The sequence below is a fragment of the Arthrobacter sp. B0427-1-12 genome (assembly GCF_059092905.1).
In genome coordinates this window covers 53816-109448 of sequence record NZ_JBNHIC010000008.1, presented here as the reverse complement: position 1 = coordinate 109448, position 55633 = coordinate 53816, and the positions used below count along the sequence as shown (strand labels likewise).

Annotated in this window: 51 protein-coding genes and 2 pseudogenes (2 of these 53 cut by a window edge); 31 read left to right on the top strand and 22 right to left on the bottom strand. The window is 68.5% G+C overall.

Going from position 1 to position 55633, the window contains the following annotated elements:
- Together AC5RWU_RS07980 and AC5RWU_RS07975 are read right to left on the bottom strand one after the other, a co-directional pair.
- A protein-coding gene (locus tag AC5RWU_RS07980) for a BCCT family transporter (protein WP_494031748.1) crosses the window boundary here: on the bottom strand, nucleotides 1-205 show its 5' end (the start). It extends 1724 nt beyond the left edge of the window; 205 of the gene's 1929 nt are visible here — the first part of the coding sequence; its start codon is at nucleotides 203-205; its stop codon lies off the left edge, out of view.
- A 32-nt stretch (nucleotides 206-237) separates the two neighbouring features.
- Nucleotides 238-588 carry a bifunctional 3-phenylpropionate/cinnamic acid dioxygenase ferredoxin subunit gene (locus AC5RWU_RS07975; RefSeq protein WP_494031747.1) on the bottom strand — a complete coding sequence of 117 codons (351 nt, stop codon included), beginning with the start codon at nucleotides 586-588 and terminating at the stop codon, nucleotides 238-240.
- 202 nt (nucleotides 589-790) lie between these two features.
- Here AC5RWU_RS07975 and AC5RWU_RS07970 point away from each other — a divergent pair, with 202 nt between their 5' ends.
- On the top strand, nucleotides 791-2011 hold the full coding sequence (locus tag AC5RWU_RS07970) for an NAD(P)/FAD-dependent oxidoreductase (protein WP_494031746.1): 1221 nt from the start codon (nucleotides 791-793) through the stop codon (nucleotides 2009-2011).
- 40 nt (nucleotides 2012-2051) lie between these two features.
- Complete coding sequence (locus AC5RWU_RS07965; protein ID WP_494031745.1) at nucleotides 2052-3251, top strand: aromatic ring-hydroxylating oxygenase subunit alpha; 1200 nt, start codon at nucleotides 2052-2054, stop codon at nucleotides 3249-3251.
- 27 nt (nucleotides 3252-3278) lie between these two features.
- Here AC5RWU_RS07965 and AC5RWU_RS07960 read toward each other — a convergent pair whose 3' ends face one another.
- Both AC5RWU_RS07960 and AC5RWU_RS07955 read right to left on the bottom strand, forming a co-directional pair.
- Nucleotides 3279-4088: an IclR family transcriptional regulator gene (locus AC5RWU_RS07960; RefSeq protein WP_494031744.1), complete on the bottom strand. Its 810-nt coding sequence runs from the start codon at nucleotides 4086-4088 to the stop codon at nucleotides 3279-3281.
- Nucleotides 4089-4325: 237 nt separating this feature from the next.
- The gene (locus AC5RWU_RS07955; protein WP_494031743.1) at nucleotides 4326-4532 is read right to left on the bottom strand and encodes a hypothetical protein; all 207 of its coding nucleotides are present in this window, start codon (nucleotides 4530-4532) and stop codon (nucleotides 4326-4328) included.
- 9 nt (nucleotides 4533-4541) lie between these two features.
- Here AC5RWU_RS07955 and AC5RWU_RS07950 point away from each other — a divergent pair, with 9 nt between their 5' ends.
- Nucleotides 4542-4985 (top strand): DUF222 domain-containing protein, encoded by a 444-nt coding sequence (locus AC5RWU_RS07950; RefSeq protein WP_494031742.1) that lies wholly within the window; start codon nucleotides 4542-4544, stop codon nucleotides 4983-4985.
- Nucleotides 4986-5347: 362 nt separating this feature from the next.
- Here the strand turns inward: AC5RWU_RS07950 and AC5RWU_RS07945 are convergent, their stop codons facing one another.
- Nucleotides 5348-6019 (bottom strand): GntR family transcriptional regulator, encoded by a 672-nt coding sequence (locus tag AC5RWU_RS07945; RefSeq protein WP_494031741.1) that lies wholly within the window; start codon nucleotides 6017-6019, stop codon nucleotides 5348-5350.
- Nucleotides 6020-6167: 148 nt separating this feature from the next.
- Between AC5RWU_RS07945 and glyA the strand changes: the two genes are divergently transcribed.
- Genes glyA through AC5RWU_RS07895 form a run of 10 tightly spaced genes read left to right on the top strand, consistent with a single transcriptional unit; the run spans nucleotide 6168 to nucleotide 18277 of the window.
- Entirely contained in the window at nucleotides 6168-7496 is a 1329-nt protein-coding gene (gene glyA, locus AC5RWU_RS07940; protein WP_494031740.1) for a serine hydroxymethyltransferase, read from the top strand.
- Complete coding sequence (locus AC5RWU_RS07935; RefSeq protein WP_494031739.1) at nucleotides 7496-8713, top strand: sarcosine oxidase subunit beta family protein; 1218 nt, start codon at nucleotides 7496-7498, stop codon at nucleotides 8711-8713. The genes glyA and AC5RWU_RS07935 overlap by 1 nt, the downstream gene beginning before the upstream one ends.
- Before the next feature lie 31 nt (nucleotides 8714-8744).
- Entirely contained in the window at nucleotides 8745-9044 is a 300-nt protein-coding gene (locus tag AC5RWU_RS07930; RefSeq protein ID WP_494031755.1) for a sarcosine oxidase subunit delta, read from the top strand.
- Nucleotides 9041-12055: a 2Fe-2S iron-sulfur cluster-binding protein gene (locus AC5RWU_RS07925; protein WP_494031738.1), complete on the top strand. Its 3015-nt coding sequence runs from the start codon at nucleotides 9041-9043 to the stop codon at nucleotides 12053-12055. Before AC5RWU_RS07930 ends, AC5RWU_RS07925 begins: the two co-directional genes overlap by 4 nt.
- Nucleotides 12048-12755: a sarcosine oxidase subunit gamma gene (locus AC5RWU_RS07920; protein WP_494031737.1), complete on the top strand. Its 708-nt coding sequence runs from the start codon at nucleotides 12048-12050 to the stop codon at nucleotides 12753-12755. The genes AC5RWU_RS07925 and AC5RWU_RS07920 overlap by 8 nt, the downstream gene beginning before the upstream one ends.
- Nucleotides 12755-14149 (top strand): L-serine ammonia-lyase, encoded by a 1395-nt coding sequence (locus tag AC5RWU_RS07915; protein WP_494031736.1) that lies wholly within the window; start codon nucleotides 12755-12757, stop codon nucleotides 14147-14149. The genes AC5RWU_RS07920 and AC5RWU_RS07915 overlap by 1 nt, the downstream gene beginning before the upstream one ends.
- Nucleotides 14150-14152: 3 nt before the next feature.
- Nucleotides 14153-15052 (top strand): formyltetrahydrofolate deformylase, encoded by a 900-nt coding sequence (purU, locus tag AC5RWU_RS07910; RefSeq protein WP_494031735.1) that lies wholly within the window; start codon nucleotides 14153-14155, stop codon nucleotides 15050-15052.
- A gap of 39 nt (nucleotides 15053-15091) precedes the next feature.
- Nucleotides 15092-15937: a tryptophan 2,3-dioxygenase gene (locus tag AC5RWU_RS07905; protein WP_494031734.1), complete on the top strand. Its 846-nt coding sequence runs from the start codon at nucleotides 15092-15094 to the stop codon at nucleotides 15935-15937.
- A gap of 13 nt (nucleotides 15938-15950) precedes the next feature.
- On the top strand, nucleotides 15951-17015 hold the full coding sequence (locus AC5RWU_RS07900; RefSeq protein WP_494031733.1) for an amidohydrolase family protein: 1065 nt from the start codon (nucleotides 15951-15953) through the stop codon (nucleotides 17013-17015).
- On the top strand, nucleotides 17012-18277 hold the full coding sequence (locus tag AC5RWU_RS07895) for a kynureninase (RefSeq protein WP_494031732.1): 1266 nt from the start codon (nucleotides 17012-17014) through the stop codon (nucleotides 18275-18277). The genes AC5RWU_RS07900 and AC5RWU_RS07895 overlap by 4 nt, the downstream gene beginning before the upstream one ends.
- Here the strand turns inward: AC5RWU_RS07895 and AC5RWU_RS07890 are convergent.
- From AC5RWU_RS07890 to AC5RWU_RS07880, 3 genes and pseudogenes are all read right to left on the bottom strand, one after another.
- The gene (locus tag AC5RWU_RS07890) at nucleotides 18274-18540 is read right to left on the bottom strand and encodes a hypothetical protein (protein WP_494031756.1); all 267 of its coding nucleotides are present in this window, start codon (nucleotides 18538-18540) and stop codon (nucleotides 18274-18276) included. The genes AC5RWU_RS07895 and AC5RWU_RS07890 overlap by 4 nt on opposite strands.
- 106 nt (nucleotides 18541-18646) lie before the next feature.
- Nucleotides 18647-19432, bottom strand: a pseudogene (locus tag AC5RWU_RS07885) (MFS transporter); the annotation flags it as partial.
- A 178-nt stretch (nucleotides 19433-19610) separates the two neighbouring features.
- Nucleotides 19611-20531 (bottom strand): NADP-dependent oxidoreductase, encoded by a 921-nt coding sequence (locus AC5RWU_RS07880; RefSeq protein WP_494031754.1) that lies wholly within the window; start codon nucleotides 20529-20531, stop codon nucleotides 19611-19613.
- Between the two features lie 73 nt (nucleotides 20532-20604).
- Between AC5RWU_RS07880 and AC5RWU_RS07875 the strand changes: the two genes are divergently transcribed.
- Nucleotides 20605-21741: an LOG family protein gene (locus tag AC5RWU_RS07875; protein ID WP_494031731.1), complete on the top strand. Its 1137-nt coding sequence runs from the start codon at nucleotides 20605-20607 to the stop codon at nucleotides 21739-21741.
- A gap of 22 nt (nucleotides 21742-21763) precedes the next feature.
- Here the strand turns inward: AC5RWU_RS07875 and AC5RWU_RS07870 are convergent, their stop codons facing one another.
- Both AC5RWU_RS07870 and AC5RWU_RS07865 read right to left on the bottom strand, forming a co-directional pair.
- A complete protein-coding gene (locus tag AC5RWU_RS07870; RefSeq protein ID WP_494031730.1) occupies nucleotides 21764-22648 on the bottom strand; it encodes a matrixin family metalloprotease in 885 nt (294 codons plus the stop codon).
- Nucleotides 22649-22791: 143 nt separating this feature from the next.
- The gene (locus tag AC5RWU_RS07865) at nucleotides 22792-23913 is read right to left on the bottom strand and encodes a VIT1/CCC1 transporter family protein (protein ID WP_494031729.1); all 1122 of its coding nucleotides are present in this window, start codon (nucleotides 23911-23913) and stop codon (nucleotides 22792-22794) included.
- Between the two features lie 426 nt (nucleotides 23914-24339).
- Here AC5RWU_RS07865 and AC5RWU_RS07860 point away from each other — a divergent pair, with 426 nt between their 5' ends.
- Nucleotides 24340-24915, top strand: coding sequence for a helix-turn-helix domain-containing protein (locus AC5RWU_RS07860; RefSeq protein WP_494031728.1), 576 nt, complete (start codon nucleotides 24340-24342; stop codon nucleotides 24913-24915).
- A gap of 48 nt (nucleotides 24916-24963) precedes the next feature.
- On the opposite strand, the gene AC5RWU_RS07855 is transcribed toward AC5RWU_RS07860, so the two are convergent.
- The gene (locus AC5RWU_RS07855) at nucleotides 24964-26652 is read right to left on the bottom strand and encodes an FAD-dependent monooxygenase (RefSeq protein WP_494031727.1); all 1689 of its coding nucleotides are present in this window, start codon (nucleotides 26650-26652) and stop codon (nucleotides 24964-24966) included.
- 92 nt (nucleotides 26653-26744) lie between these two features.
- Here AC5RWU_RS07855 and speB point away from each other — a divergent pair, with 92 nt between their 5' ends.
- The 3 genes from speB (at nucleotide 26745) to AC5RWU_RS07840 (ending at nucleotide 30342) form a co-directional block, all read left to right on the top strand.
- Entirely contained in the window at nucleotides 26745-27764 is a 1020-nt protein-coding gene (gene speB, locus AC5RWU_RS07850) for an agmatinase (protein WP_494031726.1), read from the top strand.
- The gene (locus tag AC5RWU_RS07845) at nucleotides 27761-29464 is read left to right on the top strand and encodes a thiamine pyrophosphate-binding protein (protein ID WP_494031725.1); all 1704 of its coding nucleotides are present in this window, start codon (nucleotides 27761-27763) and stop codon (nucleotides 29462-29464) included. Before speB ends, AC5RWU_RS07845 begins: the two co-directional genes overlap by 4 nt.
- Nucleotides 29465-30000: 536 nt before the next feature.
- Entirely contained in the window at nucleotides 30001-30342 is a 342-nt protein-coding gene (locus AC5RWU_RS07840) for a hypothetical protein (RefSeq protein WP_494031724.1), read from the top strand.
- 17 nt (nucleotides 30343-30359) lie between these two features.
- Here AC5RWU_RS07840 and AC5RWU_RS07835 read toward each other — a convergent pair whose 3' ends face one another.
- The 4 genes and pseudogenes from AC5RWU_RS07835 to AC5RWU_RS07820 form a co-directional block, all read right to left on the bottom strand.
- On the bottom strand, nucleotides 30360-31403 hold the full coding sequence (locus tag AC5RWU_RS07835) for a glycosyltransferase family 4 protein (protein WP_494031723.1): 1044 nt from the start codon (nucleotides 31401-31403) through the stop codon (nucleotides 30360-30362).
- 21 nt (nucleotides 31404-31424) lie between these two features.
- Nucleotides 31425-33581 carry an amylo-alpha-1,6-glucosidase gene (locus AC5RWU_RS07830; RefSeq protein WP_494031722.1) on the bottom strand — a complete coding sequence of 719 codons (2157 nt, stop codon included), beginning with the start codon at nucleotides 33579-33581 and terminating at the stop codon, nucleotides 31425-31427.
- 41 nt (nucleotides 33582-33622) lie between these two features.
- On the bottom strand, nucleotides 33623-33820 hold the full coding sequence (locus AC5RWU_RS07825) for an Rv3202a family protein (RefSeq protein WP_494031721.1): 198 nt from the start codon (nucleotides 33818-33820) through the stop codon (nucleotides 33623-33625).
- Nucleotides 33821-33859: 39 nt separating this feature from the next.
- Nucleotides 33860-34327, bottom strand: a pseudogene (locus tag AC5RWU_RS07820) (very short patch repair endonuclease).
- Between the two features lie 97 nt (nucleotides 34328-34424).
- On the opposite strand from AC5RWU_RS07820, the gene AC5RWU_RS07815 reads away from it, so the two are divergent.
- The gene (locus tag AC5RWU_RS07815) at nucleotides 34425-34802 is read left to right on the top strand and encodes a DUF1622 domain-containing protein (protein WP_494031720.1); all 378 of its coding nucleotides are present in this window, start codon (nucleotides 34425-34427) and stop codon (nucleotides 34800-34802) included.
- Nucleotides 34803-34821: 19 nt separating this feature from the next.
- Here AC5RWU_RS07815 and AC5RWU_RS07810 read toward each other — a convergent pair whose 3' ends face one another.
- Entirely contained in the window at nucleotides 34822-36378 is a 1557-nt protein-coding gene (locus tag AC5RWU_RS07810) for a hypothetical protein (RefSeq protein ID WP_494031719.1), read from the bottom strand.
- 146 nt (nucleotides 36379-36524) lie between these two features.
- On the opposite strand from AC5RWU_RS07810, the gene AC5RWU_RS07805 reads away from it, so the two are divergent.
- The 3 genes from AC5RWU_RS07805 (at nucleotide 36525) to AC5RWU_RS07795 (ending at nucleotide 38264) form a co-directional block, all read left to right on the top strand.
- The gene (locus AC5RWU_RS07805; protein WP_494031718.1) at nucleotides 36525-37268 is read left to right on the top strand and encodes an MBL fold metallo-hydrolase; all 744 of its coding nucleotides are present in this window, start codon (nucleotides 36525-36527) and stop codon (nucleotides 37266-37268) included.
- A gap of 7 nt (nucleotides 37269-37275) precedes the next feature.
- Nucleotides 37276-38001, top strand: a complete 726-nt coding sequence (locus AC5RWU_RS07800; RefSeq protein ID WP_494031717.1) for a DUF72 domain-containing protein — start codon at nucleotides 37276-37278, stop codon at nucleotides 37999-38001.
- Nucleotides 38002-38087: 86 nt separating this feature from the next.
- Complete coding sequence (locus AC5RWU_RS07795; protein WP_494031716.1) at nucleotides 38088-38264, top strand: hypothetical protein; 177 nt, start codon at nucleotides 38088-38090, stop codon at nucleotides 38262-38264.
- A gap of 3 nt (nucleotides 38265-38267) precedes the next feature.
- Here AC5RWU_RS07795 and AC5RWU_RS07790 read toward each other — a convergent pair whose 3' ends face one another.
- A complete protein-coding gene (locus AC5RWU_RS07790) occupies nucleotides 38268-38969 on the bottom strand; it encodes an SOS response-associated peptidase (RefSeq protein ID WP_494031715.1) in 702 nt (233 codons plus the stop codon).
- 31 nt (nucleotides 38970-39000) lie between these two features.
- Nucleotides 39001-40716, bottom strand: a complete 1716-nt coding sequence (locus tag AC5RWU_RS07785; RefSeq protein ID WP_494031714.1) for a RecQ family ATP-dependent DNA helicase — start codon at nucleotides 40714-40716, stop codon at nucleotides 39001-39003.
- Nucleotides 40717-40839: 123 nt separating this feature from the next.
- Here AC5RWU_RS07785 and AC5RWU_RS07780 point away from each other — a divergent pair, with 123 nt between their 5' ends.
- From AC5RWU_RS07780 to AC5RWU_RS07745, 8 genes are all read left to right on the top strand, one after another.
- Nucleotides 40840-41109, top strand: a complete 270-nt coding sequence (locus AC5RWU_RS07780; protein ID WP_494031713.1) for a hypothetical protein — start codon at nucleotides 40840-40842, stop codon at nucleotides 41107-41109.
- 226 nt (nucleotides 41110-41335) lie between these two features.
- The gene (locus tag AC5RWU_RS07775; RefSeq protein WP_494031712.1) at nucleotides 41336-42610 is read left to right on the top strand and encodes a glycosyltransferase family protein; all 1275 of its coding nucleotides are present in this window, start codon (nucleotides 41336-41338) and stop codon (nucleotides 42608-42610) included.
- A gap of 30 nt (nucleotides 42611-42640) precedes the next feature.
- Nucleotides 42641-43978: a glycosyltransferase family 4 protein gene (locus tag AC5RWU_RS07770; protein WP_494031711.1), complete on the top strand. Its 1338-nt coding sequence runs from the start codon at nucleotides 42641-42643 to the stop codon at nucleotides 43976-43978.
- Entirely contained in the window at nucleotides 43978-45183 is a 1206-nt protein-coding gene (locus AC5RWU_RS07765) for a glycosyltransferase family 4 protein (protein ID WP_494031710.1), read from the top strand. Before AC5RWU_RS07770 ends, AC5RWU_RS07765 begins: the two co-directional genes overlap by 1 nt.
- Complete coding sequence (locus AC5RWU_RS07760) at nucleotides 45180-47021, top strand: ABC transporter ATP-binding protein (protein WP_494031709.1); 1842 nt, start codon at nucleotides 45180-45182, stop codon at nucleotides 47019-47021. The genes AC5RWU_RS07765 and AC5RWU_RS07760 overlap by 4 nt, the downstream gene beginning before the upstream one ends.
- Complete coding sequence (locus AC5RWU_RS07755) at nucleotides 47018-48328, top strand: phosphotransferase (protein WP_494031708.1); 1311 nt, start codon at nucleotides 47018-47020, stop codon at nucleotides 48326-48328. Before AC5RWU_RS07760 ends, AC5RWU_RS07755 begins: the two co-directional genes overlap by 4 nt.
- Nucleotides 48329-48402: 74 nt before the next feature.
- A complete protein-coding gene (locus tag AC5RWU_RS07750) occupies nucleotides 48403-49455 on the top strand; it encodes a phosphotransferase family protein (protein WP_494031707.1) in 1053 nt (350 codons plus the stop codon).
- 21 nt (nucleotides 49456-49476) lie between these two features.
- Complete coding sequence (locus AC5RWU_RS07745) at nucleotides 49477-50226, top strand: hypothetical protein (protein WP_494031706.1); 750 nt, start codon at nucleotides 49477-49479, stop codon at nucleotides 50224-50226.
- Here the strand turns inward: AC5RWU_RS07745 and AC5RWU_RS07740 are convergent.
- The 3 genes from AC5RWU_RS07740 to AC5RWU_RS07730 form a co-directional block, all read right to left on the bottom strand.
- Nucleotides 50210-50386, bottom strand: coding sequence for a hypothetical protein (locus AC5RWU_RS07740; RefSeq protein ID WP_494031705.1), 177 nt, complete (start codon nucleotides 50384-50386; stop codon nucleotides 50210-50212). The genes AC5RWU_RS07745 and AC5RWU_RS07740 overlap by 17 nt on opposite strands.
- A gap of 23 nt (nucleotides 50387-50409) precedes the next feature.
- The gene (locus AC5RWU_RS07735) at nucleotides 50410-50616 is read right to left on the bottom strand and encodes a helix-turn-helix domain-containing protein (protein ID WP_494031704.1); all 207 of its coding nucleotides are present in this window, start codon (nucleotides 50614-50616) and stop codon (nucleotides 50410-50412) included.
- Nucleotides 50617-50760: 144 nt separating this feature from the next.
- Complete coding sequence (locus AC5RWU_RS07730) at nucleotides 50761-54567, bottom strand: TM0106 family RecB-like putative nuclease (protein WP_494031703.1); 3807 nt, start codon at nucleotides 54565-54567, stop codon at nucleotides 50761-50763.
- Between the two features lie 374 nt (nucleotides 54568-54941).
- Here AC5RWU_RS07730 and AC5RWU_RS07725 point away from each other — a divergent pair, with 374 nt between their 5' ends.
- A complete protein-coding gene (locus tag AC5RWU_RS07725) occupies nucleotides 54942-55430 on the top strand; it encodes a DUF2306 domain-containing protein (protein WP_494031702.1) in 489 nt (162 codons plus the stop codon).
- A 6-nt stretch (nucleotides 55431-55436) separates the two neighbouring features.
- Here the strand turns inward: AC5RWU_RS07725 and idi are convergent, their stop codons facing one another.
- On the bottom strand, nucleotides 55437-55633 hold the final stretch of the coding sequence (idi, locus tag AC5RWU_RS07720) for an isopentenyl-diphosphate Delta-isomerase (protein WP_494031701.1). The gene runs 367 nt beyond the window's last position; the window shows 197 of its 564 coding nt (coding positions 368-564); its start codon lies beyond the right edge, outside the window; it ends in the stop codon at nucleotides 55437-55439.

Below are 55633 nucleotides of genomic sequence, written 5' to 3'. Positions count from 1 at the left end.
CGGCGCCATTGCCGTGGTCCGCCGTCCGCTCGGCGGTTTTTTGCTCGGAGGCGTTCTGTCGCAGTACTTCGAGGATTGCGGTGTCGGGATCGGCCGGATCCTGCCCGGTGAAGGCCTCCAGCTCCTGGTCGACTTCCGATGCATCCATGGCGGCGTCCAGTTCGTCGTTTCCGTCCTGGATCGTTGTGTCGCTGTTGATGGCCATGCGCTGTTCCTTCGCTTGGACGGGTCCGTTGCTTAGACGTGTCCGTCGACCGTTAGGCCGGGTGGCAGGTTGGGAGCCGCGTCGGACTCCTTGATCATGATGTCGCCGTCGATGACGGTGACCTCATGGACACGGACCGGAAGCTTGGCCGGCGGGGCGTCGACTTCTCCGGTCCGCAGGTTGAACTTCGATGCATGAAGGGGGCATTCCACTTCGCAGCCTTCGACCCAGCCGTCCGCCAGGGATGCGTCCTGGTGGGTGCAGGTGTCATCGATGGCGAAGAGTTCGCCGTCCTCCGTATGGAACACGGCGATCGGCGGTGATGTGTCGAGCCGCAGCGCGTCTCCGGCAGCGAGTTCACTCAGTGGGCATGCCTTGTGCATCGGAAAACCTCGTTTCGCCTTGCTGTTCCGTAATGATCAACCTTGATCACACTATGCAACAGAGTGATCCAGTTCACTTGCACTTGTCAAGGAATTTCAGGGGGCCAGCTTTGTCCTTGACAAGAAGTGTGAGGGGGGTCACCCTGTTGCATATAACGCTACTTGTTGCGTCTGTCGCAATTCACGAGAAGAGGAGGTGGCGATGCAGACACTAGCCATCGTGGGAGCGTCCCTCGCCGGCATTTCCGCTGCGCGCGCAGCCCGCGCGCAGGGCTACACCGGCCGGCTGCTGATCATCGGCGATGAGCTGCAGCGGCCGTATGACCGGCCGCCGCTGTCCAAGGAATTCCTGGCCGGCAAGATCGGTGTTAACGATCTGTCCCTGGAAACCTGGGACGGCGAGGCCGGGGATGATCCGCTGCGGGCGGAATGGCTGCTGGGCGTGCGCGCAACCGCATTCGATTCGGCCACCCGGACCATCACCCTCGGCGACGGGCGCACGCTCCGGGCTGACGGCGTCGTTATTGCCACCGGTGCATCGGCGCGGACCCTGCCCGAGCTGGCGGGGCTGGCCAACGTCTTCACGCTGCGCACGCTGGCCGACGCCCAGGCGCTGGCGCCGGAGCTGGCGCCGGGTGGCCGGCTGGTGGTCGTGGGGGCAGGATTCATCGGAGCGGAGGTGGCGTCCACGGCCAAGGAGCTGGGGATGGATGTCACCGTGATCGGCGCGGATGCGGTGCCGCTCAGCGGCCCGCTGGGGACCGAAATGGGCGCGGTCATTGCCCGGCTGCATGAACTCAACGGCGTCGAACTGATCTGCGGCGCGCGGATAGATGCCTTCTACAGCTGCGAAGGGAATGTCACCGGAATCAGGCTCGACGGCGGCCGTTACCTGCCTGCCGACGTCGTCCTGGTGGGGATCGGCGCGGAGCCGAATGTCGGCTGGCTGGCAGGTTCCGGCGTCGAGGTTGCCGCCGAGGCACCCGGGGGAGTGCTGTGCGATGCCGCGGGGCGCACCAGCGTGCCGGGAGTGGTGGCGGTCGGCGACTGCGCCGCCTGGCTCGACCCGCGCTCGGGCCGCCACCACCGGATCGAACACTGGAGCGGTGCCTCGGAGCGGCCGGCGCTCGCCGTGGCGGCGCTGCTGAATGCTGACGAGCCGGAGAAGCCGGTGAACCTGCCGTATTTCTGGTCCGACCAGTACGGCGTGAAGCTGCAGTTCGCCGGCCACGCCCGCGATGCCGAACGCGTGGAGATCGAAGCAGGCAGCACCGACGAACACAGTTTCCTTGCCGTGTACTACAAGGGCGGCGAGCCCGTCGGCGTCCTGGGCGCGAACCAGCCGCGGCTTTTCACCAAGTGGCGCCGCAGGCTGAACCTGGCCCACCACGAGGCCGCGCTTGGCGCGTCCGCAGTTTCCTGAACGCATTCCACCGATTCGCACCGTTCCTGAAGGAGTCAAGATGACCGCTGAGATTATTTCCGAAAGCCTGATTTCCACCCTGCCCGGCCACACCTATGTGGACGAGGGGATCTTCCGCGCCGAGCAGGAGCGCATCTTCGAGCAGATGTGGTTCTGCGCAGTCCGCTCCTCCGACCTGAACAAGCCCGGCGCCTACAAGACCGTGCAGATCGGCCGGGAGAGCGTGCTGATCAACCGCACCCGCAAGGGCGAAATCCGGGCCTTCTACAACATCTGCCGCCACCGCGGGGTGAAGCTGTGCATGGAGGAATCGGGCGAAGCCAACCGCTCCTTCCAGTGCCCCTACCACGCCTGGACCTACGACTTCGAGGGCAAGCTCATCGCCGCGCCCAACCTGACAAAGATGCCGGACATCGACCGCAACGAATACGGGCTGGCCAAGGTCCACATCCGTGAATACATGGGGTATGTGTGGGTCTGCCTAGCGGACGAGCCGCCGTCGTTCGAGGAAGACGTCATGGGTGCCATCGAGGAGCGCCTGGGCGACTTGAAGGCCATCGAGGGCTACGACGTCGCCAACCTCAGTGTTGGCCGGCGGATCAAGTACGACGTCAAGGCCAACTGGAAGCTCATCATTGAGAACTTCATGGAGTGCTACCACTGCGCCACCATCCATCCGGAGCTGACCGAGGTGCTGCCCGAATTTGCCGACGGCCTGGCCGCCCAGTACTTCGTGGGCCACGGCGCCGAGTTCGGTGAGGAGATCAAGGGCTTCACCATCGACGGGTCCGAGGGCCTGGACGTGATTCCCGGTGTGGGCGAGGACCAGGACCGCCGCTACTACGCCATCACCATCAAGCCAACCGTCTTCGTGAACCTGGTCCCGGACCACGTGATCATCCACCGGATGTTCCCGCTTGCCGCGGACCACACCATCGTGGAGTGCGACTGGCTGTACCTGCCGAGCGTGGTGGAAAGCGGCAAGGACCTGGACGCGTCCGTGGAACTGTTCCACCGCGTGAACATGCAGGACTTTGACGCCTGCGAACGCTGCCAGCCGGCCATGGGGTCCAAGGTCTACACCAAGGGCGGCGTGCTGGTGCCCAGCGAGCACCACATCGGCGCCTTCCATGACTGGGTCAACAGCAAGGTGGGTGACGTGAACCCCTCCGGCACGGCAGTCCTGGGTCTCACCGCGGATACGCCCCCGCTCGAGGAGCGGGCTCAGCGCATCCAGTAAAAGCGGTACCCTGACCCGCCCAACCGATCAGGCGGCGGTGTAGCCCATCCGCTCGCTGATTCTCTGCCCGGCCTGTTTGAGCTCCTCAAGCAGGCCGGGTATTTTTTCGGGATCAAAGCGGAAGGCAGGGCCGGAAATACTGACCGACCCGATGACGGCGCCGAGGTGGTCGTGCACAGGGACAGCGATGGCGTTCAGGCCGATTTCGAACTCCTCGAGGACCGTTGCATAGCCGTCCTTGGCGACCTGCAGCAGCTGCTTCTCCAGCTCCTGGCGCGAGGTGATGGTCCTGGCGGTCTGGGCCGGCAGGCCGGTTTCCTTCAGGATCCGCTCCCGCCGTTCCGCCGTCAGTGCTGCCAGCAGGACCTTGCCGCTGGAGGTCGCGTGCAGCGGAGTCAGACTGCCGATCCAGTCCGTGGTGGCCAGTGTCGATGGACCCATCGCCTGGTCGACGTTGACCGCGTAGTCCGACCGCAGCACGGCCAGGTTGACGGTCTCCTTGAAACGTTCAGCCAGCTCTTCGAGGATCGGGCGGGCTTCCTTGGCCAGGCTGAGCCGGCCTGGAATGGAGCTGGCCAGACGAAGGACGGTAAAACCGAGCTGGTACTTGCCGCGTTCGTGGTTCTGCTGGACCATGCCGCGGGCGTCCAGGGCACTGAGCAGACGCGAGGCTGTGGACTTGTGGACGCCCATTTCCTCGGCGATTTCGCTGACCCCCGCATCGCCGTTGCGGGCCAGGATCTCAAGTACGGTGATGGCCCGGTCGACGGACTGAACGCCGCCGGTGTGGCCGGTGTCCGGTTCGGGGTCTACGGGAGGCGATTTTTCGGGAGCCATGCTTCATGTTCTCAAACTTTGGATCAGTGCAGATACCGCGCGGTAACCGGCGGTAATGCGCGAGGGGACCGCGCTGCGCGGTTTCCGGTGCGGTTTCCTCGCTCCGGTGCCGGTCGGCGTCGTCCGCCTGCAGCGATTTCCGGCTGGTTTCCGGAAGCGACAGTGCTGCCATCAGCGCACCGGCCGCGATCACCGTGAGGTAGATGGCCGGGGCGAGATTGTTGCCGGTTGCGGCGATCAGGAACGTCGCCACGAACGGTGAGTGCCGCCGAATACCGCGTAGCTGACGTTGTAGGTGATTGCCGAAGCGGTGTACCGGACCGCCGTCGGGAAGACTTCGGACAGGAGGACGGCGGTGACCACATTGGCGGTGACGGCGCCGACCGCCAGCATGATCTGGCGGTGGCCCTGGACGCGGCCGTGCGGCAGGAGCAGGCCGCGCAAGGCGTGCCGGTGAGGGAGCGGGGCCGGGGTGTGGCCCGGCAGGTGGCGCTGGCACGGCGGGAGTCCCCGCACGCCGGCGGGCGGCACCTGGGCTTCGCCAGGGCCCTGGTGGACGGGATGCCTTACACGATGGCGGCGCTGTCGGCCGGCCGGCTGAGCGGGTGGCGGGCCACCATTCTGGTGCAGGAGACCGCCTGCCTCACGGCCGGGGACCGCCGCGCCGCGGATGAGGACCTCGCGAAGGATCCCCCAACCCTGGAGGCATGGGGGAGCGGGAGGCTGGGGGCGGCGGCGCAGAGGGCCGCGGCCCGGCTGGATCCGGCCTCGGTGGTCCGCCGGGCCGAATCGGAACGGTTCGTCTCCTGCCGGCCGGCGCCGGACACCATGGCCTGGGTGTCGGCCCTGCTGCCCCTGAGGCAGGGGGTGAAGGTCTACCGCGCCGGCCACCGGTGAGCTGACGGCCCTGGATTCGAAGGCGCGGCTCTTCCCGGCCGGACTGCGCCGGATGCTGATCCTGCGCGACCGAGGAAATCCCCGGCTGGACCAGCGAAACAGACGATGATCCGGCCGGCACGGTCAGAATCACCACGCCCACCGGCCATACCTACCACTCCACCGCGCCGCCGCTGCCCGGAACCCCAATCTCCGGGTCTGCAGTGAAGGCGGTCAAGCCAGTCAAGCCTCCCGGAAAGATTTCATGGGCCGAAGCCGTATTCCAGACCGCCCTGGACGCCGTGCTCGACGAAGTTGACGGCCGCGCTGATCTCGGCCCGGTTGATCTTGCCTGCGCGGCCTGAGCTCTACAGCCCCGAGTTCTACAGCACCTTCCGGATGGTCTGCTCGAAGCTGGTGACGTGATCCAGGGCCAGCTGCGCCGCGCGATCTGCGTCGCCGTCGGCGATGGCCTCCAGTAGGTCGACGTGCTCGGTGATGTGCCCCTTGACCGTGGGAACCTTGTCCAGGACCACGCACCAGATGCGGGTAGCCAGGTTGTCGTACCGGATCAGCACGTCTTCAAGATGCGGATTGGCGGCGGCGTTGTAGATGAGCCGGTGGACCATCATGTCGTAGCGCATCAGGGCCTGCTGGTCGCCGTCGTCGTTGCCGATGGCGGCAATCGCCTTGGCGACTTCGCGCAGCTCGGTGCGCATCGCGGCGTTCGCCATGGTGGCCGCCCGGCGGGCGGCGAGCGGTTCCAGCAGTTCGCGGATCTCGGAAATATCCGCCAGCTCGGTGATGTCCACGCGGGTCACGAAGGTGCCGCGGCGCGGGTAGGAGACGACCAGGCGGTCGAGTTCCAGCCGCTTGAGGGCTTCACGCACCGGCGTGCGTCCCACGCCGAGTTCCGAGGCTAGCTGGGCGTCGTTGATCGGTTCGCCCGGCCGCAGCTCCAGCATGATGAGTTTGTCCCGGATCTGCCGGTAGGCGGCCTCGGCGAGCGAGAGCTCCGCAGTGTCGGCAGGCGGCATAATGGGCAGGGTATTCATGGTCCGGCTCCTTCCGCCGACGCTCCTCCAAAGGGGGGGAGGGGCTTCTTGGCTTCGACCTATTGACTCTGTGTGATCTCCAGCATAGCATTCTTTTCAACAACTGATATATCAGTAATTCGCTGAGTGGTATTTCAAAGGAGAGATCATGGTTGATCAGCTGACCGGCCAGTTGCCGGAAACCGATCCGGAGGTGGCCCGGGAAATTGCGAACGAGCTGCGCCGCCAGCAGTCCACGCTGGAAATGATCGCGTCGGAAAACTTCGCCCCTACTGCGGTGATGCAGGCCCAGGGATCGGTGCTGACCAACAAGTATGCCGAGGGCTACCCCGGCAAGCGCTACTACGGCGGCTGCGAGCACGTCGACGTCATCGAGCAGCTGGCCATCGACCGGGTAAAGGCCCTGTTCGGCGCCGACCATGCCAACGTCCAGCCGCACTCCGGCGCCCAGGCGAATGCCGCGGCGATGTTCGCGCTGCTGCAGCCCGGGGACACCATCCTTGGCCTGGACCTGGCCCACGGCGGCCACCTGACCCACGGAATGAAGATCAATTTCTCCGGCAAGCTCTACAAGGTGGTGCCGTACCAGGTCAGCGAATCGGAGATGACCATCGACATGGCGCAGGTGGAGGCCTTGGCGCTGGAGCACCGCCCCAAGCTGATCGTGGCCGGCTGGTCCGCCTACACCCGCCAGCTGGACTTCGCCGAATTCCGCCGCATCGCGGATCTGGTCGGCGCCTACCTGATGGTGGACATGGCCCACTTCGCCGGCTTGGTGGCCGCGGGCCTGCACCCGAGCCCGGTGCCGTTTGCCGACGTCGTCACCACCACCACCCACAAGACCCTCGGCGGGCCGCGCGGCGGCGTGATCCTGTGCAAGGCGGAGCTGGCCAAGAAGATCAACAGTGCCGTCTTCCCCGGACAGCAGGGCGGACCGCTGGAGCATGTCATCGCGGCCAAGGCCGTGGCCTTCAAGATTGCCGCGTCGGAGCAGTTCAAGGAGCGCCAGCAGCGCACCCTGGACGGCGCCAAGGCGCTGGCCGAGCGTTTGCTGGCCGACGACGTCGCCCAGGCCGGCATCAGCCTGGTCAACGGCGGCACCGACGTGCACCTGGTCCTGGTGGACCTGCGCCACTCCGAACTGGACGGCCAGCAGGCCGAGGACCGGCTGCACTCGATCGGCATCACGGTCAACCGCAATGCCGTTCCCTTCGATCCGCGTCCGCCGATGGTTTCCTCCGGCCTGCGGATCGGCACCCCGGCGCTGGCCACACGCGGCTTCGGCAAGGCCGAATTCGCCGAGGTAGCAGACATCATCGCCGCCGCTCTCAAGGGCGACGGCGCCGGCCACCTCAGTGAGGAACTCGCCGTTGAGCTGCGCAGCCGCGTAGCCGTCCTGGCGGACAAGTTCCCGCTCTACCCGAATCTGGACGCCGATGCCCAGAACCCGACCCCTGTTATGAACGGAGCCCAGTAATGGCGGACCTGCTTCCGGAGCACCCGGACTTCCTTTGGCGGAACCCGGAACCCAAGCCCTCCTACGACGCCGTGATCGTCGGCGGCGGCGGCCACGGCCTGGCCACGGCCTACTTCCTGGCCAAGAACCACGGCATGACCAACATTGCGGTCCTGGAGCGCGGCTGGCTGGCCGGCGGCAACATGGCCCGCAACACCACGATCATCCGCTCCAACTACCTCTGGGATGAGAGCGCGGCCATCTACGAGCACTCCCTGAAGCTGTGGGAGCAGCTGCCGGAGGAACTGGACTACGACTTCCTGTTCAGCCAGCGCGGCGTGATGAACCTGGCCCACACGCTGCAGGATGTGCGCGAGAGCATGCGCCGCGTGAGCGCCAACCAGCTCAACGGCGTGGACGCCGAGTGGCTGGACGCGGACCAGGTCAAGGAACTGTGCCCGATCCTGAACATCTCCCAGGACATCCGCTACCCGGTCCTGGGCGCTACTTACCAGCCGCGGGCCGGCATCGCCAAGCACGACCATGTGGCCTGGGCCTTCGCCCGCATGGCGGACGCCATGGGCGTGGACATCATCCAGAACTGCGAGGTCACCGGCTTCATCAAGGACGGCAACCGCGTGGTGGGCGTTGAGACCAACCGCGGCCGGATCAACGCCGGCCGCGTGGGACTAGCCGCTGCGGGACACTCCAGCGTACTGGCCAAGCTGGCCGGCTTCGACCTGCCGATCCAGTCGCACCCGCTGCAGGCCCTGGTCTCCGAGCTGCACGAGCCTGTCCACCCGACCGTGGTCATGTCCAACCATGTGCACGTCTACGTCTCCCAGGCGCACAAGGGCGAACTGGTCATGGGCGCCGGCGTCGACTCCTACAACGGCTACGGCCAGCGCGGATCCTTCCACGTCATCGAGGAGCAGATGGCTGCCGCCGTCGAACTCTTCCCGATCTTCGCCCGGGCGCACCTGCTGCGCACCTGGGGCGGCATCGTGGACGTCACTCTGGATGCCTCGCCGATCGTCAGCAAGACGCCGGTGGACGGCCTGTACGTCAACTGCGGCTGGGGCACGGGCGGCTTCAAGGGCACGCCGGCCTCCGGCTGGACCTTCGCCCACACCATCGCCACCGACGAAGCGCATCCGCTGAACGCACCGTTCGCCCTGGAACGCTTCGAAACCGGCGCCCTGATCGACGAGCACGGCGCTGCCGCCGTCGCCCACTAACCCCGGCGCATTGTAGAAAGAAGACTTGACGATGATTCTCATCTCCTGCCCCTTCTGCGGGCCACGCGATGAAACCGAATACCACTACGGCGGCCAGGCCCATGTTGCCTACCCGGAGAACCCGGCCGAACTGACGGACAAGGAATGGTCCAGGTACCTGTTCTACCGCGAGAACCCCAAGGGCCGCTTTGCGGAGCGCTGGGTACACAGCGCCGGCTGCCGCCGTTGGTTCAACGTCCTGCGGGACACCGCCAGCTACGAAATCCTTGCCGTCTACAAGATGGGCGAGGCCACCCCTGAACTCCAGGCATCCGAAGGAGGAGCCCGATGACCACGCAGGCAACCGGCCGGAAGGCACAGACCCAGCGTCTGGCCGCTGGCGGACGGATCGACCGTTCCGCCGCCGTGACCTTCACCGTGGACGGCCAGGAATTCACCGGCCATCCGGGGGACACCCTCGCCTCGGCGCTGCTGGCCAACGGCCGGGTCGCCGTCGGCAACTCCATGTACCTGGACCGTCCGCGCGGTTACCTGTCCGCCGGCGTCGAGGAGGCCAACGCCCTGGTCAAGGTCACCTCCGGGTTCCAGGGCAGCGTCGCGGAATCCATGCTGCCGGCCACCACGGTCCCGCTGCTGGAGGGCCTGCATGCGCAGTTCCTCTCCGGCCTGGGCCAGCTGGATCCGGGGACCGATGACGCGGTCTACGACAAGAAGTACGTCCATGCTGACGTCCTGGTGATCGGCGCCGGTCCTTCAGGCCTGTCCGCCGCCCGTGAGGCGGTCCGCAGCGGCGCCCGCGTCATCCTGATCGACGACCAGCCGGAACTGGGCGGCTCGCTGCTGTCCGCGTCGGCTTCCGGCGCCAATGCCGATAAGATCGACGGCGTTCCCGCCGCCGAGTGGGTGGCCGCGGTTACCGCCGAGCTGGAGGCGGCCGAGGAGTGCACGGTGCTCACCCGCACCAACGCCTTCGGCAGCTACGACAGCAACTATGTCATCGCCCTGCAGCACCGTATCGACCACCTCGGCGCGAAGGCCGCGGAACTGACCCGCAAGGGTGTTTCCCGGCAGCGGCTGTGGCACGTCCGGGCGCAGCAGGTCATCCTGGCCACCGGTGCGCACGAGCGCCCGATCGTCTTCGCCAACAACGACCGTCCGGGCATCATGCTGGCCTCCGCCGTGCGCACCTACCTGAACCGCTACGGTGTGGTGGCCGGGCGCCGGATCGTCATCAGCACCACGAACGACAGCGCCTACCAGCTGGCCGAGGACCTGCTGGCCGCCCGCCAGGCGAGCCTGCGCGCCGTCGCGGAAGGTTCTGAGCCCGACGCGGGTGCCGCCGTCGAACTGGCCGGCATTATCGACGCCCGGCCGGAGCTCTCCGAGCGCGCCACAGCCTTCGCCCAGAACACCGGCGTGCACGTGGTGGCCGGCAGCGCCGTCGTCGACACCGCCCCCGATGCCGAGGGCCGGCTGACCGGCGTCACCATCAGCAAGCTGGACAACGACGGCGGCCTGGCCGGGGATCCGACGGAACTCGCCGCCGACCTGCTCGCCGTCTCCGGCGGCTGGAGCCCGGTGGTGCACCTGCACAGCCAGCGGCAGGGCAAGCTGCGCTGGGACGAGGAGCTGGCCGGGTTCGTGCCCGCCACCTCGGTGGCCAACCAGCAGATCATCGGCTCCGCCCGCGGCAGTTACCGCCTGGCCGACTGCGTGGCCGAAGGTGCCTCGGCCGGTGCGTCCGCGTCCTTCCGGGCCGGCTTCGTGACCGAGGCCGGTGCGGCTGTCCGCCCAGTGGCGCCGGGCGATCCGGTGGCCCAGTCCCCGGTGCGTCCGCTGTGGCTGGTGCCGGGCCTGCAGGCCGACGAGTGGCAGAACCACTTCGTGGACTTCCAGCGTGACCAGACGGTCAAGGATGTCCTGCGCGCCACCGGCGCCGGCATGCGCAGTGTGGAGCACGTCAAGCGCTACACCTCCATCAGCACCGCCAACGACCAGGGCAAGACCTCCGGTGTCACCTCGATCGGCGTGATCGCTGCCGCCCTCAAGAACGGCGCGAACCCGGGCGACATCGGCACCACCACCTACCGGGCACCGTACGCCCCGGTGGCGTTCGTGGCCCTGGCCGGCCGGGAGCGCGGCGCGCTCTTCGACCCGGCGCGGCTGACCTCCATCCACCCCTGGCACGTGGAGCACGGCGCCGAGTTTGAGAACGTCGGCCAGTGGAAGCGCCCCTGGTACTACCCGCAGCCGGGCGAGGACAGGGACACCGCAGTGCTGCGCGAGTGCGCGGCGGTCCGCGAGTCCGTGGGCTTCATGGACGCGACCACCCTGGGCAAAATCGAGATCCGCGGCAAGGACGCGGGCGAGTTCCTGAACCGCATTTACACCAATGCGTTCAAGAAGCTGAAGCCCGGCATGGCACGCTACGGCTTGATGTGCAAGCCGGACGGCATGATTTTCGACGACGGCGTGACCCTGCGCGTGGATGAGGACCGGTTCTTCATGACCACCACCACCGGCGGCGCCGCCGGCGTGCTGGACTGGCTGGAGGAGTGGTCGCAGACCGAGTGGCCGGAGCTGGACGTGACCTGCACCTCGGTGACGGAGCAGTGGAGCACCGTGGCCGTCGTCGGACCCAAGTCCCGGGCCGTGATCGCCAAGCTGGCACCGGAACTGGACGTGGCCAACGATGCCTTCCCGTTCATGGCCTTCCGCGAGACCACCCTGGCCTCGGGCATTCCCGCCCGGATCTGCCGGATCTCGTTCTCCGGCGAACTGGCCTTCGAGATCAATGTGCCGTCCTGGTACGGACTGAAGGTCTGGGAGGACGTGGCCGCGGCCGGCGCGGAGTTCAACATCACTCCGTACGGCACCGAGACCATGCACGTGCTGCGCGCCGAGAAGGGCTTCATCATCGTCGGCCAGGACACCGACGGCACGGTGACCCCGCAGGACGCCGGGATGGAATGGGTGGTGTCCAAGGCCAAGGACTTCATCGGCAAGCGCTCCTACGACCGGCAGGATGCGCAGCGGACGGACCGCAAGCAGCTGGTGAGCCTGCTGCCGGCGGACAAGTCCTTCCGTCTGGCCGAGGGCCAGCAGCTGGTGGAGCCGGGTGTGCCGATCACGCCCCAGGACGGTCCGGTCCCGATGGTTGGGCACGTGACCTCCAGCTACCACAGCGCGGCGCTGGGGCGGTCCTTCGCCCTGGCCATGATCAAGGGCGGCCGCGACCGCATCGGCCAGACCCTGGTGGCGCCCGTGGGCGACCGCCAGATCGAGGTCACCGTTGGAGAACCTGTTTTGTACGACGCCGAAGGAGCAAGGCGAGATGGCTGAAATGACTTTGACCCAGACTGAATCCGCACCGGGCGTGACCGACATCAGCGCCCTGCGCCGCAGCCCCGCGGCGCACCTGGCCCAGGCCTTCGCCGAGGCCTCCGTGGCCACTTCGGCCGACGGACGCCGGGGCGTGGCGCTGCGCGAGATTGCCTTCGTGACGATGGTCGGCCTGCGGGTCGATCCGGGGTCCGACGCTGCCGCCCGGATCTCGGCGGAGCTCGGCTTCGCGCTGCCGGCCGGCTACGGCCAGGTCACGGGCGCCCCACTGGCGGACCAGAGCTACGCGGCACTGTGGCTGGGCCCGGATGAATTCCTGGTTCTCGGCACGGAGACCGAAGCTGCCGGCGCGGCCGCAAGCCTGTCCGCCAGGCTGGCCGCTGCGCTCGGTGAGGGGGGGAACTACGCGGCGGGCGCCGTCGTCGAACTCTCCGCGAACCGCACCACGCTGGAACTGGCCGGACCGAGCGCCCGGGCAGTGCTGGAGAAGGGCTGCGCGCTGGACCTGCACCCGCGGGTCTTCGCTCCCGGGACCGCCGCCGCCACCGTGCTGGGCCCGGTGCCGGTAGTCCTGTGGAAGACGGGCGAGGACAGCTTCCGCATCTTCCCGCGGGCCTCCTTCGCCGATTACGCGGGCCGCTGGCTGGTGGACGCCATGGCCGAATTCGCCGTCGACCTCGACGGTGCAGAGGTGTCCTGATGGCGCTCAGCGTCCTGGACCTTTTCTCCATCGGCATCGGGCCCTCCTCCTCCCACACGGTGGGCCCGATGCGGGCGGCGAACCTCTTTGTTGCAGGCCTCCGGGCAGCCGGACAGCTGGAGTACGTGGAGCGGGTGCACGTCCAGCTGTTCGGTTCGCTCGGAGCCACCGGCCACGGCCACGGTTCGGACAAGGCCGTGATCCTGGGCCTGCAGGGCGAAGATCCGGAAACTGTGGACACCGCCACCGCCGACGCGGAGGTGGCGCGGGCTGCAGCCGAGGGCAAACTGAACCTCGGCGGCAGCCACCCGGTGGCCTTCGACCGCGATGCGGACGTCATCCTGCACCGGCGCAAGTCGCTGCCGGCACACCCGAACGGCATGACCTTCCGGGCGCTGGACTCTGCGGGCGGGACCGTGGCCGAGCGGACCTACTACTCGGTCGGCGGCGGCTTCGTGGTGGACGAGAATGCGGCCGGAGCGGACCGGATCGTCCCGGATGCCACCGAACTGCCGTTCCCGTTCACCACCGGGGGCCAGCTGCTGGAGATCTGTGCCCGCGAGCGGATGTCCATCAGCGACGTCATGCTCGCCAATGAGCTGTGCTGGCGGTCGGAGGAGGAGCTGCGCGCCAAGCTGCTCCACATCTGGTCCGTCATGCAGGAGTGCGTGTCCAACGGCTGCAACAGTTCGGGCATCCTGCCGGGCGGGCTGAAGGTGCCGCGCCGCGCGCCGGGACTGTACCGGAAGCTGACGGAGGCCGAGGCAGCCGGGGGCGGGACGGCGTCGTACGCTGACCCGCTGGAAGCGATCGAATGGGTGAACCTGTTCGCCCTCGCCGTCAACGAGGAGAACGCCTCCGGCGGGCGGATCGTCACCGCGCCGACCAACGGCGCAGCCGGGATCGTCCCGGCCGTGCTGCACTACTACCGGAAGTTCGTGCCCGGGGCCAGCGACGACGGCGTGGTCCGCTTCCTGCTTACCGCTGCGGCCATTGGCATCCTGTTCAAGGAGAATGCCTCCATTTCCGGTGCCGAAGTGGGTTGCCAGGGCGAGGTCGGTTCGGCCTGTTCGATGGCGGCCGGCGCGCTGTGCGAGGTGCTCGGCGGGACGCCGGAGCAGGTGGAGAACGCCGCGGAGGTGGGGATCGAGCACAACCTGGGCCTGACCTGCGACCCGGTGGGCGGGCTGGTGCAGATCCCGTGCATCGAGCGCAACGCGATCGCCAGCGTCAAGGCGATCAATGCCGCGCGGCTGGCGCTGCAGGGCGACGGCAGCCACAAGGTCTCCTTGGACAAGGCAATCAAGACCATGCGTGAGACCGGGGCGGACATGAAAGTCAAATACAAGGAAACCTCCCGCGGCGGTTTGGCCGTGAATGTGATCGAGTGCTGAACTATGACCATGACCCAGACTGAAACCACGGCGGCCGACAAGCCGCAGACCACGGTGGAGCATGTGCTGACGCTGGACTGCGCCGAATCGCCCGGCATCGTCCACGCCGTCTCCGGCTTTCTGGTGGAGCACGGCTGCGACATTATCGACAACAAGCAGTACGGCGACCGGGTGCAGGGGCACTTCTTCATGCGGGTACACGTGGCATCCACCGGCGACGATTCGGTCACCGAAGAGCTGCGCCGGGACTTCGGGCCGGTAGCGGACAAGTTCGGGATGAACTGGAACCTGGAAAAGCACGGGCAGAAGCGCCGGGTGCTGATCATGGTATCCAAGTTCGGGCATTGCCTGAACGACCTGCTTTTCCGGGCCCGCAACGGCGACCTGCCCATCGAGGTGGTGGCCGTCGTCTCCAACCACCGGGACCACGAGGGCCTGGTGGGCTGGCACGGCATTCCGTTCTTCCACGTTCCGGTCACGGCGCAGACCAAGCCGGCCGCGGAAGCCCGGCTGCTGGAGCTGATCGACAAGTTCGAGGTGGACCTGGTGGTGCTGGCCCGGTACATGCAGGTGCTCAGCGACGAACTGGCCACCGAGCTGACCGGACGCGCGATCAACATCCACCACTCGTTCCTGCCCAGCTTCAAAGGCGCCAAGCCGTACCACCAGGCCCACACCCGCGGCGTGAAGATGGTCGGTGCCACGGCGCACTACGTCAACAGCGAGCTGGATGAGGGCCCGATCATCGCCCAGTCGGTGATCGAGGTGGACCACACCTACGCGCCGGAGGACCTGGTGGCCGTGGGCCGGGACGCGGAGGTCGCTGCGCTGACCAAGGCCGTGCGCTGGCACTGCGAGGGCCGGGTCATCCTGCACGGCAACCGGACGGTCATCCTGCGCTGACCCGAGCCCGCCGGGCGGCGGAGGCCCTAGACTGCCTACATGGCTGAGGACAAGGGAGACCCGGACGCCCGGATGGTCACGGACTTCCGTGAGCGGATGAGCTACGGCTCCTATCTTCGGCTGGACCGGCTGCTGTCCGCACAGCAGCCGGTCAGCCGACCGGAGCACCATGATGAGCTGCTGTTCATCATCCAGCACCAGACCACGGAGCTGTGGCTGAAGCTGGTCCTGCACGAACTGGAAACCGCGGCGGACGACCTGGCCGGCGACAACCTTCGCCTGGCGCTCAAGCGGCTGGCCCGGGTCAAGCACATCCAGCGCACGCTGATCGAGCAATGGTCCATCCTGGCTACGCTGACCCCGGCCGAGTATCTGCAGTTCCGCGGGGTCCTGGGCAACGCGTCCGGCTTCCAGTCCTGGCAGTACCGCGGCGTGGAGTTCCTGCTGGGGAACAAGGACCGCCGGCACCTGCGGGTCCAGGAGCACAACCCGTCTGCGCAGGCCCTGCTCACCCGGCTGCTGGAGCGGCCCAGCCTCTACGACGAGTTCCTCCGTTTCCTGGCCCGCCGCGGCTACCCGGTTCCGGCCCAGGTGCTGGACCGCGACGTCACCCGCTGCCACGAGTTCAATCCCGCCCTGGCCGATGCGCTCCGGGAGATCTACCAGGATGCCGGAGCCCACTGGGAGGTCTACGAGGCCTGCGAATCGCTGGTGGATCTGGAGGACAACTTCCAGGTCTGGCGCTTCCGCCATCTGAAAACCGTCCAGCGCACCATCGGCGGCCGCCCCGGCACCGGCGGCTCCAGCGGCGTGCCCTTCCTGCAGAAGGCGCTGGAGGTGACCTTCTTCCCGGAGCTGTACGCCCTGCGTGGGGACCTGAAGTGAGCGGTGAACTGAAGTGACTAACGACGGCGGCAGTTCCGTCACGTTCGTCAGTGCGGACCGCGTGTGGTCGGGCCGCGCTGACGACGGCGGCGGGCCGGTCCTGCTGCGGCTAGGCCCGGACGGGATCCGGCCGGTGGACGGGACGGGTCCGGTGGCGGCGCACCTGCCCGGGACGGTGTTTCCCGGTTTCACCGACCACCACGTGCACCTGGGTCTGGCGGATGCGCCGGCCTTGATGCGCAATGGCCTGGCCGAGGTCCACGACCTGGGCTGGATTCCGGCCGTTATCTCCCAACTGGCAGCACAGTGCCGGATCCCGGGCAGCGGCCTGCCGGACATCCGCTGCGCCGGAGCGTTCCTGACTGCCCCGGGCGGTTATCCCGCCGGGCGGAGCTGGGCGCCGGAGGGGTGCTGGCGGGAGGTGGCGTCCGCGTCGGACGCGTCCCGGGCGGTGGCGGAGCAGTCGACTGCCGGGGCATCGTTCATCAAGCTCGTCCTCAACAGCGAGGCCGGACCGGTGCCGGATGCACAGGTGGTGCGCGCCGTCGTCGACAGCGCGCATGAGGCCGGACTTCCGGTGGTGGCGCATGCGCAGGGCGCCGGGCAGGCCCAGCGCGCCTTCGCGGCCGGGGTGGACCGGCTGGCGCACTCGCCATGGACGGAACTTCTGGAGGACTCCTTGATCACGGCGATGGCGCAGAGGATGACGTGGATCAGCACCCTGGACATCCACGGCTGGGGCAGCCCGACAGCTGATGCCGGCCGCGCCCGGGAGAATCTGCGCCGCTTCGTCCTGGCCGGGGGAACGGTCCGCTACGGCACCGATCTGGGGAACGGACCCCTGCCGCAGGGGCTGAACCGGCGCGAAATCCTGGCCCTGGCGGACGCAGGGCTCAAGCCCGCGCCGATCATCGGGGCGCTGGCGCCGGCCTGGGCCGCAGGTTATCCTGTCCGCCGGATCTCCTGGACGCCCGAGCCGCCGCCGGACGGAGCTCTCAGGGAACCGGAACCTTTCGCCGACTGGCTGCTGGGCACCCGGGTCCGGGCCGCCGATCAGATACTGGAGGAATTCGCATGACTGCTCTCGACCTGACCCATGCGGAGGAAGAGGCTGCCCTCCGGGCGGCGGAACTCGATGCCGCCGACCCTTTGCGCAGCTACCTGGACCGCTTCATCGGCACAGGCGAGGACGAGACCGTTGCGGCCTACCTGGACGGCAACTCCCTGGGCCGGCCGCTGAAGAAAACCGCCGAGCGGCTGCAGGACTTCATCGTGAATGGCTGGGGCGGACGGCTGATCCGCGGCTGGGACGAAGGCTGGCTGGACCTGCCCACCACCCTCGGCGACAGGCTGGGCCGCGTGGTACTAGGCGTGGGGGAGGGCCAGACCTTCATCGGCGATTCCACCACCGTCATCCTTTACAAGCTGCTGGAGGCAGCGGCTGCGGACGGAGCCGCCCGTGGCCGAACCGAGATCGTCGTGGACACGGACAATTTCCCCACGGACCGCTACGTTGCCGAAGGCATCGCCGCCCGGCACGGCCTGGCCCTGCACTGGATCGAGGCGGACCCGCAGTCCGGCGTCACCCCGGACCAGGTGAGGGAGGCAGTGAACCCGGGCACCGCCGTCGTACTTCTGAGCCATGTGGCCTACCGTTCCGGTTTCATCGCCGACGTTCCGGCCATCACGGAGATTGCCCACCGGCACGGCGCCCTGGCCCTGTGGGACCTGTGCCATGCCGTCGGCGTCATACCCGCCGAGCTGGACGCCTGGGGCGTGGACCTGGCCGTGGGCTGCACCTACAAGTACCTCAACGGCGGGCCGGGTTCACCTGCGTTCGGCTATGTCCGGACCGAGCACCAGCAGCGGCTGCGGCAGCCGATCTGGGGCTGGATGGGGCACCAGGATTCCTTCGCCATGAGTGCCGGGTACCAGCCGCGTCCCGGCATCGGCAGCTTCATCAGCGGCACCCCGCCGGTGCTGGGCATGATCGGCATCCAGGACACGCTGGACCTGCTGGCGGAGGTGGGCCTGGACGCGGTCCGCCGGAAGTCCATCGACCAGGGGGAGTTCGCCCTGGCGCTGGTCGACGAACTGCTGGTTCCGCTGGGTGTCCGGCTCGGCTCGCCTCGGGAACCAGCGCTGCGTGGCGGCCATCTGACCATCCGGCACGAGCGCTCGCGGGAGGTTACCGCAGCCCTGTGGCGGCAGGACGTCATCCCGGATTTCCGCACGCCGGACGGCATCCGGCTGGGCTTCTCGCCGCTGAGCACCAGCTACGCCGAGATCGTCCGCGGCATCCTGGCGATCCGGGACCTGCTGGACGGAAGAATCCGCTAGTCTGCGGCGGGTGCGGGATTTCTGGGCCCGAGCTCCTTGCTTCGGCGAATGGCCCGGTCCGCCCTCCAGCCGCCCGTGACGGCGCCGGCAGCCATGGTCAGCGTCCCGGCCAGAATCGCCAGCAGGGGCCAGGTCCAGTTGCCGCTGGCGTCGCGGATGCTGCCCACGATCAGCGGGCCAAAAGCGCCAATGCCGTAGCCGCCGCCCTGGACCAGGGCGGAAAGCCCGCCTGCCTCCCGGTCGCTGGTGGCCAGCCGCATCATGGCGATGAAGATGACGGTGATGCCCGCCGCCCTGGGCAGTGCCCCCGAAGCTGCACCACAGTGCCCAGGCCGAGGGCGCCAGCAGCAGCCCCAGCGGCAGCGGCAGCCACAGGGCCCCGACAACGCCGGCCACTGCGGAAAGCGGCAGCCGCGCGGCCAGCAGGGGCACGCCGAGCGCGCCAACGACGCCGAAGATCTGGAACAGCGAGGAACTGGCACCGGCCGCCGCCACGGACAGGCCGTTGACTTCGCCCAGCAGCGATGGCAGCCAGGCGGTCACCCCATAGTAGGCGAAGGCCTGGCCGCCGAAGCCAACCGTCAGCACCCACGCAATCGGTCGGCGCCAGGCGCCGGGGCCGCGCGGCTGCCGGGCGGCACTTTGCTGCCTGGCACTCTGCCGGGCGTCCGCGCCTGAGCCCCCGGCGCCGTCGTCGTCCGCGGCGGACTTTTGAAGACCCGGGCGCGTTGCCCGCGACCACACGAGCAGCGCCAGCAGGGCCAGGACGCTCCAGCCGGCCAGTGCCACCTGCCAGCCGAAGGCAGCAGCCAGCGGCGCCGTGAGCAGGGCGGTGAGCAGGGAACCGACATTCAGGCCCGCGGTGTAGCTTCCGGTGACCATGCCGATTTGTGACGGGCGGAAGTCGCGCCGGATGATCACCGGGACGGCGACGTTGCCGATCGTGATGGCCACGCCGATGATGACGGTGCCCAGCAGGGCAGCTTCGGCCGTGCCGGCGGATCTGACCAGGGTGCCGGCGAGGACCCCCAGCAAGGTCAGGACCACGGCCCGGTTGGCCCCGGCCCGGCGGATGAGCGCGGCGGCCAGCGGCGTGGCCAGGCCAAAGCAGAGCACCGGAATGGAGGTCAGCAGACCGGCGACGAAGCCGGACATCTCCAGTTCGTCCTGCATGATGCCCAGCACCGGCGACGGCGACACGATGGGGCCGCGCAGGTTGACGGACACGAACAGGATGGCGGGCAGCATGATCATGCCCGCCAAGAGGAACCGCTTGGTGGTCTGCGTCTTCACCAGATGACGCTACCAAGGCCCGGGGCCGGTCCTGACCATGTCATGCCACGGAGACCGCGACCTTGCCCCGGACCTGTCCGGTCTGGCTGAGCTTCATGGCCTCGGCAGCCTGTTCCAGCGGGAAGGTCCGGGCCACGTCGACGGTCAGTTTTCCGTCGTTGACCAACCGGACCAGCGCCTCCAGGTCCTGGGCGTCGGGCCGGGCCCACAGGTACAGTCCGCCGGCTGCCGCCACGGACTGGTCGACGATCGAGCCGTGCCGGCCGCCCTTGGCCAGGACAGCACGGGTCACGTCCAGTACGCCGCCCACCAGATCCACTGCAAGGTTTACGCCCTCCGGCGCCAGTTCCCGGACACGGCTGGCCAGCCCGCCACCGTACTCGACGGGTTCGGCGCCTAGGCCGCGCAGGTAGTCGTGGTTCTTCGGCGACGCGGTTCCGATCACCCGGGCGCCGGCGGCCACGGCAATCTGGGTGGCCAGCGAGCCGACGCCGCCCGCGGCTGCATGCACCAGGACGGTATCGCCGCCGGTCACGCCCAGGCGCTGCAGCAGTTGATAGGCCGTGAGCCCTGCCAGCGGCAGGCCGGCGGCCTGTTCCCAGGACAATGCGGCCGGCTTACGGGCCATGGTCCGCACCGGGGCGGTGACCAGTTCGGCAAAGGTGCCGCCGTGGACATGATCCTTCCGGGCGTAGGCAATGACTTCATCGCCGGGGGCGAATTCGGGGGTGTCCACGCCGACCTGCTCAACGACGCCGGCGACGTCCCAGCCGGGAATCACCGGGAAGACCACGTCCAGCAGCGGGTCCAGGTAACCGGCCATGATTTTCCAGTCGACGGGATTGACGGCGGCGGCCTTGACCCGGATCAGGGCGCTGGCGGGCGGAACTTTGGGGTCGGGCTGGTTGGTGAGTTCGAGTACGTCGGGGCTGCCGTAGCGGCTGTAGGTAATCGCCTTCATATCCGCCGCAACCGTCCGGCTGTCCTGTCTATTCCGGCTGCCTGTCTGTTCGGCCGCCCGATAGCCTGTACGCATGAATTCCTCGCCCACGCTCAGCCCGCGGCCGCGCACGCTCGAGGTCCAGACCCTTGCCGAGCTGGACGAGCTGTTGGCCGGCGGAGCCTCAGCGATGGCCGGCTGGCACCTGCAGTCGCTGGATCTGCAGGAGCGCTCGGAGGCGCTGCTGGCCCTGGACGCGGAAGGGGCCGTGTTCCTCGGCTGCCGGTTCGCTCCGGGCACAGAGGAGAAGCTGCGCGCCGGCGGCGCCCTGATCTTCCCGCATCTTCCCGGCGTGCCGTTCAACCCCTATCGCTCGGCCCTCTACACACCCGCCGAGCTGTACGCCGGGATCGATGCGGCGGAATACGAGGCAACGCCGGACGCCCGGATCTACGCGTGGTCCAGCCAGCCGGAGGCGGCCCGCCGCCTGGATGCCACCCTGGCTGCTGCGCTGCACGACCACGCGATCGGCGATGCGCTGCAGGAGGCCCTGGAAGGACCGCTGGCCGGCCGGATGGTGGGCGTAATGGGCGGGCACGCCGCCGCCCGCGGCAGCACGGAGTACGACGACGCCGCCCGCCTGGGGCGGCTGCTGTCCCAGTCCGGTCATGTGGTCGCCACGGGCGGGGGGCCGGGTGCCATGGAAGCGGCCAACCTCGGGGCCTATCTTTCCGGTGCGGACGAGGCCGGGCTGGCCAGCGTGCTGCGGACCCTGGCCGCCGTTCCCGGTTTTCGCCCCTCGGTGACGGACTGGGCGCGGACCGCGTTCGCCGTCGTCCGTGACTATCCGCAGGGAGCGCCCAGCCTGGGCATCCCCACCTGGTTCTACGGGCACGAACCGCCCAACCTGTTCGCCACGCGCATTGCCAAGTACTTCGCCAACGCCATCCGCGAAGCCATCCTGCTGGAACGGTGCACGGGCGGCACTGTCTTCCTGCCAGGCGCCGCCGGGACCTTGCAGGAGATCTTCCAGGACGCGTGCGAGAACTACTACTCCACCCCGGAGGTGGTGGCGCCGATGATCCTGGTGGGCCGGCGGCACTGGGAGGTGGACCTGCCGGCCTGGCCGCTGCTGCGGTCGCTGGCCGCCGGCAAGCCGATGGCGGAGCGCCTGCACATCGTGGACAGCCCCGAGGAAGCCGTCGAACTGCTCGCCGGCGGGAACGCCTGAGGATACGGAACGGCAGAGCCGGTTATAGCTCCGGGACGCACGGTCCCTGGCCCAGCTTCGCCAGCCCCGCCAGGTCGCCCGCGCCGAACTCGGTCACCGCCAGGGTGGTCTCCGGATGCATCAGCTGTGACCGGTCCTCCACATGGTCCAGCCCCACCACGTGGCCCAGTTCGTGCATGACCACGGCCCGGGCGGCATCGGTGCCGCCGGGGACGGACTGGATTTCGCGCAGGTGCGGGGCGTCCAGCACCAACTGGCCGGTCACGAACACCCAGGGCTTGCCGGTGATGCTGACGGCGGCGCTGCCGCTCAGGGCCACAGTCTGCCCTGCCAGCTCCGGGGTGTCCGCCTCGGTGGACCACGCGATCAGTACCGGGGCCCACCGGTCGCCGTAGCGCTCCGGCTGGTACCGCGGACGTTCCTGCTGCGGCGCTTCGTCCGTGCCGCCGTCGTAGGTGAACTGCAGCCCGGTGGCCTCCGACACGCGGGCGACCGCCTGGCGGATGAGCTCCTGTCCGTTGGCCGGCCCATGGTCCGGGCGCACGACGTAGTGGATGGGGCGGCACGGATCGTAGGCGATGAACTCCTGCCCCGGATCCGGCGCCTCCTGCAGCCGGTAACTGGACGACTGGCTGGAGGACTCCAGGACAGCGGGCGGCTGGCCCAGCGGACTGTCTGCCGCCTCGATGCCGGCCGTCGGATGGTCCGCCCCGCGGATCAGCGGCAGCAGGCCGCCGGGAGCAGTCAGGGAAATAGTGGCCCACAGGACAACGGCCAGCAGCAGGGCCAGCAGCACGACTCCGGCGCGGGGCCGCCGGAGCAGGGCATGTCCGCGCTGGCGCGCGGCGGGGCGGTTTATGCCCGCGCGCGGGTTGTGAACTATTTCATTGAAGTGGTCCTGCGGCATATGTCCCCCAAACATTAGCCCTGCCCAGAACATTAGCCCTGTCCAGAACCTCAAGCATAGACCCGGGCCCCGGCGGAATGGGAGCTAGGTCACATTCCGCCGGGGCCGTCATCGTTATTCTGAGGTGCCGTAAATTCCGGGGCTCAGGCGATCGAGGTTCCGAACAGTAGGCCCAGCAGGTAGGTGGCTGCGGCGGCGCCGAAGCCGATGAGCAACTGGCGCAGTGCGCGCTTGAGCGGGGAGGCGCCGGACAGCAGCCCGACCACCGCTCCGGTGCCCAGCAGCGCCAGGCCCACCAGCGCCGCGGAGAGCACGACGGCGGCCACTCCGGTCAGCCCGAAGAGGTAGGGCAGGATCGGGATCAGCGCGCCGGAGGCGAAGAAGCAGAAGCTGGCTGCGGCGGCGCCCAGATCGGTGCCCAGCGTTTCGTGCTCGTCGCCCTGCTTCTCTTTCTCCGGATGCAGGGAGAGGCTGGGGTCGCAGTCGCAGCTGTAGAAGCCCATGCGTTCGGCGGCGCGGTGCTCGGCTGCCTCCTGGGTCATGCCGCGGGCCCGGTAGACCAGCACCAGTTCGTTGGCGTTCAGGTCCAGCTGCGGGGCGGCGATGAGGGTGACCTGGGTGGGGCGGGAGGCGTTGAGCAGTTCGCGCTGGGAGCGCACGGAAACGTATTCGCCCGCGCCCATGGACAGTGCACCGGCAAGCAGGCCGGCGATGCCGGTGAACAGCACCACGCTGCTGGCGACGCCGGTGGCGCCGATGCCCATGACCAGGGCCAGGTTGCTGACCAGGCCGTCGTTGGCGCCGAACACCGCCGCGCGGAAGTTGCCGGAGAGGCGGTTGCGGCCGCGGATGGCCAGGCCGCGGACCACTTCTTCGTGGATCTGCTCGTCGGCGGCCATCGCTTCGGTGGCATTGGGATCGTTGGCGTACGGTGAACGGCTTTCGGCCCGCTGCGCCAGTGCCAGCACGAACACGGATCCCAGGCGCTTGGCTAGGAAACCGAGCAGCATGTTCCGGATGGAGGGGCGGCGCGGTTTGCCGGCGTTCTCGCCCAGCAGCTGCGTCCAGTGGGCCTGGTGGCGGCCTTCAGCATCGGCGAGGGCCAGCAGGATTTCCTTTTCCTCGCCGTCTCGGCGGGCGGCCAGGTAACGGTAGACGGCGGCCTCGGCACGCTCGTCGGCCAGGTACTGGCGCCAGCGTTTGATGTCAGCGGACGACGGCGGGGAGGCGGCTTCGGGGCGGCCGTTGGGCTTGGTGGCATTCACGCGGGATTCTCCTGATCGTGGTCATGTCACCGACCGGAGGTGGATACAGCGGAACTCCGGCCAATGACGTGTCATCTGACCGAAGGTCTCGCTCGCCGTCGGCACCCATTGCCGCTTGTGCATTGCCGCCTGGGGCGGATGCCTGGCGGCGTGGGCACTTCGGGTGGACAGCCGGGCCCCATCCCTGATGGCCAGTATGTCGACGGTCCTCCGCACACCTGCCTGAGTGTGTGCGGGAACTACTCCCCTTCGCAGTAGTCAATGCTACCGGCCGGGTCCGGGGATTCCTAAGCTGGCCGGCCATGAGGCCGGTCACAGCGGACGCTTGTGCGGCCCGGGCGACAGCCGGCCCGCCATCTCCGGCCGTGTTGCCGCTGCTATCAACGGGTAAGCTCGTTCCAGTTCTGCGCATGAAAGAGGAGACCGATGAAGGCCCTGCCTGTTGAACCGAGCAGCGAGCCGGTGGCCATCGGGCCGCGCATCCGCGCCGCCCGGCAGAACCAGCGCCTGACCATCGAACAGGTGGCGGAGTCCACCGGTCTGACCAAGGGGTTCCTCAGCCGGGTGGAACGGGATCTGACGTCTCCGTCGGTGGCCTCCCTGGTTACCTTGTGCCAGGTGCTGTCCATTTCCATCGGCGACCTGTTCACGCAGCCGGAGACCCACCTGGTCCGGCATGAGGAGGGGCCGCGGATCAGCCTTGGGGGTGAGGGCATCACTGAGCGCCTGGTCACGGCCCGCTCGGAGCACCGTCTGCAGGTCATCCGCGCCACCATCGCCCCGCACGGCAAGGGCGAATCCGACTTCTACTCCGTGGACTGCGAGGTCGAAGTACTCCATGTGGTGCAGGGCCGCTTCACGCTGATCCTGTCCCGCGAACGCTTCGAACTCGAGGCCGGGGACACCGTCACGTTCCCGGGCCGGGAGCCCCACACCTGGGAAAACCCGCATGACGAGGAAGCGGTTGTCCTCTGGACCCTGGTGCCGGCCGCGTCACGCTAGGTTGTCTGTGGCGCGGGCTGCCCCCTGACCAATGGTCAGTTCGCGTTCCTACAGCTTGGCCGGGATGGCAGCTTCTTCCGCTCCGGCCGGGGTGTTCAGGATTTTGGCCAGGTGCTGCCGCACGCCTGACAGGTCCGTGCCGGCGGACCGGTAGCCGATGTAGCCGTCCGGACGGACCAGGAACAGTGCCGCCTGGTGCCGGCGCAGGCCCAGCCGCTTGAACACCAGTCCGTCCGCCGCCGGTTTGATGGTGGCAGCGTCGCCGATGCCCAGGCGGTGGACCGAAGTTGCTTCCGCGGCGGCGGGGAAATCCGCGAACGGATGCTTCGAATAGGACGACGGCGAATCCTGGCGCCAGCGCCCGCTCCAGCCCGGACCGCACAGCAGAAGATGGAAACCTGCGTCCGCGAGCTCGGCGTGCAGCGTGCTGGGCCGGCCGGCGCGCAGAACCGGCGCGTCGGGGAGGCGGTCGCCCGCCTTCGGTCCGCGGAACATGATCCGGGAGCCTGTTTCCACGATTGGGCTGCGGCGGTAGTTGACGTCAAGCTCGGAAATCATCCGCAGTCCGGCGGTGCGCAGCGGCCGGGACCGGATGGCCAGCGGGATCAGCCGGGGTGCCAGCCGGGTGCGGGCCAGTTTCATCAGCGGGTTGGCGGAGGTGGCGAACTTGAACAGCCGGTTGGTGAACCTGAGGACCGTCCGCCCCACCGGCGAGCGTTCGCCGTCGTAGGAATCCAGCAGTTCCGGGGTCGCCGCCCCGGTGGATCCGAGGGCCAGCTTCCACGCCAGGTTCACTGCATCCTGAATCCCGGTGTTCATGCCCTGCGCGCCCGCGGGGCTGTGGATGTGCGCCGCGTCCCCGGCCACGAAGACGCGCCCCTCCCGGTACCGTTCGGCGGACTTGCTTTGGATCCGGAAGCCGGTCAGCCAGGCCGGGTCATGCAGGCGGGCCTTGCCGTTCGTGTACGTGTCAGCCAGCTGCTGCAGCTTCGCCAGTGTGACCTCCGTGCCGGCGTCCTTCCGGGGGCGCAGGCTGAGCATCCGCCAGGTGGCAGGCCTGCCGAGCGGGAAGAAGAACATCACGCCGGCGTCGGTTATGAAGGAATGGATGGCCTTCCGCTCCAGTCCGTCGACCTCGAGGTCCGCCAGGATGAAGGTCTGCGGGAAGGAGGAACCGGTGAAGCCGATCGGCGTCTTCCGCCTCACGGTGCTGTGCGCGCCGTCGCAGCCGACCAGGTAGCTGGCGCGGGTGTGTGAGATCGCGCCGCTGATGTGGCGGATGCGGGCGTCGACGCCGAAGTCGTCCTGCTCGATTTCCTGCAGTTCATACCCGCGGTCCACCCGGATCCGGTCCTGGGCCAGGTGCTCGGTCAGGATGCGTTCGGTTTCTGCCTGGGAGAGGAACAGCAGGAAGGGGTAAGCGGTGTCATTGATGCCGATGTCGAAGAGCCCGAACCTGCTGACCCGGTTGCCGAAATGCACGCGCATCTGGGCGGTGCGGTTGCCGGCGGCGATGAGCTTGTCCGTGATGCCGGTTCCTGCAAGCACCTCGAGGGTGCGGGGCTGGATCGCCAGGGCGCGCGACTGGCTGGCGCGCTCGAGTTGTTTGTCGATTATCTGGAAGCTGATGCCAAGGGCGTGCAACTGGGCTGCCAGGGCCAGCCCGGTCGGACCCGCCCCGACAATCAGAACGTCAACGTCGTTTTTCTCGTCATTACTGCGCCGTGAGCCTGCCATGGCACAAGCCTACCCTTGACCCAACACCTGCCCCTGATTAGCGTGAGACGAAACAGCTGATGCCTGTTGGACAACTATTCCGAGGGAATTCCATGGAAGAACTCCGCATTGAAGCCAACGGCAATCTCGGTCCCATCGATTCATCGCGGATTCCGCGCTTTGCCGGTCCCTCCACCTTCGCCCGGATCCCTCGGCTGGACCAGGTACGCAAGGCGGAGATCGCCGTCGTCGGAGTCCCGTTCGATTCCGGGGTTTCCTACCGTCCGGGTGCGCGGTTCGGGGCTAACCATGTGCGCGAGGCCTCGCGCCTGCTGCGCCCCTACAACCCGGCCCTGGATGTTTCCCCGTTCGAGAACGTACAGGTGGCGGACGCGGGGGATATGGCCGTGAACCCGTTCGAGATCCACGAGGCGATCGTGTCGATCCAGCAGCATGCGCTGGACCTGACGGACGACGGCGGCAGGCTGGTGACGCTGGGCGGCGACCACACGATCGCGCTGCCGCTGCTGCGCGCTGCGGCCCAGCGGCACGGACCCGTGGCGCTGCTGCATTTCGATGCGCACCTGGACACCTGGGACACCTATTTCGGGGCCGAATACACGCACGGCACGCCGTTCCGCCGCGCTGTGGAGGAAGGGATCCTGGACACCGAGGCGCTGTCCCATGTGGGGACCCGGGGGCCGCTGTACGGCAAGAAGGACCTGGAGGACGACCGCCGCTTCGGCTTCGGCATCCTGACCTCCGCCGATGTCTTCCGGCAGGGCGTGGACGAGGTCATCGCCCGGCTCCGCGACCGGATCGGGGACCGGCCGCTCTATGTGTCCGTGGACATCGACGTGCTGGACCCGGCGCACGCCCCCGGCACCGGAACACCGGAGGCCGGCGGCATGACCAGCCGGGAACTGCTGGAGATCCTGCGCGGACTGCGCGGCCTGAATCTGGTGGGGGCCGACGTCGTTGAGGTCGCCCCGGCGTACGACCATGCGGAGATCACCGGGGTTGCGGCCTCGCACGTGGCCTACGATCTGGTGACGCTCATGGCGGACCGGGCTGTGGCTGAAGGGCTTTCCGCTCCGCTGGCACGCCGCGCAACCACCGGGGGCCACGCGTGAGCCGCAACGGCGGAGACCTCGTCGTTGAAACCCTGGCCGCGCTGGGTGCCCGGACAGTGTTCGGGATCCCGGGCCAGCACGCGCTGGGCCTGTTCGACGCCCTCTCCCGCTCCGACCTGCGGTTCGTCTCCGCGCGCGTGGAGAACAACGCCGCCTTCGCCGCGGACGGCTACTCCCGGGCCACGGGCGAGGTCGGCGTGCTGTTCCTGTCCACCGGGCCGGGCGCGCTGACGGCCCTGGCCGGCCTGCAGGAGGCGTACGCCACCGGGGTGCCCATAATCGTGGTGGCCAGCCAGATTCCGCTGGAAGGACTCGGGGCGCGGCGCAAGGGGATGCTGCACCAGCTCGACGACCAGAAGGCCTCCGCGGCGAACGTGACCAAGAGCCAGCGGCTCATCCAGCATGCCTCCGGCATTCCCTCCGCCATCATGGACGCCTGGACGGAGGCAGTCTCCTCGCCGCAGGGTCCGGTCTGGATCGAGATTCCGCAAAATGTGCTGCTGGACCCGGTAGTGGTGCCGCCGGTGGAGGATGCGCTGGCAGAACCCTTCGACAACCCGCCGCGCACTGAGCTGGTCAAGGAGGCAGTGCGCTGGCTGTCTGCCGCGGAGCGTCCGGCGATCGTGGCGGGCGGAGGAACCCGCCGCGGCCGGGGGGAAGAAAAGCTGCTGTCCCTGGCCGAGAAGCTGCGGGCCCCGGTGGTCATGACGCCGGGCGGCAAGGGGTCCTTCCCCTGGAACCACGAGCTGTCGCTGCAGTCCTGGGTCGAGGACCGCTACGTCACCGAGGTCCTGGAGGACGCAGACGTGCTGCTGGTGGTCGGCTCCTCCCTGGGTGAGGTGACGAGCAACTATTTCACGCTGGAGCCCCGTGGCCGGATCATCCAGATCGACGCCGAACCCCGGGTCCTGGAGTCCAATCGCCCCGCGCTGGGCATCCGGGCCGACGCAGGCCAGGCGCTCGCGGTCTTGGATGAGGCGCTGGACGCGGCGCTGGGTGCCGCGCTCACGGACGCGGAGGTGCCGGCCGGAGGGGCTGCGGGCTGGCACGGCCGGACCCCGGAAATCCTGGTCAAGGAAACCCTGGCCAAGGTGCAGGCCCGGCTGGACAGCCAGGACCTGGCCCTGGAGCGGAAATTCATGGCGGACATCCGGGACGCGGTGCCGGACGACATGCAGACCTTCTGGGACATGACCATCGCGGCCTACTGGGCCTGGTCGTGCTGGGATGCAAAGTCCGGGCAGTTCCACTCCGCGCAGGGCGCGGGCGGCCTCGGGTTCGGCTTCCCCGGCGCCATTGGAGGAGCGGTCGGCCTGGCGACAGTGGGCAGCCCGGGGCCGGGCAGCCGGTCCGGCGGACGCGTCCTGGCCGTTTCCGGCGACGGTTCGGCGATGTACTCGATCGCCGAGCTGGCCACGGCCCGGCAGCACAACGTCCCGGTCACCTGGTTGATTATCGACGACGGCGGCTACGGGATCCTGCGCGAATACATGGTCGGCGCCTTCGGCAAGGCCACCGCAACCGAACTGGCCCGGCCGGACTTCGTGGCGCTCGCTGAATCCTTCGGGGTGCCGGCGCTGCGGGTTGGGCCGGAGGGAGTGCGGGAGGCGCTGGAGGCTTCCTTCGCCGCGGACGGTCCCAACGTCGTCGTTGTTGAAACGCTCCTGAGGATGTTCGCGCCCACGCACCTCGCCCCGTGACCCGCGGCGAGGACAGGACCCGCCGGATCTCCACGCCAGGTGTCCTTAGCTGGGGGCCTGTCAGCTTAGGACGGCGTGGAGATCCGGGTTTCTCCTGGCGCTTTCGCGCCGTGGCTGGCCGCGGGCTCCAGTTTTCAGCCAGCCGGAGATCCTAGGTCGCCGTGATCGGGATTTCCCGGGTGGCGATGTTTTCGTCCGTGGTCCAGTGGTGCGTCGGATGAACAGGTCCACAGTCATGCGTTATCCCCTGTTCTCGTTTTCCTGGCCCACGTCCCGATACTCGCCGGTGCCGCTTGGGAAATCCTTTGGCCGTGTCTGCCGGAGGTGCCTGCCAAGTTATGTAATGTGCGGCGGAGCGGGGGTACGCATTCGGTATAGTTCCTTGTGTTGGGGGACACATGGGCCACTGGCTGTGCCAGTGCGGGTGCCTGGTTCAGGGGGAATCGGGGGATCAGCCGCGGGCGGCAGCTGCGGCCGCACCGCCCCCGGCGCAACACGATCCGCCGGCTCTGCTGGCTCTTCCATGGGGGAACTAAATGTCTCAGGTTTACCAGCCCAAACCGCTTGAAGTGCATCCACAGCCCATCACCGGCCGCCGGCCGCCGCATCCGCGTCAACACCGGCAGCGACGCAATGTCCTCGGCATCGCGTCGCTGGTGACCGGTATCGTGTCCGTCATTCTGTCGTTGATTCCGGTGGTCGGTTCCGCGGCCTCGCTGTTCGGGCCCCTGGCCATCGTCTTGGCCCTCATGGGCGGCAACCGGCGGCGGGCCGGGAAGAAAACGGCGACGGCCGGATTGGTCCTGGGAGCAGCCAGCCTGGTCATATCCATCATCGTGACCGTATTCGGCGGCCACTCCGTTCCCAGGGCGGGCTGAGCCGGAGGCGCGCCGCGCTACCTGGCTGAGCTGGCCGCCGGTACCGGATCCGCGAGCAGTTCCGTGAACAATTCCGTGTAGTTGCGGGCCATCGCCTCCGCGCTGAAACGGGTTTCGACGGCGGACCGGCAGCTGCGCCGGTCCAGCTCTGCCGCGTGCGGCAGGCACGCGGCCAACTCCTCAATGGTCGGTGCCAGGAAACCCGTGGCCCCGGGGTCGATAATCTCCGGTGCCGCGCCCCGCGGCGTGGCAACGACCGGCGTCCCGGTGGCCAGCGACTCGATCATGACCATGCCGAACGGTTCGTCCCACTGCATCGGGTTGATCAAGGCCGTGGCGCCGCCCAGCAGCGCGGCTTTGCCGGCGGGGTCCAGTTCGCCGTGGAATTCCTCGTCCGGGCCCAGCAGGGGCTCGACGACCGTGCGGAAGTACTCCAGTTCCGCCCGTTCGCTCATCTTGGCCGCGAGCTTCAGCGGCATACCGGCCTGCCGCGCCACCGTGATGGCCTCCACTACGCCCTTGCACGGGGACATCCGGCCGAGGAAGCACACATAGCCGCCGGCTCCGGTGCCCACCGGTACCGCGGCCGCGTCGATACCGTGGTGGATAACGCGGCGGATGTTCACCTGCGGGGCGGTCCCGGCCTGGTTGTGGGAGATGGCCACGAGCGCAACGTCGCGGCTGAAGGTCCGGTAGACCTCAGCCAGGCTTGGCGTGATGGGGGAGTGGATCGTGCTCACCACCGGGATGCTGGGCGGGCGGTGCCGGTAGAGCGGGCCGGCCAGGGTGTGGTCGTGGATGATATCGACGCCGGTCATTGCGGCGTATGCGCGGATGATATGGGGCAGCTCCGACTGGGTTTCCCCCAGGGTTGCCCGGTTCTCCGCCTCGCAGCCGGCGACCTGCTCCACCGGGCAGGTGCTGTTGGCGGCAGCGGCCAGCAGGACGCTGTGCCCGGCCGCAGTGAAAGCGTTTGCCAGCGCGTCGATGACGGCCTCTGTTCCGCCGTAGCCGGTGGGCGGGACGGGAATCCAAGGCGGCGCAATCAATCCAATCCGCATGGGCGTGCTCCTGGTCCGTGGTTATCCGGTCTTGCTGAGCTGTTCAGTGAGGTCGATAAGATCTGCCAGCGGCGGACGGACTTCGCGGTGCCACTCCATCCCCGGTGGAAGCCCCTCGATGGTGGCCTCGGAGCCGGTCACATCGATGCTGATCCGGCCGTTGCCGATAGGACAGTTAGCGATCCGGACCCGGCCCAGGGAATCCGGGAGCACCGGGTCCAGCCACATGCCGTTCAGCGAGACGTGCGGATCGTAACGCAGCAGCGTGCGCAGCAGGTGCACCGGAGTGGTGGCAGCCCAGGCCTGGGGCGAGCAGGACGTGGGGTACGGCACCGGCTCCGGGAACTCGGACCGGTCGAACCCGCAGAACAGCTCCGGCAGGCGGTGTTCGGTGAATTCCGCCGCTTCGATGAGTGCCATGGCCACCCGCTGGGCTTCCTGCACGAAGCCGTACCGCATCAGGCCGGTGACAATGATGGCGTTGTCGTGGGGCCACACCGATCCGTTGTGGTAGCTGGCCGGGTTATAGGCGCCCATATCCGTGGCCAGTGTACGGATGCCCCAACCGCTGAACATTTCCGGGGACATCAGCCGCCGCACCACCAAGGGTACCTTGTCCGCGTCGACGATCCCGTTCCACAGGCAGTGCCCAATGTTGGAGGCGCAGGCGTCCACCGGCCGCTTGTCCCGGTCCAGTGCAATCGCATAGTAGCCGCGGTCCGGCAGCCAGAACTGCTCGTTGAACTGCCGCTTGAGCTGGGCGGCGCGTTCCCGCAGCTCCGCCGCCAAAGCCAGGTCACCGGCGTCGTACGCCATCCAGGCCCGGCTGATATAGGCCCCGTACACGTAACCCTGGACCTCGCAGAGGGCGATGGGCGGCTCGGCCAGCCGGCCGTCGGCGAAATTGATGCCATCCCAGGAATCCTTCCAGCCCTGGTTGATCAGCCCCTGGTCATTGAGCCGCTGGTACTCGACGAAGCCGTCGCCGTCCCGGTCCCCGTAGTCACGGATCCAGTCCAGCGCCCGGTCCGCATGCGGCAGCAGCGCCGCCACGGCCTCTGACGCCAGGCCCCAGCGGCTGACCTCTCCGAGCAGGACCACGAACAGCGGCGTTGCATCGGCGGTGCCGTAGTAGGCGGACTTGCCGCCCAGAGCCAGGCCGGTGCTCAGCCCCAGCCGGACCTCGTGCAGGATCCGCCCCGGTTGCTCCTCCGTCAGCAGGTCCTCGGTTGTGCCCTGCAGGTCCGCCAGCGTCTGCAGGGTATCCAGCGCCAGGGACGGATCCACGGGCAGGGCCATGTAGGAGGACAGCAGCGAGTCCCGGCCGAAGAGGGCCATGAACCAGGGGGCTCCGGCCGCGACGACATTGCGGTCCGGATGGGCCGGATCCTCGATCTGCAGGGCACCGATGTCGTCGTGGCTGCGCTGAATGGTCCGCGCGAAGGACACGTTGTCGATCTGCGGGGCCGGGATCTTCCGGATCCACTCCTGGCGTCGCCGGTCCGCAGCTGAGATCCCCGGCTCCTGGTACTCGAACGGAACGGGCGTCTCCATATCGTCCTGCAGCGGCGAGACCGTCAGCCGGAAATTCCATTCACCGTGCGGCGGTATCACCGTCCGGAAGGACGCCCCCTCGGCGCCGACCGTGGCGCCCGGCGCCTGCAGGAGGACGCCTTTGCGCACGTCATGCCAGGAGCCGAGGATGAGCAGGGAGTCGTCCTGTGCGCTGTAGTTCTGCTCCCAGTGGCGGGTGATCCGTGAGTCCTTCACCTCGAAAAGGTCGGCGAAGTCTGTCTCCAGTGTCATTTCGACGACGCAGACGGCCGGTTCACGGGAGTGGTTCCGGATGGTGACGTCCTCCTGGATGCCCGCTCCCACCTCGCGGCTGCGCTTCACGATCAGCGGACTGTCCGCGTGGCCGGCGGTGGAAGCAGGCCTGCCGATGAACACCGCCCGGAATGGCTCCAGGCTCCGCGCGGCCAAAGGCTCCAGCGTCTGGTCGTTGACCGTCATCCGCCAGCGGGAAAGGATGCGGGTGTCTTCGTAGAACACGCCGTGCGGACGGTCGGAGTACATGTCCCCGGCCCGGCCCGAAATACAGAAGCTTGATCCTTGGACCAGAGTCAGTGCTCCGGCACCGAGTGGTCCGGCTCCCGTGTCAGCATTCCAACCCGCCATGGCTGGCTCCTTTGTGCTGCGTCAGCTGCCGTTACTGCCGGTCAGCCGCGCGGATACTCTTCGTCGAGAGGTACCGTGCGGCTGTGTTCGAGGACATCTGCCTCATTGGCTTCCAGTGGGACTTCTGATGGAAGCCCGTCCTCCAGTTCGGTGTCATCATCCGTGACGGGTTCCTGCTGTTCCTGGAAATCCGGTCCCGGTACCTCGGGATCCTGCGGTTCCGGCAGTGAATCTGTCATGGCTGACCTCCATTGGGGAACTCGTTGATTTCTATGACCCTACCCCTGTGGTCCCGTGGGCGCCAGACCTTGGCCAGGCTTGGCGACCGGTCCCAGAAAGCCGAAGAGTTGCCGCTCCAGCAAAGACACATCCTTCAGCTCGCATTCCCAGACCACCAGCACCGCCCAGCCCAGATCGGCCAGCTTCGCTGCCTGTACCGCGTCCCGCTGCCGGGTCCGGGAGCGCTTGGCCTCTCAGAAATCGGCATTGGCTTTCGGCGCGGTCTGCCCGACCTTGCAGTCATGGAAATGCCAGAAGCAGCCGTTGACGAAGATCACCTTCCGCCGGCCGGCGAACACCAGGTCCGGCTTGCCCGGCAGCTTGGCTCCGGCCGCCATGCCGTGCAGCCGGTACCGGTAGCCGGTGGCGTGCACCAGCCTGCGGACGATCAGCTCCGGCTTGGTGTTCTTGCCGCGGATCCGCGACATGTTCCAACTGCGCTGCTCCCGGCTGACGGTGTCTGCCATGTGTCCAGTTTAGGTACGACGACGGCTGACGGCGGGCGGTGCCGCCGTCACCTGCGTCGCCCTCGCCACATCCTGCCGGCATCCCTACACTCGAGCCATGGATGTCGAATCAGCCATCGGCGTGGTGGGTACCGCCGTTGACGTGGTGGGTGTGGCCGTGATCGTGGTCGGCGCTGCCGCCGCAAGCTTCCTGGCCGTCACGGCGCTGCTGAGCAGGCGCGGCGGGCCGGTCTATGAGACGTACCGGCGGAACCTGGGCCGCTCCATCCTGCTGGGGCTGGAGTTCCTGGTCGCCGCGGACATCATCAAGACCGTTGCGGTCACCCCGACGTTCACTTCGGTCGGGGTGCTGGCGCTGATCGTGCTGATCCGGACGTTCCTGAGCTTTTCCCTGCAGCTGGAGATCACCGGGCGGTGGCCCTGGCAGAAGGGACCCGGGCAGCAGCGGCAGGCCGGCGAGGCGGCGGGGGAGTAGGCGCCTCCTGGGCAGACGCCTACTGGTAGGAGACGAACCAGGGTTTCGGTGCCACGTCATTGTAGGTCTGCGCAGGTGTGAACGTGGGCGTGTCCTCGTCGAGGAAGTTCTTCCAGCCCATCCAGATGTTCGCGGGCAGGTCCGCGCGCAGGGCGTTCCAGGTTTCCATCTTCTGGCCGGGATTTCCATGGCCGTCCGCGTGCACCACCATGGCCAGCTCGCTGCGGCCGGTGTCCACCTGCGGCCGGTTGCCCACCATGGCCAGGCTGAACTGGTGCAGCATGAAGACTTTCTGCGGCAGATTGTTGTCCCGGGTCAGGTCCGCCAGCCAGGTCACCACGCGGTTGACCTCTGCCGCGTCCACCGAGCCGATCTGTTCCATATGCCGCTGGCCCGGCGACAGGCGCCACTCCGGGTCCAGGGCCAGCCCGACGTGCGGCCGCTTGAGCAGTTCCTCATAGCGCTGGGCCTGGGCCAGGAAGTCCGTCGTTCCGGGCTGGAGGTCCAGGACGACGTAGACGCCGGCTGCCTCCGCCGCGTCCACCCAGGGGCGGATGTGCTCAAGGGTGGCTTCGGACGAGTAATCGCCGTCAGGTCCGGCTTCGGAGGAGGCCACGGTGGTGATGATTTCGAACGCCGGGACCACCGGTTCGGAGCTGAACTGCTGGTACTGCTGAGCCTGGTCCTTGGCGCGCTGGATGGCCGCGTCCACGTCCTGCTCGCCGAGTACCCCCAGCGCTCCGCCGCCCGGATGGCCGTACAATGCCACCATCCGGCGCCCGGGAAACACCGTCTGGCCGCCGCCGGGCAGTTCCGGGGCGGTGCGCGCCACCTGGGTGTGCTGGCCCAACGCCTCGGGGGTGCCGAAGCCTTCGCCAAGGGCGATGACGGAGCGTTCCGGCTGCCGCTTCAGCGCGGCGATGGCGGCGGGATCGGCCCGCGGATCGGGCGTTCCCAGGGCCAGGACCTCGGCGCCGGCGGCGCGGGCGGTCGCCGCGGCGGCAGTGTGTGCCGGGTTGGTCCCGGCTGTGAGTACGACGGCGGCGGCCGGGTCCGCGGCCGCGTCGAACGGCGGCAGCTGGTCCGGGGAAGTTTCCGGCACTACCGTGCGGTCTCCGACGACGGGTTCCCAGCCGGTGGCGGTACTCGGGGTGCCGAACACCAGCACGGTGCTGGTCCCGAGCCGGTCCAGCTCCGGTTCCAGCTCTGCAGTCCCGGCTACCAGGAACGGCACACCCAGCTCGACGGCGGCCGCCGCTGCCCGCTCGATGACGGCCGGGTCGGTGGGAGCAGGGTCGGTGGCGGCAGCGCCGCCGTCGTACGCCACCACCGCGACCGGGCTGGAAGTGAACAGGGCAGCGCTGGCGGCGACCGACGTCGTGCCGGCCTCTCCGGTGAGTACGGTGGGCGGAGCACCGCCCTCGGCCAACGTGACGGCGGGCCGGTCCGGGGTGCTGCTCGGGCTGGACGATACTGCTCCGGCGCTCCCGCCGGCATCAGGCTGCGCCGCTGTGCAGCCGGTCAGCGCCATGGCTCCTGCGAGGAGCACTCCTGCCAGTTTTTCCTGCAACCGCATCGGCAATTACCGCCTTGATCGGGGACAAAACTTCAGTCTAACTATGGCACGGGCCCGGTGGCAGGTCAGGGTACTGACCCCTAGACTGCAGATATCGCCCGGCCTGCCCCACGTCCGGGGGCGCCATTTTTCCAGGGAGGCACCAGATGCTCAGCAGGAAAGTCGCGGACGGCGTGTACCGTGTGGAGCGCGCCAATGTAAATCTCTACTTCGTCAATGACGGCGGCCGGATCACCCTGATCGACGCCGGCCTGCCGTCCATGTGGGAATACACCATGGGTGCACTGCGGGAAATCGGCCTGGACCCGAAGAACATCGAGGCGGTCGTCCTCACCCACGCGCATTTCGACCATATCGGTTTCGCCGCCCGGGCCCAGAGCGAGCTGGGCCTGCCTGTCTACGGGCACGACGGCGACGCGTACATTGCCGCCCACCCGTACCGGTACCAGCGGCAGAAGACGCCCTTCCTCTACCCGTTCCGGTATCCGCGGTGCATTCCCATCCTCGTTGGCATGGCCCGGAACGGGGCGCTGAAGGTACACGGCGTGGAGGGGCTGAAGCCGCTGGCCGAGGGGGTGCTGCAGGAGGTGCCGGGTCGGCCGGAGGTCATCCATGCGCCGGGGCATACGGCTGGTTCCTGCGCGCTGTTCCTGCGGGAGCGTGGGGTGCTGATCAGCGGCGACGCGCTGGTCACATTGGATCCCTACACCGGCAAGACGGGCCCCCGGATTGTCGCGGCGGCCGCCACTGCAGATCCGCCACAGGCCCTGGAGTCGCTGGAGCTCCTGGAGTCGACCGGGGCCGAAACGGTGCTGCCCGGACACGGCGAACCGTGGACCAAGGGCATTGCGACGGCGGTGCGCGCCGCCCGGGAGGCCGGCGCCAGATAGTGCACCCATGATCCACATCGGCACCTCCGGCTGGAGCTATGACCATTGGAACGGTGTCCTCTATCCGCCGGGGACCTCGGTAGCCCGGCGGCTGGAGCACTATGTGCGGCACTTCGGCACCGTGGAACTGAATGCCAGCTTTTACCGCTGGCCCAAGACCGCCACGTTCGCCGGCTGGCGGCAGCGGCTGCCCGACGGCTTCCTCATGTCGGTCAAGGCTTCCCGCGGACTTACCCACGCGAAGAAGCTGTACGCTCCGGAGACCTGGACGGAGCGCATGTCCTCCTGCTGGCACGAACTGGGGGACAAGCGCGGGGTGCTGCTGGTGCAGCTGTCCCCGCAGCACGAGCGCGATGACGCCCGGCTGGAGTATTTCCTGGCCCGGCTGCCGCCCTGGATGCGCGTGGCGGTGGAGTTCCGCCATCCCAGCTGGGAGCACGACGGGGTGTATGCGCTGCTGGAGCGCACGGGCGCGGCCTACTGCGTCATGAGCGGGGCCAACCTGCCGTGCAACCTGCGGGCCACCGCGGACTTCGTCTATGTCCGCCTGCACGGGCCCGACTACCGGCACCTGTACGCGGGCTCGTATTCGGACGGCGACCTGGGCTGGTGGGCGGACCGGATCCGGGAATGGGACGCGGCCGGCAAGGACGTGTATGCCTACTTCAACAACGACGGCGAGGGCAACGCCGTACGCAATGCCTGGACGCTGAAGCGGCTGCTGGGGCTGTAGGCAGTAAGCACGCTTACATTCACCGTCCGTCGCTGTTAGCGTGGACAGATAGCGGAACAGGAACGATCCATCCTCAGGAGGATGCCATGACTACCGACGCAGGCAGGCCGCAGGACGCCGCGGAGAAGGACGCCGCGGAGAAGACCGAGCCCGAGGGAACGATCCCCAACACCCAGGACGGGGTGGGAATCGGCGCCGGGGGCGACAACACCTTCGAGCCGGAGGAAGAGCCGGACGAGATCAAAGGCCCGGAGACGGACTAACGGTCAGTCCGCCGGCTCGATCAGGTCCGGCCCGTCATTGCGCACTGAGTTCACCCGGTCGGAGACGACGCGGGGCACCAAGTGCGGCTCCGGGATCGAGTGCAGCAGGGCCTGGACCTCGCCCTTGTCCGTCAGCTGCGGGTCCAGCCAGGCGGTGAACAGGTCCGGCGGGATGACCAGCGGCGTCCGGTCGTGGATGTGGCCCAGGGAGTCCGCGGCGGGGTGCGTGATGATGGTGCACGTGCGCAGCCACTTGTCCGGGTGCCCTTCCGGAAGCGAGGGATTCGGCCAGTACTCGTACAGCGCGGCCAGCGCCAGCAGCCCGGTTCCCTCCGGATGCAGGTACGTGGGGATTTTCCGGTTGGCGGTCTTCTCCCACTCGTAGTAGCCGTCGGCCGGAACCAGCGCGCGGTGCTTGGCGGCGGCCCTGCGGAACGCCGGCTTCTCCAGGATGGTCTCCATGCGCGCGTTGATCATCCGCGCACCGACCTTGGTGTCCTTGGCCCAGGACGGAACCAGGCCCCAGCGCGCCGAGGCCAGTTCCCGCACGGGGCCTTCCTGCCGGCCGCGCTCGAACACGATCGGCACCTCGGTGGTGGGCGCGACGTTCCAGGACGGGTCCAGATGGTCGATCTCGGTGGTGGCGACGTCGAAGGCGCCCACCAGGTCACCGGTACTGCGCGCCATTACGTATCGTCCGCACATGTGAAGCCTCCTCGGGTTCACGCCCCGGCGCCTACCGCCTGGTCAGGATGTCCTTCTTCTCAGCCAGCAGCGCCAGGGACAGCGTCCGGTAGCCTTCCTGCTCGAACAGCACCGTGACCGTGTCCTCCTCCTGGCTCATCACGACGCCGGGTCCCCACTCGCGGTGCATGACGGCGGTCTGCGAGGGAAAGTCCCCGCCGTCGCTCTGGGTGCCGGCGGAGGCTTCAGGGGGCGCTCCGTCCAGTGTGCCGGTGTCGCTTTCCTGGCAGTTGTCGCAGTTGCCGCACGGCTCCTCCAGTTGCTCCCCGAAGTAGCCCAGCAGGAACTGCCGCCGGCAGCCGTCCGACTCCGCGTACTGGCGCGCCATCTCCACGCGGGACTGGTCGATGCGCTGGCGGGCCTCCGCCGTTTCCACCGCCGCCGCAACCACGGCAGCAGGTTCGAGGCCCGCCGCAGCCCGCCAGCCGGCGTCGTCCGCGATGACCGCAGCACCGCCGGAATCCGGGACCTGGACCTGCTCCAGCAGGTTCAGCAGCGTCGTGAGCTTGCGGGCGGACAGGCTGGTGTCCTCGCGCAGCTGTGCCGGAGCCAGCGGTTCCTGGGCCGCTCCGAGAACCTCGACGACGGTGCGCAGCGCATCCTCGTCCGGATGCTTGGCGGCGAAGAAACGGCGCAGCCCCAGGTCCTCGGGCCGGTAATGCAGCACCGCCTGAGCGGGCGCGCCGTCCCGCCCGGCACGGCCGATCTCCTGGTGGTAGCTGTCCAGCGAATCGGGGATGTCCGCGTGCACCACGAAGCGCACATTCGGTTTGTCGATGCCCATGCCGAAGGCGTTCGTCGCGACCACCAAGTCCAGCCCATCTTCGAGGAACTGTTCGTGGATCCGCTGCCGGTCCGCCTTCGTCCGTCCGGCGTGGTAGCCGTCGGCTCGCAGCCCGCGGTCAGCCAGCAGCCCGGCATAGTATTCGGTCTCCTTGCGGGTGCCGACGTACACCAGGCCCGGCGCCTGCCCGTCCCGGCACAGCGCCTCCACCTGTTCCACCACCGCCCGGCGCTTGCCCTCGTCCTCCGGATGGCGGACCACGGCCAGGCCCAGGTTCGGCCGGTCGAACCCCTGCGCGGTCACGTACGGGTCCCGCAGGCCCAGGCGTTCGATGATCTCCGCCTGCACTGGCGTGGCCGCGGTGGCCGTCAAGGCCACGGTCGGCGGACGGTCTCCGCCCGCAATGTCCTCAGCGATCGCCCCCAGCCGCAGATAGTCCGGCCGGAAATCGTGGCCCCAGGAGGAGATGCAGTGCGCTTCATCCACAACCAGCAGCGAGATGTCCAGGCCGCGCAGCCGCTCGGAGACCTCTTGCCGGACCAGCTGCTCCGGGGCCAGGAACAGGAACTTGGCCGCCCCGGATTCCGCGGCTGCCCAGGCTGCGTACTGTTCGGCGGCCGTGGCCGCCGAGTTGAGCGCGAACGCCCGCTCCCCGCCCAGGGCTGCGTTGATATCGTCCACCTGGTCCCGCTGCAGCGCAATGAGCGGGGAAATCACGACGGCGGCACCCGGCAGGGCGAGGGACGGCACCTGGTAGACAGCGGACTTGCCGTACCCGGTGGGCATGACGGCGAGCACGTCGCGGCCCTGTACGGCCGCTTCCATGGCTTCCAGCTGACCCGGCCGGAAGGACTCCCAGTCGAAGGCCGATTCTGCGGTCCGGCGCAGGTCTTCCCGTCCGGGCTGCTTCTGGTGTTGCGGCATGTGTTGCCTTCCTCTGGACTCTTGCGTCAATGGTAAGCACACTGATAACAGTTGATGACAACGCGGGTCTTTTACGGCTGGTCTTTCCGGCTGGCCATTACTGCACGATCGAAGGAGCACAGGATGGGCGACGACAAGCTGCAGGATGCGATCGACAATGCCGTGGCGGACCTTGGCAAGACGCAGGAACCGGGCCACGGGCCCAAGAATCCTGAATCCTCCGGGGAGGAAGCGCCTGTGGGTTCCAGCATCAGCGAAGCCAGCAATGCCGAGGTGCCGGACACGGACGCCGGGCCTGCCGGCGGGCCCGCGTCCGGGCCGGCGGCGGAAGCGGATCAGGAGTCCGGCCCGGACGACCGCGGGCTGACCACCAACACGACGCCGAGCGACTGACGGGGGGCTGAGGTTCCGGCCGGGCTCAGTTGAGGGCCCGGCCGGTTTGCTGTGACCGAACTGCAACTTAACCGTTGAACCATGCAGCCGTGCTCATCGTTTAGTAAGGCACAGCACGCCATGAGAAAACTCTCATCAGTGGCTCATACTCGATTAATACGTTTGCGTCACTATTGATCTCCAAGGACACCATCGCCGCCCCTCAGGCGACGCTCCGGAGGAGAAAATGCATACCTGCCAGCGGGATGGAGACGAGATCCGCGTTGTTCTCTATTCCCACGATTCCCAGGGACTTGGCCACATCCGCCGGAACCTGGCAATAGCCCACGCCCTGGCTGAACGGCTGCCGGGGCTGACCGGCCGCAAGGTCAACGGGATCCTGGTCACGGGCGAAAGCACCGCCACCAGCTACGGGCAGCCCGTCGGATGGGACTGGCTGGTCCTGCCGGGCATCGCCAAGCACGGGGCGGTCTATGCGCCCCGCTACCTGGATATGGAGATGCGGCAGCTGATCGGCCTGCGCGCCGGCGTCATCGAAGCAACTCTCGTGGGGTTCCAGCCGGATCTGGTGGTGGTGGACCGCCACGCTTTCGGCGTCGACGGGGAGCTGATGAAATCCCTGGCGGTCATCCGGGCCAGCAGGCCCGAGTGCCGGATTGTGCTGGGCCTGCGGGAAGTGCTGGACAGCCCCGACGTTGCCCGCCGCGAGTGGGAGAGCCTGGGCAGCATGGGCTACGTGCGGCAGATCTTCGACGAGCTGTGGGTCTACGGGGACCCAGGGGTGCACGATCCGGTCAGCTCCGGTGAAATTCCGCCGCAGCTGAAGGACAGAGTCCGGTTCACCGGCTATCTGTCGCTGGGCCGGCCGTGCCCGCAGCCGACGACGCCGATTCAAATGCCGTACCTGCTGACCACTGTGGGAGGCGGTGCGGACGGCTTTGCCCTCACCCTGGCTGCAGCCAGGGCCAAGGTGCCCCAGGGCTATCACCATCTGGTGATCACCGGGCCGCAGATGCCGGAGGCCCAGCAGGCCAGCGTCAAGGAAGCCGCCCGCAAACGGACGCGCGTGGTGACGTCCATTCCTGACGCGCTGGCCCGGATCAAGGCGGCGAGCGCCATCGTGACGATGGGCGGCTACAACTCCATCTGTGAAGTCATGAGCACGAACGTGCCTGCCCTGGTGGTGCCGCGCATCTGGCCCCGGCGCGAACAGCTGATCCGGGCCAAGACCATGGTGGCCCACGACCTCATGGACATGTGCCTGCCGCAGGATCTGAACCGCCATGTGCTGCAGGACTGGTTCCTGGACGTGATCGGCAGCACCTCGGACCGGGGCAGGATCAATCTGTCCGGCCTGGCGGCGGTGCCGATGCTGGCGGCGAATCTGGTGGCCTCCTCCAACAGCGAAGCCCTCCGGAGGCGCCGGGCCGATCCCGGCGGAGCAGAGCCTAGCGGAGTTGAGCCGGAAACACTTCGGCGCCAGGAAAGGGCCGGGGCCTAGCCGGGCGGCCGGGGAAAGACGGGTGTTGCGATGCTGCAGGCAGATTCCGAGGGCTTCCGGATCGGGTACGTCCTGAAGGTCTACCCGCGGTTCTCCGAGACGTTCATTGTCACCGAGATCCTGGCGCGCGAAGCCGCGGGCGAGCAGCTGGAGATCTTCTCCCTGCGTCCGGCTGCGGATCCCAGGTTCCATCCGGAGCTGGCCAGGGTCAAGGCACCGGTGACCTATGTTCCGCGCCCGTTCAAGCTCAGCGAGGGCTGGGAGGTCATGGCGCAGGCCGTCGGCACCGTGCCGGACTTCGCGGCGCGCTATGCCGAACTGCTCCCGGAACTGGCACCGATGGACCCGGACGAGGTCTACCAGGGGGTGGGACTGGCCCGGCTGGCCATCGAGCGCCGGATCGGCCACCTGCACGCGCACTTCGGTTCCGCCGCCGCTCGCACGGCGGAAATCGCTGCCCGGCTGGCCGGGATCACCTACTCCTTCACCATGCACGCGAAGGACATCTTCCACCAAAGCGTCGATTACTCCCGGCTGCGGCAGGCGATGAAGAACGCCGACCATGTGATCACGATCAGCGACTACAACTACCGTTTCCTGCGGAACATGTTCAGCGAGGAAACCCGGAACCTGCATCTGGTGTACAACGGGCTGGAACTGGACCGCTTCCCGTTCCGGCCGCCGGACCCGCCGGACAGTGTGCTGCGCGTCGCCGCGGTCGGCCGCCTGGTGGAGAAGAAAGGTTTCTCCATGCTGATCGATGCGGCCGAGGAACTGGCCAAGCGCGGCACCCGGGTGGAAGTGCGCATCGCCGGCGACGGTGATCTTGCCGAGGACCTGGCCGCCAGGATCGCGGCCGCGCGGCTGGAGGACACGGTCTTCCTGCTGGGTCCGCAGACCCAGCAGGAGGTTTTTGAGCTGCTGCGCTGGGCGGATGTGCTGGCGGCCCCGTGCGTTGTGGGAGCGGACGGCAACGCCGACGGCCTGCCGACGGTCCTGCTCGAAGCCATGGCCATGGGGGTACCGGCGATAGCCAGCGATGTGACGGGTATCCCGGAAGTGGTCCATCCAGGCGATGGGGCGGAGGAGCAGACTGGCGTCCTGGTGCGCACGGGGGTGCTGGCCGATCTGGTGACAGCACTGGAAACGGTCGCCGGCCCGGACTTCGACCGCGGTGCCGTCGCAGCGGCGGCACGCAGGCTGATTGAAACGGACTTCGATTCCCGCCGGCAGGCCGCCCAGCTGCGCGGCCTACTGAGCCGTGTAACCGGACAGGCCGAGCCCGCAGCCCCCGGCAGGGGGTCCGCAGCCTCCGTCACCGCGCCCGCGGCACCGGACGTCCCCTCACCCCTTGCTGAGGCGCTGTGATGCAGGTGGCCTATTTCTGCACAGATCCGGGCATCCCCGCTTTCGGCCGCAAGGGGGCCTCCGTGCACGTGCAGGAAATGATCCGCTGCTGGCGCAAGCGCGGTGCCGCCGTCACGCTTTACTGCACGCGCCGCGGGGAGGACATGCCGCCCGACCTGGCTGACCTGGAGATGGTCTGCCGGCCCGTGCCCCAGGCCCAGGGCGCGCAGCGCGAAGCGGCCCAGGCGTCCGCCACGGCGGAGCTGGCACGCCGGGTGATCGACGACGGCGCCGACGTTGTGTACGAACGCTACTCCCTGTTCAGCACCGGTCTGGCGCAGATCACCGCGGCGCTGCGCATTCCCGGCTTCCTGGAGGTCAACTCGCCCCTGATCGACGAGCAGCGCACCTACCGCGAGCTGCACGATGAGCAATCGGCCCTGCGCGCGCTCGCCGTCCAGGTGGCTGCCGCGGCGAAGACCGTCTGCGTGTCGGAGCCCATCGCCGCGTGGGTGCGCAGGCGGGCCGGCAGCGCTGCGGCGCGGATCGCCGTCGTACCCAACGGCGTGAACGTGGACCGGATCCGGCCGGGCACCGGCGCCCGGGCCGGGGCGCCGGTGGTGGTTTTCGTGGGCACACTGAAGCCGTGGCACGGCGTCGACGTGCTGGTCGAGGCGCTCACGCACGCGCGGGAGGACTGGCGGCTGCTCATCATCGGGGACGGGCCGCAGGCCGATGCCCTGCGCGCGCAGGCCGCACGCCGGGCGGGCGCCGGGCAGGGGCCCGCCATCGAATTCGCCGGTGCCGTGGCGCCGGAGCGGATTCCGGAACTGCTGGCCGGCTGTGCCGCCGCGGCAGCGCCGTATCCGGCCACCCGGGAAGCCGACAGTCAGTACTTTTCTCCGCTGAAGCTCTACGAATACTGCGCGGCTGGCCTGCCCGTGGTCGCCAGCAGGGTGGGCCAGGTGCCGCAGATTATCGACGACGGCGTCACGGGGCTGCTCGTCGAGCCCTCGGATCCGCGCGCCCTGGCGGCAGCCATCGACGACCTGGTCGCCGCCCCCGTTGCCCGTGCCGCGATGGGCGCGGCCGCGCGCCGGATCGCCGTGCGGGACTTCGGCTGGGACCGGGTGCTGGACCGCATTGTGGACGGCGTGCCGCTGGACGCGAGGCTACCTGCCGGAACGGGGAGCCCCGCCGGAACCGGAAGCCCGGTGCCGGCATGAGCAGGAAGACCCGCACCAGTCCGAAGGCGCTGCGTCGTACCCTGGGCATCCTCCGCCCGCACCTGGGCGAGCACAAATGGCTGATGGCCGGCGGGGTGACGGCGCTGTTGCTGGAAGTGCTGTTCCGCGTGCTCGAACCCTGGCCGGTCAAGCTGGCCGTGGACGCGATCACCCGCAGCCTGGGCGCGCAGCTGGCCGGGACCGGACCCGACGCCTCGGTGCCGCTGCTGCTGGCCCTGGCGGGCGCCGCCGTCGTCTTTGCCGCCGGGCGCGCCGTGGCCAACTACTTTGCGACCGTGGCCTTCGCCCTGGCCGGCTCCCGGGTGGCTACCGCACTGCGGGCGCGGGTCTTCCAGCACGTCCTTTCGCTGTCCGACCGGTACCATTCCCGGAACCGGACCGGGGACACGGTCCAGCGCCTGGTGGCGGACATCGGCCGGATCCAGGAGGTGGCGGTCACCGCGGGCCTGCCGCTGCTGGCCAACCTCGTCACGCTGGTGGCCATGGCCGGCGTCATGTTCTGGCTGGATCCGCTGCTGGCGCTGGTGGTGCTGATCGCCATCGCCGCGTTCTGGCTGGTCTCGCGGGGGACCTCGGGCAAGATCACGGCGGCGGCGCGCCTGACCCGCAAGGGCGAGGGCGCACTGGCCAATACTGCGCAGGAGTGCCTCGGCGCCATCCGCGTGGTCCAGGCCTACGGGCTGGAAGGAGTGCTGGCCAGCCGGTTCAGCCGCAGCAACCAGCAGACCCTGCGGGACGGGGTTAAATCCCGGCGGCTGGCCGCCGGGCTGGAACGGCGCACGGACGTGATTGTCGGTCTGGCCACCGCGGCGGTGCTCTTCGGCGGCGGCCTGCGCGTGGTGGACGGAGCCATGACGCCGGGGGACCTGATTATTTTCCTCACCTACCTCAAGACCTCGATGCGCCCGCTGCAGGACCTGGCCAAATACACCGGCCGGATCGCCCGCACTGCGGCGTCGGGGGAGCGGGTGGCGGCCCTGCTGGACGAGGAAGTCGACATCCGGGACGCGGACGATGCGGTCACCCTCCCGCACGTGCGCGGCGAGCTCGCCTTCCGGGATGTCCACGCCGGATACGACGACGGCCGGCTGGTCCTGCGCCACCTGGACCTTCGCATCGGCGCGGGGGAGAAGATCGTCGTCATCGGTCCTTCCGGTTCCGGCAAGTCAACCCTCGCAGCGCTGGTGGTGCGCATGATGGATCCGACCGCCGGCAGCGTCACCTTGGACGGCCATGACCTGCGCCGGCTCACGCTGGCATCGGTCCGGGGCAGCATCAGCCTGCTGCTGCAGGAATCGGTGCTGTTCACCGGCACCATCCGGGAGAACATCCGCTACGGCCGGTTGGACGCCACCGACGAAGAAGTGGAGCGGGCGGCCCGGCTGGCCCAGGCCCACGACTTCATTCTGGCGACCGCCGACGGCTACGAGACGGAGGTCGGGGAACGCGGCGGAACCCTGTCTGGCGGCCAGCGCCAGCGCGTGGCCATCGCGCGGGCCCTGCTGCGCGACGCCCCCGTCGTCGTGCTTGACGAAGCGACGACGGCCCTGGATCCGCAGGCCCGGGCCGACGTCCTGGCCGCCCTGGCCACCCTGACGGCGGGCCGGACCACGATCATGATCACTCATGAGGCGGCCTCCGCGCTGTCCAGCGACCGGGTGGTCTGGCTCGAGGACGGCGAGGTGCTGCTGGCAGGGCCGCCGGCCCAGCTGCTGGCCGACCCGTCCGGGATTTTCGCCGCCTGGGTGGAGCAGCAGCGGGCGGCAGAGGCCGTCCGGGAAGCGCGCGCCGACGCCCGGCATGAGGCCGTCCAATGAGCGCCGTCCTGGATCCGGCACTGCCGGCGCTGGCGGTGGTCCTGGATGCGGAGCGGCTCTCCGCGCTGTTCGGCGAGCCGCTGCGGGCCGACTATCTGCGGTACAAGGCCGGTCATTCGGTGGTGGCCCGCATCCGCTTCGGCGACGGCCACCTCGGCTGGCTGGCAGGCTACCATCCGGACCAGGACGCGAAGACGGCCAAACTCGCTGAACGCGCTGAACGCGGGCAGCGCGCCGGCCAGTCCGCCGGACGCCATCGAGTGCTCCGGACAGTGCCGGTTCCCGGGCCCGACGGCGGCGCCGGGCACAGGCTGGTCCTGGGTCCGCTGTCACAGGACCGCCGGCTGCGCGGGCCGCTGCGGGTCCTTCGGCTCCGCAAGCGGACCGGCGTCAGGGTCCTGAACTACATTCCGCACCGCCGGCTGGTGGTTGCGCTGGAGGCGCCGGATGCCGGCAGGATCGTCGCCAAGATTACCGCCGAACCGTCGCGGGCCGCCGTGCCGCTGCTCGCGGGCCTGCGGGGGGCGGGGGTGCCGGTACTGGAATGGACCCAGCCGGCGTCGCTGCCGGCCAGCGCGCTGATCGCCTACTATCCCTGGTTCGGCACCGGCGACCTGGGGCGGCTGTATCTGGAAACCGCGGACCGGGGGACCGCTGACCGCACCCGGGCTCTGCGCCTGGCCCGACGTGCCGGGCAAGCGCTGGCGAGGCTGCACGCCGTCGGACTCGACGCCGCCTTCCCGCCAGGAAGTGGCGCCGATCCACAGAAGCGGTATCAGCACCGCTTCCCCGGAGCGGAGGCGCTTCCTCAGGGAGGGGATGCTGTGGCCGGGGCCGCGGATAAGCTTCGCACGGTGGTGGAGGAGACCGCCGGCCTGGTCCCTGAGCTCGGCGGACGGCTGGCGGCCGCGGCGGACCGGATCGCCTCCCGCCTCACCGCGCCGGCGGGAGGAGAGGTCTTCCTCCACGGCGATTTTTCCGCCGACCAGGTCCTGGTCCAGGACGACGACATCCGCCTGGCCGACCTGGACCGCTGGGACTGCGGACCGGCAGCGTCGGACCTTGGCTGTTTTGCCGCCGTCGAACTTCTGACGACAGGCACGGGCGCACGGGGCCCGCTGACGGAGGCACTGCTGGACGGCTACGGCATGTCTACTGGCGCAGCAGTTCCCGATGAGGAAAAGTTAGCTATCTGGACATCGTTTCACCTGCTGGCCCGGATTCAGGATCCGTTCCGGGACTGCAGGCCGGACTGGCCTGCCGGCATCGCCGGGCGGCTGGATCAGGTTGAGGCGGTCCTGCGGTGAAGGCCGTGCAGGGAGGAGATAGGTCGCGCCGGTGGTTGGCTGCGGTTGTCCCGGCACCAGAAGACGGGAGCAATATGCAGGTCCGGCGGGCTTGGCCTCGCGCAGGCGGGGGCATCACGTTCGAGGCGGTCGACATCGAAAACCGCGTGCGTGCCGGATCCATCAGCGCTTCCGGAAAGATCACCGTTGCGCCCTTTGCCTGCGACCCGCTGATTCCCGGACTTGCCGAGGTGGTGGCCGGCGGCGAACTGCTCGTCCACCGGTTCAAACGGCGGGCCGTCGTGCGGCTGCGGCCTACGGACGGGGCACCGGAACGCTACATGAAACTGCTGGCCCGGGGAACCACGGAGCACATCGCGGCCGTCTCGGAGTATATGCAGCGCGCGGCTGTGCACGCGGGGTTCGACGCTCCCCAGGTCGAGGATGTTTCGCAGGGGCGCATCGTACTGTCGGCGGTGCCGGGAACCAGCCTCCATGATCTGGGCGAGAGGCTGTCGGCCGCTGCGGCCGGGACCACAGATCCGGCGGAGGCCGCCGGCCAGTGGGACCAGGCCTGGCAGCTCTGGGCGTCCCGCTGGCCGTCGCTGGTCAGCGCTCCGCCGGACGGGGAAGAAGACGGCTCCGACGTTCTGGTTTCCCACGACGGCGCCGCGGAAGCCGCGACCCTCAAACGGTGGGCGGATCATCTGGTGGAACATCACGCCCTGAACTTCCGCAATAACAAAGTGCAGGCGCTGGCCGAGGCGATCAGCGAGGACCTGTCGCAGAGTGCGGGGCTTCCGCTCGGACTCAGCCACCGCGACCTTCACGACAAACAGATTCTGTTCGATCCCGCCACCGCCCGGCTGGGCCTGGTCGATTTCGATACGGCCTCGCTCGCGGAGCCGGCGCTCGACCTGGCCAACCTCGCGGTCCACCTGGAGTTTCGGGTGGCTCAGGGGATTCTGCAGCCGGCGCTTGCACGCTCAGCAAACAGCGCTGTCGCGGAAGCCGTGGAGGCGCTCAACGTGCGGGCGGACCGGTTTGATGCCTACCGGCGCTCCACCCGGCTGCGGCTTGCCTGCGTCTACGCGTTCCGGCCCGCCTGGCGCCCGCTGGCCCAGGAATGGCTCGACGGGCTCCTGTGAACGGTGGTGGATACTGGTTCCATGGCTACCGGCGCACGGATCTGGGCTGGCTTCGCCGCGGCATTCTGGGCTGTCGGCTTCTTCGGGATCTATGACTTGGCGCTTGTGGTCGGTCCTGCCGAGGAAGTCGTGGACCTGGTCGGGCTGGAGGCCAGCTGGGGCGTGCTCTTCACCCTGATCATCGGCGGCGCCTTCCTGGCCATCGCCGCTTCGCCGGCCAGTCCCTGGCCGGCGCTGGTGCTGCTGTTCATGGTCTCGGCCGCGCTACTGCTGGCCGCCGCCTACTCGTACGACGCCGGTCCACTGGTTCTGGCGCTGATCCTCACCCCGATGACGCTGGTGCTTTTCGGGCTGTCGCGCGGGCAGTGGCCGCCGCTTCCGCGGCAGCAGCGGCCGCCGTCGTTGTCCTTGCTGGTGCTGGCCTGCGCATCCGCGCTGTTGTGGTGGTCCTATGCAACCGAGGCCATGGCGGCGGCGCAGATTCCCGAGATCAGGGACGATGTCGTTTGGGGGATCAGCCACTGGCCGGTCCAGGGCGCCCTGGGGCTGGTCATGGTTTTCGCCGTTCTGGTCATGGCCTTCTGGCCTGCGAGCCGGCCGCTGTTCGGCGGCAGCTGCGGCCTGAGCTCCATGGTGCTCGGCGGTGCGTGGCTTGCCTATCCTGACTCGGTGGGCGCCGTGGACAGCGCGCCGCTGGCCTGGTGCGCTGTGCTGTGGGGCCTGGCCGTCATGATCGTGGGCATCAGGACCCGCGTCAGTCCGGCCACCTGATGGACCTGTAGTCGTAGTAGATGTAGTGGTCCGACGGTCCGCCGATGACTTCGAGCCCGACGTCCTTGCCGTGGATCACCCGGACAACGCCTTCTCTGCGGCCGTTGAACGGGTCGTCGCCAATGACGAATTCGCCGGCTCTGAACGGATTCCTGGTCATGGTTCCCCCTGCGGGCTTCTGTATCAGCGCTTCTCGTGATGGACAACGGCGTTGTGCAGATACTCTTCGACGGCCGGTTCGCTGACACGGAAGGAATGTCCCAGCCGCACCGCCGGTATCTCCCCGGAATGCACCAGCCGGTACACGGTCATCTTGGACACGTTCAGGCGGGCAGCAACTTCCTGGACGGTAAGGAAATCGCCGTGCAGCGCTGTCTGGTCGTCTGTCATGATGTCGTTCCCCAACTTCCTGTGGCCTGCCCATGGCACGGTAACCCCATGATGCAGCGACGCCGGGACGGGCGGTCTTGGTGTCCGGCGTCATGTTTCATTTCTGTCAGCCGTGCCTTGGGAAAACGCTGGGGGACGACGGAATCAGGTTGTGGTCCAGGAGCTGGGTGCGCCGTGGTCCTTCGCTAGCAGGGCGCGCCAGTAGCGGTGTTCCTCGTCGAATTCCGGATCCGTCATCAGCGGTATCTCCGGCTGCGCGATCGACGAACGGGCAGCCCGGCAGAGGCCCACGAAGGCCCCGAGTTCCTCCAGCCCGTCGGGATGCGTGGGAATGTAGTTGGTCAGCTCGGGGGAGCGGATCAGTACGGCGGCCCACTGGCCGCGGGAGATGGCGACGTTGATCCGGTTGCGGCTGAGCAGGAACTCCATGCCGCGGGGCGCTTCCGCAGGTGACGATGCCGCCATGGAGACGATCACGACCGGGGCCTGCTGCCCCTGGAATTTGTCCACCGTGCCCACGCGCACGTCCGGCAGGCCGGCCTCCGCGAGTTTTTTGCCGATCAGCCGGACCTGCGCGTTGTAGGCTGCGACGACCAGCACGTCCTGCTGGGCCAGCGGGCGGGCTGTGCTGCCCGCGTCCTCGGTCCAAGCCGTGCCGACCAAGCGCTTGACCTGCCGCACCGCTTCCTGCGCTTCCTCGCTGGAGGAGGTGGAGTTGTCCCGGTGTGCCACAAAGACGCATTCGAGGCCCGGAACCACCCCCTCCAGGGAACGTTCCTCCGTGCAGGGGTGTGAATGCAGCTGCCGGTTGTAGGCCAGCGCGGAGACCGCCATGCCCAGTTCGGGGTGCATGCGCCGGGTGCTCGCGAGGAAGTAGCCAAGCTGCGGCGGCAGGATCCGGCGCCCCTGGGACAGCCAGCCCAGCGCCGACTCGTCCACGGGCTCCGGATGCTTGCCCTGGGTGACCTGCGGCAGCTGCTGGGGGTCGCCCAACAGCAGCAGCCGGCGGGCGGCGCGCGTGACTGCCAGCGTGTTGGCCAGCGAGTACTGGCCCGCTTCATCGATCACCAGCAGGTCGAGCTCGTCCTCGGCAAAGCGGTCGGCATGGGCAAAGTCCCACGCGGTCCCGCCCACCACGCAGGGGCCCTTTTTCAGTTCCGCCAGGTCCGCGTCGCCCAGCTGCTGGCAGGCGGTGCCTTCCCCTGCGGTGCCTTCCCCTGCTGCGCCGGCTCCGCTGGCCGGGCCGCTGTCCGCGTTGCCGTTGGACCTGCTGGGCCGCCGCTTGGCCACTTGCTCGGGCCTGATCCCTGTGTCGGCGCCGTTTTCGATGACGGCGCGAAGCATATTGTCGATCACCGCATGGGACTGGGCGACGACGCCGACCTTCCAGCCCTCGGCAACGAGCCTGCCGATTACCTGGGAACCTACGTACGTCTTGCCGGTTCCCGGAGGTCCCTGGACCGCCAGGTAGGAACGGTCCAGATCCCGTACGGCGTCAGTGATGGCCGTCGTGTAGTCCTCGCTGTGTACGGCGGGCAGCCCCGGCAGTGACGCCAGGCGCGGCGGCCGCTGCTGGAGGATGTCCAGTCCAGGGTGCTCCGGCACGTGCGGCAGCGCCGCGGCGACCCGGGCGGCCAGCTCCTGCAGGGACTCCTCCTGGGCGTTGGTCCTCAGGGGCTGGCCAGGTGTCAGCGCCATCGGCAGCTCCGGATACTCGGTGCCGTTCCGGCGCAGCCCCTCGCGGAGCACGACGACGTCCCGGCCGCCGGCGCTGCCGACCTCCTGGACCGTGGCTGAGAACCAGCCGCCCCTGACGGCGGTGCCGTCGTCGTTGTTCCGGAGGTCGGCCGGCAGCGGCTGTTCGTACATCGCAAAGACCTCGGTGCCCGGCCGGTAGTCGGAGCCGGCGGCCAGCGTTCCGGTCAGCCGCAGTTCCCGGGATGGGTTCTGCCGGGGTGTTTGCTGGGACCAGTCGCGCAGCACCTCGGCCTCGTCGACGATGAAGACATCCCGGATGTCATGCCATTCGGACAGCGATGCGGTGAGGCGGTCGAAATGAGCCCACCAGAACTGTTTCCGTTCCCGGCGGTGGTAGCCCACGGCGGCGGCAACCATGGCGACGGCCTGCGCGGCGGGGGACAGCCGACCGGCCTCGCGCGGCTCATCCTTTCCCGGCCCGGCCTCGCGCTGCAGGGCCGCGTCGATCTGCAGGGACTGGGCGACGAACTCCCGGAGCGCCCGCTCCTCCGCTGTCATAGCCTCGGCGGATTCCTCCGGCTGCTCCGCCCTGGCCTTCTGAGCGGAGGCGGCCTTGGACTGCGATCCGGGTTCAATCCCGCGCCAGGCCGCGCGCACCAGCAGCCAGTCCCGCAGCCGGAGCGTGGAGAGGCAATCGTACCGGTTGTACGCCCGGATGCTCGCCAGGATCTCTCCGGCAGCCTCCGGATTCCCGCCGTCGCGCGCGTCCATGTAGTTGGCGTACGCCACCACGGAGGCTCCCGCGTCCGTCACCTCGCCGGTGCGCGGCATGTCCTGCATGTAGAGCGGTTCGAGTTTCTTGAGGCTGTAGGAGTCGGCGGAAATCCGCAGGCTGCTGCGCACCACGTCATACAGGTCCACCAGCACTTCCTCGCGCAGCAGCCGGTCCACCGCGTCCTCGCCCACCACATGCCGCAGGGACAGCCGGCGCAGCGCGGCCTTTTCATAGTTGGCGTAGTGGTAGATGTGCATGTCCGGATACCGGGCGCGGCGCTCCGCCACATAGTCCAGGAATTCCACTAGGGCGCGGCGTTCCTCCGCACGGCTGTGGGCCCAGAAGGCGCGGAACTCCGGCTCCGCACCCTCGGCGGGCGCCTCAGCCACGCCGAAGAGGTACTCCAGGCCCCAGTCAGTGGAACCCGGTTCGGCCCAGAGCGGGTCCCCTTCGAAATCGCAAAAGATATCCCCGGGGCTGGGCCGGGGAATGGTGCCGAGCGTGTTGTGCGGCAGGATCTTGTAGGACACCTCGTCAACTTTGCCGTCCGCGCCCTGACCGTTCAGCTGCATGCGGGCCTGCTCCCGCAGCCGGAACAGCACCCCATTGCTGCCGGCGCCGTCCGGTAGGTCCATGGCGGCCAGCTGCTCGATGGTCGTCACTCCGTCTTCGATGAGCTTCTTCCGCCGGAACAGGCTCATGCCCGCCACCAGCAGCAGGTCCCGGTGGATGGCCACCTGTTCCTGGCAGATGCCGCAGCGTCCGCAGGCGGTGTACCGGGGATCGCCCCAGGCGACGGGATTGCCCTGCCGCCGGTGCTGATGCAGGATGGCCAGCAGCCGGTCGCGGCGCTCGCGGTACACGGGCAGGATGTCCGCCAGGGTGTGCGTGGTGGTGACGTTCTTGCCCAGGACCAGGTGGACCGTGGGGGCGGCGGTGATCCCGGCCTGCTCCAGCTGGTCCGCGTAGGCGGCCAATTGCAGCAGCGCCGTCACCTTGGCGTGGCGGGCGAGCTTGGTGTCATACACGGCATAGACGGGCGAATCGCCCGTGGCCGCGGCGTGGTCCGTCCGGACCAGGAAATCGGCGCGGCCGTGGAAGGTGCCGTCAAAGAAGGAACCCTGGAAGACCACCTCGGCTCCGGCGCGCAGCGCGTCGATGGTTTCGCGGTGCTTGGCCTCCAGCACGGCGCGTTCCATGCGGTCGGCGGGAACGACGTCGTACACCCCGGTTGCGCCGTCCCAGTCGCCGAACTGCCGGCGGTAGTCGGCCAGGACACGCGCCTCGTGCGCGTCCCCCAGCTGGGCGGCGCGTTTCTGCATGTCATCTTCGACCACCGGCAGGCCCGGTCCGCGCCCGAGCTTGTCATCCAGTTTCCGCAGGACCGCATATTCGCACCGTGCAGCCTCCACGAGGTCCGTGGCCGAGAAAACAAGGTCCCGCGCGGCGCCGGGCGTTGGGGGTTCGAGCAGGAACACTGGGGCCTCCCGGTGGCTGGTGCGCTGATGCTGGGAAGTCTAGTAGCCGCAGGGGACATTGTGGGAGGGCAGTTCCGGCCGCACCGTGCCGGCGCCGGCTACTGGTCGCCGAAGGCCTCCTCGCCGAAGACCTGGACGGTCATGGAGGCCAGCCCGTATAGCCCCGCGTCGGTCCAGTCTGCTCAGGTACTTCCGCACGAAGCCCGGCCTTTGCGGCGTGTTGCCCGGACACGCCGCAAGAGACTGGCAGGACCTGAGCAGACTGGGCCGCGGGGCAACGCCCTGGCCTACGCAACGAGGGTGGACCGGGCGACCCGTGTTGTCGACCCGGTCGGACGATGTGCGCCGGCGGGCTGCCTCCGTAGGCTTCAGGCATGGAACCTGACTGGCCGATCCTCACCGCAGTCCACGCCGTTGCCGCCGGCTACGCACTGCTGTTCGGGGGCTTCAACCTGCTGCGCCGCAGGCGCGGGGACCGGATCCACCGGATCCTGGGACGGCTCTGGGTGGCGTCCATGTACGTCGTCTGCCTGACATCCTTTGGCATCCGGGACCTCGACGGCGGCTTCAGCTGGCTGCACGGCCTGTCCCTCTTCACCCTGTTCTCGGTGACCATGGGTCTGTTCGCGGCCATCAGGGGGAACATTCCCTCGCACATCGGCTTCATGACCGGCAGCTACTTCGGCATCGTGGGTGCGTTCGTGGGCGTGGTCGTAGTGCCCGAGCGGCGCATTCCGCAGATGGCACTGACCGACCTGCCGGGCCTGTTCCTTTGGGTGGCGGCGCTGGTGCTGACCGCGGCGTTCACCGTTGCCGGGGTCATGCGGCTGCGGACCCCCAGCCCTGCGAAGGCCCACGCCTGACCAGGGTCAGAGCCGTCCGGAGAGCCGGAATTCCTGCAGCTGCAGCACCAGCCAGGGGCTGAAGGCCCAGGGCGCCGAGGCCACCGCGGTCTCCAGCGCGGACGGCTCCGCCCACTGGTATTCGCCGACCTCGTCCGCCCGCGGCTGCGGGACATCCCGGGTGACCGCGGTGAACACCGGGCAGTATTCGTTCTCCACGAGCC

Bases quoted from the DNA above. Each gene is read 5' to 3' on its own strand.
- AC5RWU_RS07790 (WP_494031715.1), bottom strand. From the start codon at position 38,969: ATGTGCGGACGATACGTAATGGCGCGCAGTACCGGTGACCTGGTGGGC.
- AC5RWU_RS07915 (WP_494031736.1), top strand. From the start codon at position 12,755: ATGGCGCTCAGCGTCCTGGACCTTTTCTCCATCGGCATCGGGCCCTCC.
- AC5RWU_RS07805 (WP_494031718.1), top strand. From the start codon at position 36,525: ATGCTCAGCAGGAAAGTCGCGGACGGCGTGTACCGTGTGGAGCGCGCC.
- AC5RWU_RS07815 (WP_494031720.1), top strand. From the start codon at position 34,425: ATGGATGTCGAATCAGCCATCGGCGTGGTGGGTACCGCCGTTGACGTG.
- AC5RWU_RS07830 (WP_494031722.1), bottom strand. From the start codon at position 33,581: ATGGCGGGTTGGAATGCTGACACGGGAGCCGGACCACTCGGTGCCGGA.
- AC5RWU_RS07855 (WP_494031727.1), bottom strand. From the start codon at position 26,652: ATGGCAGGCTCACGGCGCAGTAATGACGAGAAAAACGACGTTGACGTT.
- AC5RWU_RS07795 (WP_494031716.1), top strand. From the start codon at position 38,088: ATGACTACCGACGCAGGCAGGCCGCAGGACGCCGCGGAGAAGGACGCC.
- AC5RWU_RS07970 (WP_494031746.1), top strand. From the start codon at position 791: ATGCAGACACTAGCCATCGTGGGAGCGTCCCTCGCCGGCATTTCCGCT.
- AC5RWU_RS07810 (WP_494031719.1), bottom strand. From the start codon at position 36,378: ATGCGGTTGCAGGAAAAACTGGCAGGAGTGCTCCTCGCAGGAGCCATG.
- AC5RWU_RS07740 (WP_494031705.1), bottom strand. From the start codon at position 50,386: ATGACCAGGAATCCGTTCAGAGCCGGCGAATTCGTCATTGGCGACGAC.
- AC5RWU_RS07975 (WP_494031747.1), bottom strand. From the start codon at position 588: ATGCACAAGGCATGCCCACTGAGTGAACTCGCTGCCGGAGACGCGCTG.
- AC5RWU_RS07750 (WP_494031707.1), top strand. From the start codon at position 48,403: ATGCAGGTCCGGCGGGCTTGGCCTCGCGCAGGCGGGGGCATCACGTTC.
- AC5RWU_RS07840 (WP_494031724.1), top strand. From the start codon at position 30,001: ATGTCTCAGGTTTACCAGCCCAAACCGCTTGAAGTGCATCCACAGCCC.
- AC5RWU_RS07800 (WP_494031717.1), top strand. From the start codon at position 37,276: ATGATCCACATCGGCACCTCCGGCTGGAGCTATGACCATTGGAACGGT.
- speB (WP_494031726.1), top strand. From the start codon at position 26,745: ATGGAAGAACTCCGCATTGAAGCCAACGGCAATCTCGGTCCCATCGAT.
- AC5RWU_RS07880 (WP_494031754.1), bottom strand. From the start codon at position 20,531: ATGAAGGCGATTACCTACAGCCGCTACGGCAGCCCCGACGTACTCGAA.
- AC5RWU_RS07785 (WP_494031714.1), bottom strand. From the start codon at position 40,716: ATGCCGCAACACCAGAAGCAGCCCGGACGGGAAGACCTGCGCCGGACC.
- glyA (WP_494031740.1), top strand. From the start codon at position 6,168: ATGGTTGATCAGCTGACCGGCCAGTTGCCGGAAACCGATCCGGAGGTG.
- AC5RWU_RS07895 (WP_494031732.1), top strand. From the start codon at position 17,012: ATGACTGCTCTCGACCTGACCCATGCGGAGGAAGAGGCTGCCCTCCGG.
- AC5RWU_RS07925 (WP_494031738.1), top strand. From the start codon at position 9,041: ATGACCACGCAGGCAACCGGCCGGAAGGCACAGACCCAGCGTCTGGCC.
- AC5RWU_RS07890 (WP_494031756.1), bottom strand. From the start codon at position 18,540: ATGATGCGGCTGGCCACCAGCGACCGGGAGGCAGGCGGGCTTTCCGCC.
- AC5RWU_RS07760 (WP_494031709.1), top strand. From the start codon at position 45,180: ATGAGCAGGAAGACCCGCACCAGTCCGAAGGCGCTGCGTCGTACCCTG.
- AC5RWU_RS07960 (WP_494031744.1), bottom strand. From the start codon at position 4,088: ATGGCTCCCGAAAAATCGCCTCCCGTAGACCCCGAACCGGACACCGGC.
- AC5RWU_RS07905 (WP_494031734.1), top strand. From the start codon at position 15,092: ATGGCTGAGGACAAGGGAGACCCGGACGCCCGGATGGTCACGGACTTC.
- AC5RWU_RS07770 (WP_494031711.1), top strand. From the start codon at position 42,641: ATGCTGCAGGCAGATTCCGAGGGCTTCCGGATCGGGTACGTCCTGAAG.
- AC5RWU_RS07860 (WP_494031728.1), top strand. From the start codon at position 24,340: ATGAAGGCCCTGCCTGTTGAACCGAGCAGCGAGCCGGTGGCCATCGGG.
- AC5RWU_RS07775 (WP_494031712.1), top strand. From the start codon at position 41,336: ATGCATACCTGCCAGCGGGATGGAGACGAGATCCGCGTTGTTCTCTAT.
- AC5RWU_RS07735 (WP_494031704.1), bottom strand. From the start codon at position 50,616: ATGACAGACGACCAGACAGCGCTGCACGGCGATTTCCTTACCGTCCAG.
- AC5RWU_RS07965 (WP_494031745.1), top strand. From the start codon at position 2,052: ATGACCGCTGAGATTATTTCCGAAAGCCTGATTTCCACCCTGCCCGGC.
- AC5RWU_RS07780 (WP_494031713.1), top strand. From the start codon at position 40,840: ATGGGCGACGACAAGCTGCAGGATGCGATCGACAATGCCGTGGCGGAC.
- AC5RWU_RS07745 (WP_494031706.1), top strand. From the start codon at position 49,477: ATGGCTACCGGCGCACGGATCTGGGCTGGCTTCGCCGCGGCATTCTGG.
- AC5RWU_RS07870 (WP_494031730.1), bottom strand. From the start codon at position 22,648: ATGCCGCAGGACCACTTCAATGAAATAGTTCACAACCCGCGCGCGGGC.
- AC5RWU_RS07935 (WP_494031739.1), top strand. From the start codon at position 7,496: ATGGCGGACCTGCTTCCGGAGCACCCGGACTTCCTTTGGCGGAACCCG.
- AC5RWU_RS07920 (WP_494031737.1), top strand. From the start codon at position 12,048: ATGGCTGAAATGACTTTGACCCAGACTGAATCCGCACCGGGCGTGACC.
- AC5RWU_RS07755 (WP_494031708.1), top strand. From the start codon at position 47,018: ATGAGCGCCGTCCTGGATCCGGCACTGCCGGCGCTGGCGGTGGTCCTG.
- AC5RWU_RS07825 (WP_494031721.1), bottom strand. From the start codon at position 33,820: ATGACAGATTCACTGCCGGAACCGCAGGATCCCGAGGTACCGGGACCG.
- AC5RWU_RS07835 (WP_494031723.1), bottom strand. From the start codon at position 31,403: ATGCGGATTGGATTGATTGCGCCGCCTTGGATTCCCGTCCCGCCCACC.
- AC5RWU_RS07875 (WP_494031731.1), top strand. From the start codon at position 20,605: ATGAATTCCTCGCCCACGCTCAGCCCGCGGCCGCGCACGCTCGAGGTC.
- AC5RWU_RS07765 (WP_494031710.1), top strand. From the start codon at position 43,978: ATGCAGGTGGCCTATTTCTGCACAGATCCGGGCATCCCCGCTTTCGGC.
- AC5RWU_RS07945 (WP_494031741.1), bottom strand. From the start codon at position 6,019: ATGAATACCCTGCCCATTATGCCGCCTGCCGACACTGCGGAGCTCTCG.
- AC5RWU_RS07930 (WP_494031755.1), top strand. From the start codon at position 8,745: ATGATTCTCATCTCCTGCCCCTTCTGCGGGCCACGCGATGAAACCGAA.
- purU (WP_494031735.1), top strand. From the start codon at position 14,153: ATGACCATGACCCAGACTGAAACCACGGCGGCCGACAAGCCGCAGACC.
- AC5RWU_RS07725 (WP_494031702.1), top strand. From the start codon at position 54,942: ATGGAACCTGACTGGCCGATCCTCACCGCAGTCCACGCCGTTGCCGCC.